Genomic DNA, 55,997 nt, shown 5'->3' with positions numbered 1-55,997 from the left:
GTCAGGGGTGCCTCCAGCCGGGCGTCCAGAACGATGCGCAGCGGCGAGCGGGCCTCAAGGCCCGGCAGGCGGCAGGTGAGCTGCGGATCGTCGGCCTTCAGCGTGCCGACGCCGACGAGGATCGCGTCCGAGCGCGCGCGCAGGAGATGCGTCTGCCGGTTGGCGACCGGCCCGGTAATGGCGACCTGTCCCTCCCCGGCTCTGCCGATGCACCCGTCGCGGGAGATGGCGAGCTTCAGCGTCACCTCCGGACGCCGCGCCGTGCTGCGCATCAGATAGCCCGACATGGCGCGCGCGGCCTCGGGCGCCAGAACGCGCGTCGTCAGCGCGATGCCGGCCTTGCGCAGGATCGAATGGCCGCGCCCGTCCACCCGGTCGTCGGGATCGCCCGAGGCCGAGACGGCACGGCCGATCCGCGCCGTCACCAGCGCTTCGGCGCAAGGCGGCGTACGGCCGTGATGGGCGCAGGGCTCCAGCGTGACATAGGCGGTGGCGCCGACGGCGAGCGCCCCGGCTTCGGCCAGCGCCTCCGTCTCGGCATGCGGGCGGCCGCCCGGCGCCGTGATGCCACGGCCGACGATCACGGGGCCCGCGCCGTCGTCGCGCACCAGCAGCGTCGCGACGGACGGATTGGTGCCGGTCAGGCCGGTGTTGCGCTCGGACAGGCGGATCGCCGCCGCCATGAAACGGCGATCGATCTCTACGCGCTCATCCGTGCTCATCGTTCAGGGCTCCCGCGGGTCGTCCGCCGGCTCGCCGTCGGAGCGCGCGTCTTCGAGCTCGCCGAGCACGGCCGCGAAATCCCTCGCCTCGCGGAAATCGCGATAGACGGAGGCAAAGCGCACATAGGCTATCTCGTCGAGGCCCCGCAGGGCCTCCATCACGAGAAGGCCGATCTGGTCCGAGGTGATCTCGCTCTCGCCGGTCGATTCCAGCTGGCGGACGATGCCCGAGATCATCCGCTCGACGCGGTCGGCCTCCACCGGCCGCTTGCGCAGCGCGACCTGGACGGAGCGCGCGAGCTTGTCGCGATCGAAGGGAACGCGGCGGCCGGACTTCTTGAGGACCTGCAGCTCGCGCAGCTGCACGCGCTCGAAGGTCGTGAAGCGGCCGCCGCAATCGGGGCAGACTCGGCGGCGGCGGATGGCGGCGCCATCCTCCGCCGGACGCGAATCCTTCACCTGACTGTCCTGCGAGGCGCAGTAGGGGCAGCGCATGCCGGTCGCGCCTCGCTCTCGTCCCGCTCTCAGCCGAGGCCGGTATAGATCGGGAAGCGAGCGGTCAGGGCCTCGACCTTCTCCTTGACGCGGGCTTCCGTCGCGGCGTTGCCCTCGTCGGAATTGGCGGCCTTCAACCCGTCCAGAACCTCCACGATCAGCTTGCCGACCTCGCGGAATTCGGCATTGCCGAAGCCGCGCGTGGTAGCGGCCGGCGTGCCCAGGCGAATGCCGGAGGTGACCGTCGGCTTTTCCGGGTCGTTCGGAACGCCGTTCTTGTTGCAGGTGATCGCGGCGCGGCCGAGCGCGACCTCGGAGGCCTTGCCGGTGAGGTTCTTCGGCCGAAGATCGACCAGCATCAGATGCGTGTCGGTGCCGCCGGAGACGATGTCGAAGCCGCCCTCGCGAACCGTCTCGGCCAGGACCTTGGCGTTCGAGACGACCGAGGCGATGTAGGACTTGTAGGACGGGCGCAGCGCCTCGCCGAAGGCCGCGGCCTTGCCGGCGATGACGTGCATGAGGGGGCCGCCCTGAAGGCCGGGGAAGATCGCGGAGTTGATCTTCTTGGCGATCGCCTCGTCGTTCGTCACCACGAGACCGCCGCGCGGGCCGCGCAACGTCTTGTGGGTCGTGGAGGTCGCGACATGGGCGTGGGGGAACGGGCTCGGATGCGCGCCGCCGGCGACGAGACCGGCGAAATGGGCCATGTCCACCCAGAGAATGGCGCCGACCGAATCCGCGATGGCGCGCATGCGGGCGAAATCGATGATGCGCGAATACGCCGAGCCGCCCGCGATCAGGATCGCCGGCTTGTGTTCGTTTGCCAGAGCCTCGACTTGATCGTAGTCGATGAGGCCGGTCTCGAGGTCGAGGCCGTACTGGACCGCGTTGAACCACTTGCCGGAAAGGTTCGGCTTGGCGCCGTGCGTCAGATGGCCGCCGGCATCGAGGCTCATGCCGAGCAGCGTCTCGCCCGGCTTGGAGAGCGCCAGGAGCACGGCCTGATTCGCCTGGCTGCCGGAATTGGCCTGCACGTTGGCGAAGCTGCAGCCGAAGAGCTGCTTGGCGCGCTCGATGGCGAGCTCCTCGACGATGTCGACATATTCGCAGCCGCCATAATAGCGGCGGCCCGGATACCCTTCCGCATATTTGTTGGTGAGGACGGAGCCCTGCGCCTCGAGAACGGCGCGGGAGACGATGTTTTCCGAGGCGATCAGCTCGATCTCGTGCTGCTGGCGATGCAGCTCGCCTTTCATCGCATCGAAGAGCGCGGGATCGCTGTCGGCGATACCGTCTTCGAAGAAGGTGGCGAAATCGGACGGGGACTCGGCGCGCTGCGCTTCGGACATCGGTTCTCTCCGTTTCGTGCCGCCCTGATGCCCGCTGGGGTGCCGGCTGGCGACGGTGGCCGATACCATGTCGTTGGCCGTCCGCCAATCATCGTTGGAAAACGACGAAGCCGAGAGCGCTTTGCGCCCTCGGCTTCTTTTCAGTGCGACCCTCGGACGATCAGTAGGCCTGATCGGCCGCCTGCGTCAGAACCTGCTCGTTGCCGGAATAGGCGACGGCCTGGAGATCGTTCATCGCGAGCTGCTCGGCTCCGTCGCGGTGGTAGATGTCGTCGCGGAACTGCACGACGTTCGGATCGGTCGCCCAGGCCGAGATATAGGTGAAGTAGACCGGCACCGGGTTCTTCAGGTTGATGTCCTGGCGCTTGCGCGTGGCGATCACGCGCTCGATCGACTGACGGTCCCAGCCCGGCTCGTCGCGGGCGAGCCAGACGACGAGATCCCGGACGTTCTGGACGCGTACGCAGCCCGAGGACTCGAAACGCATCAGCTTGGAGAAGAGGCTCTGCTGCGGCGTGTCGTGCATGTAGGTCGCATGCGTGTTCGGGAAATTGATCTTCACCGAGCTCATCGCGTTGTTCTTGCCGGGCTCCTGGCGAAAGAGGTAGCGGGCTGCCTCGTCCGTGTTCCAGTTGATCGACTGCGGCGGGATCTCGGTGCCGTCGGGCGCGAAGATCTTGATGTCGTTCTTCGTGAGGTAGGTCGGGTCCTTCTGCATGAGCGGAATGATGTCCTTGCGGACGATCGATTCCGGCGCATGCCAGTAGGGATTGAGATTGAGGTTCGTGATCTTGGAATTGAGGATCGGCGTCTGGCGGTCGATCTTGCCGACGACAGCCGTGTGACGCTGCACGACCCGGCCGCCCTCGACGGCCTCGATCGCCGCGGCCGGCACGTTGACCATCACGAAGCGCTCGCCCAGGAAGCCCGACATGGACTGGAGGCGGACGATGTTGGTCTGGAGCTGGCCGAGCCGGATATCGGCAGGCACGTTCAGCGCCTTGTAGGTATAGGTCGAGATCACGCCGTCGTCGGGCAGGCCGTGACGGGTCTGGAAGCGCTTCGTCGCGGCGTCGACATAGCTGTCGAAGGCGGGCGAGAGGCCGGCGGACTGGGACAGATCGCCCGAGACCATCAGGCGTTGGCGCAAGGTGGAGACGGCCGCGTTCTGAACGCCGAGCTGCAGCTTGCCGACCTCGGGCACCTGCGGCCAGCCGCCCATGCCGACGATCTGCTGATAGTTGCCCATCGCCTGCTGCATCGAGGTGATGGTATTGGGCGAGAACACGGGCTGGTTGGAGCTAACCTTGGCCGTGCCGCCGCTGGAGCCGCGCGTGTCGAACTGATCGTCCCAGTTGCCGCGCGTCGGCGCGGCCAGGAGATCGCTCAGCGCCGACTGCGCAAAGGCGGCGCCGGGCAGAAGGGCAGCGCCGGCAGCGGCAGCGCCCGCCAGAAGCTTGCGCCGCGACATCGTGCCCTTGTCGGACCCCTTGGTGCCTTCGTTCATCTCGACCCTCGCAGAATTCTCGTTCACCAGCGGTCCGTTATGAGGCCCCGTGGTAAACGAAAGGAAAACGCTGCCCTTCGGCGGTGCTTTGCCAGACATGCGTGCTTATGGTCTTGAATCCACGGTAATATGGCCAAAGCGTGGACCCTGGCCCGAACTCTGGGCAGGTCCGGCCGAATTCCGCCCTCCTGACACGCAAAGGCCTCGCGTCCCATTTCCAGGAGCGCGAGGCCTTTTCGAGATACCGACGTCGATGACGATCAGAGGCGATACTGGATCTGGTCGTTCCAGAACCGGTCGAGGCGCTGCATGGCCTTGTTCAGCTTCTGGAACTCCTGCTCGTCGAGCCCGCCCACCTTGTCGATCGAGCCGATGTGGCGATCGTAGAGGTCGGCGACCTTGGCGGCGATTTCCATGCCGGCCGGCGTCAGCTGAACGCGGACGGCGCGGCGGTCGACGCGCGAGCGCTTGTGGTCGATGAAGCCGAGATCGACCAGCTTCTTCAGATTGTAGGAAACGTTGGAGCCGAGATAGAAGCCGCGAGTGCGCAGCTCGCCGGCGGTCAGGACGCTGTCGCCGATGTTGAAGAGGAGCAGCGCCTGGACGGCGTTGATGTCGGTCCGGCCGGCGCGGTCGAACTCGTCCTTGACGACGTCGAGCAGGCGGCGGTGCAGGCGTTCGACGAGCTGGAGGGTCTCCATATAAAGCGCCTTCAGTTCCTGCTTCGGCTCGGCCAGCGCAACAACGTCGGTCTTCATCTGGTTCTTCATACTATAGGCTCCGCTGTTGCTAGCGACGGATGCTCTCGACTTGGCTCCATCTTGATCCCGACACTAGCGGCGCGGCATAAAATTCGACTTAAAACCCAAGCTTAACAGCCTATGACCAATGTGCCTTCGGCCGACTTGCTTAATGGGTTATGCGTTCGCGTGGAATCTTTTAAGTCTTATTGTCGAGAAGCGGGCGCATGCTCCTGGACAGGCGTCGGCGGCCCTCCCACCAGCCGACGAGACGCAACACGAGGAGGAGGAGGAATCCCACCACGTTCGCGGTCAGAAGCACGTCCGCCTCGCCGAAGATCTCGGGCAGTCCGACATGCATCAGCGCCTCGCCGATGACGATCAGCGCCCAGATCACGGCGCCCCAGGACACCGTCATCCAGAGACCGACCCCGGCGACCGGGTAGAGGACGGCCAGTGACGCGGCGGCGACCTTCCAGGCGGTCGGCATCAGATCGAAGCGCCAGAGCGCGCCCTCGTGCACGCCGACGATCCGTATCCAGTAAAGCGTGCCGAGGCAGAACATCAGAAAGCCCGCGACACGGCAGAGCACGACGGTGAGAAGCCGGTTCAGGCGTTCGGCGCGCTCGTCCTTCGCCCGGTCGCTCGCCGCGCGTTCGGTGATCGTGGGAGGAAGAGCCGTCATCGAAGGTCTGCCCATCATTGGCCGGAAAGGACGAGCCGGACGCATTCGGCCGCAGGGCACGGAACCGCCTGCTGCCCGCCTCGGCGGGGACCGCCGAGCGGGGCAGAGCTAAAGTCGCCGGGCCGGTCCGTCAATCGCGGAGCGGCGCGGGCCGCCGGCGGCGATCGGGAAAGCCGGCCTCCACCCGTTGCGGGGTCGCCTCGGCATGGTCTAGACCCTCGCACGATCGATGCTCCCACGAAGGTTCGAGCGCGTTCCCCGCCACCGGCCACAGGACGAGACGCCATGGCAAGCCATATCAGCGACCGCATCGATTCCATCACCGGAGGCGTGCGCATGCGACGGCTTCGACAGAACGACTGGGTGCGGCGGCTCGTGCGCGAGACCGTTCTGACGCCCGCCGATCTCATTTGGCCGATCTTCGTGCGCGATGGCGAAGGCGCGGACGAGCCGGTCGCCTCCATGCCCGGCGTCTTCCGCCGGTCCGTGGCGAGCGCGGTGGCGGCCGCCCGCGAGGCGCGCGACCTCGGCATTCCAGTCGTTGCGCTCTTTCCGTTCACGACGCCAGCGCTCCGCGACGAGACGGGCCGCGAGGCGCTGAACCCGGACAATCTCGTCTGCACGGCGACGCGCGCCATCAAGGCGGCGGTGCCGGAGGTCGGCATTCTCTGCGACGTCGCCCTCGATCCCTATACGAGCCACGGCCATGACGGCATCCTGCGGGGCGACCGCATCGACAACGACGCCTCCGTCGAGGTGCTCTGCGAGCAGGCGCTCGTCCAGGCGCGCGCGGGCTGCGACATTCTCGGCCCGTCCGACATGATGGACGGCCGCGTCGCCTGCATCCGCGGAGCGCTCGACGCGGAGGGGCTGCGCGACGCGATGATCATGTCCTATTCGGCCAAATACGCCTCGGCCTTCTACGGCCCCTTCCGCGACGCGGTGGGCTCGGGCGGGCTGCTGAAGGGCGACAAGCGCACCTATCAGATGGACTACGGCAACAGCGAAGAGGCCCTGCGGGAAGCCGCGCAGGACATTTCGGAAGGGGCCGACATGATCATGGTGAAGCCCGGCCTGCCCTATCTCGACATCGTCTCGCGCCTGTCGCGCGAGCTGGCCGTGCCGACCTTCGCCTATCAGACCTCGGGCGAATACGCGGTCATCGAAGCCGCCGCGCAGAACGGCTGGATCGACGGCGAGCGGGCGATGATGGAAAGTCTCGGCGCCTTCAAGCGCGCGGGCGCCGCCGGCATCCTCACCTATTTCGCGCCGCGCGCCGCGCGCAAGATGCTCGGGCTCGACGGCTAGACCGGAGATTGCAGGGCGCGCCGCCGCTTCCCATCTGAAGGACGACCGCCGGCGATGGCCGGCCCCTCCTCTCCATTCGGGACCGCAATGACCTACTCCTCTTCCTTCGAACGCCGGCCGCTCGACGACGGGCGCCTCTACGATGGTGTCAGGACGCGGCGGATGGTCGCCTTCCTGATCGACTATTCGATCGTCGCGCTGCTGATGATTCCCGTCTCGGTGATGATCTTCTTCCTCGGCATCGTGACCTTCGGCCTCGGCTGGATGCTCTACGCCATGCTCTTTCCGCTGATCGCCGTGCCTTATATCGGCCTCACCATGGGCGGGACCTCGCAGGCGACGCCCGGCATGCGGCTTCTCGGTCTTCGAATCGAGCGGCTGGACGGGGCCCTCGTCGATCCCGTTCTGGCGATCCTGCACGGCGTCGTCTTCTGGGCGGCGAACGCGGTTCTGACGCCCGCGATCCTCCTCGTCGGCCTCTTCACGCCGCGCAAGCAGCTCGTGCAGGACCTTCTCCTCGGCACGGTCGTCGTGCGCCGCTGATCCTTTGCCGGCGGGTGCAGGCGATCTTGCGATCGCTCGCACCCGCCGGTTTTCATGTGACGGCGGTTGTGGTTATCCTTCGGCAAGCCGATCGCCGACGTCGGATGGAATCATAGGTTTCCGCTTGCATGACGGTCCATCCGCAGACCCCGCAATTCTTCCTCACCTCGCCCTCTCCCTGCCCCTATCTCTCGGGCGAGTTCGAGCGGAAGGTCTTCACCCACCTCATCGGCGAGCGCGCGCCCGAGCTTCTCGATCTCCTGAGCCAGGGTGGCTTCCGACGCTCGCAGAACATCGCCTATCGACCCGCCTGCGAACGCTGCCGGGCCTGCATCTCGGTGCGCATCCTCGTCGACGAGTTCCAGCCGACGCGCTCCATGCGCCGCATCCTTCAGAACAATCGCGACATCATCGGCCGCATCGGTGATCCCGAGCCGTCGGCGGAGCAGTATTCGCTCTTCCGGCGCTATCTCGACGGGCGGCATGCGCGCGGCGGGATGTCGGAAATGTCGGTGCTCGACTATGCGATGATGGTGGAGGACAGCCAGGTCGACACGCGGGTGATCCAGTATCGCAAACGCGGCCCCGACTCGCGCTTTCTCGCCAGTTCCGACGGCCCGCTCATCGCCGCCGCGCTCAGCGACGTGATGGGCGACGGGATGTCGATGGTCTATTCCTTCTTCGATCCCGCCGAGCAGGACCGCAGCCTCGGCACCTACATGATCCTCGACCATATCGAGCGAACCAAGAAGCTCGGCCTGCCCTATCTCTATCTCGGCTATTGGGTGAAGGGCTCGCGGAAGATGGACTACAAGATCCGCTTCCAGCCGCAGGAGCACCTGCAGCCGAAAGGCTGGGAGCGCTTCGTGGAGACCGGGCCGGACTGATCCGACCGCGATGAACCGAGAAGCGTCCCCGCCTACCCGAAGCGGTTGGACTTCGGAAAACCGTTCGGCACGATCCGGCCGGACTGGCTTCGGTCGCCGCGCCATTCGAAGAGCTCGTCCGCCGTGCGCTGGAAGCTGCGCCCGCCTGCGCCCTGCCAGCCCAGACCTTCGGCCAGCGTGAAGACCTTCGCGTCGGAGAAGCCGCCATCCTTGTAGCGCTGGAGGCGAACGCCCTTGCCGCGCGCCATGTCGGGCACCTGGATCAGCGGGAAGATCAGCATCTTCCGGTTCTCGCCGACGATGGCGACATTGTCGCCCGTGGCGAGGACAGCCGCCGCCAGATGAACCCCGTCGGCGACGTTCATCAGCTGCTTGCCGCGCCGCGTGCCCGAGATCATCTCGCTCTCGTCGACCAGGAAGCCGTAGCCGTCCGAGGAGATCAGGAGGCGGCGCTGCTTGGGAACCGCGACGAAGCCGAGCGCGATGTCCGCGGCGTCCTCCAGCTCGAAGGCGAGGCGGATCGGCTCCCCCTGCCCGCGCCCGCCCGCCAGCTTGTCCGCCCCCATGGTGAAGGCGCGCCCATCGGTCGAGAGGAAGATGATCTTGTCCGTCGTCATCGCCGTGAAGGCGAATTTGAGCTGGTCGCCTTCCTTGAAGGTCAGCGCGGAGAGATCGGTGAGATGGCCGCGCATGCCGCGCAGGAAGCCCTTCTTCGACAGGACCACCGTCACCGGCTCGCGCTCGATCAGAAGCGCGTCGATATCGACGGACTGGCGCTGAGGCGCATCGGCGAAGGTCGTGCGGCGCTTGCCGAGCTTGGTCTTCTTGGAGAAGGCCTCGCGAACCGCGCGAACCTCGGCGTCGATCGCCTTCCATTGCAGAGGCTCGGAAGCGAGCAGCGCTTCCTTCTCGGCCTTCTCCTCGCTCAGCTGGTCGAACTCGCGCTTCAGCTCGAACTCTTCGAGCTTGCGCAGCGAGCGCAGACGCATGTTGAGAATGGCTTCGGCCTGGACGTCGGTGAGCTCGAAGGTCCGGATCAGCTCGGCCTTCGGCTCGTCCTCGTAGCGGATGATCCGAATGACCTCGTCGAGGTTCAGGAAGGCGACGAGGTAGCCGGCCAGGATCTCCAGCCGCCGCTCGATCGCCGCCAGCCGGAAGCGCGCACGGCGCAGGAGCACGTCGCGCTGGTGCTCCAGCCATTCGGCGAGCACCTCCTTGAGGTTCATCACCTTCGGCACGCGACCGCCGGAGAGGACGTTCATGTTCAGCGGAATGCGGCTTTCCAGCTCGGTCAGCCGGAAGAGCGATTCCATCAGGATCTCGGGGTCGATCGTCCGGCTCTTGGGCTCGAAGACGACGCGCACGTCCTCCGCCGATTCGTCGCGGACGTCGGCCAGAAGCGGCAGCTTCTTGGCCGTCAGGAGATCGGCGATCTTCTCGATCAGGCGTGATTTCTGGACGAGGTAAGGGATCTCCGTCACGACGACGACCCAGCCGCCGCGCCCCAGATCCTCTTTCGCCCAGCGGGCCCGGACGCGGAACGAGCCGCGGCCGGTCGCGTAGGATTCGCGGATGGCGGCCTGGCTGTCGATCACGATGCCGCCGGTCGGGAAGTCCGGCCCCTGCACGAAGCGCAGGAGCCCGTCCACCTCCGTCTCCGGCGCCTCGATCAGCTTCAGCGCGGCGTCGCAAAGCTCGGCCGCATTGTGCGGCGGAATGGAGGTCGCCATGCCGACGGCGATGCCGGACGAGCCGTTGGCGAGGAGATTGGGAAAGGCGCCGGGCAGGACGACCGGTTCCTGGTCCTCCTCGTTGTAGGTCGGGCGGAAATCGACCGCATCCTCGTCGATGCCGCGCAGGAGCAGCGTCGCGACGTCGGTCATCCGCGCTTCGGTGTAGCGCATGGCGGCCGCGCTATCGCCGTCCACATTGCCGAAATTGCCCTGGCCGTCGATCAGCGGATAGCGGATCGCGAAGTCCTGGCTGAGACGCACGAGCGCGTCGTAGATCGAGGCGTCGCCGTGCGGATGGAACTTGCCCATCACGTCGCCGACGATGCGGGCGGATTTCTTGTAGCCCTGCCCGGGATCGAGCTTCAGCACGCGCATGGCGTGGACGATCCGCCGGTGCACCGGCTTCAGCCCGTCGCGCACATCCGGCAGGGCGCGGCCCATGATCGTCGATAGCGCATAGGCGAGGTAGCGCTCTTCGAGCGCGGCCCTCAGATCGACCGGTTCGATATCCCCGCCATCGGCCGGCGGGTCGCTTGGCTTGCCCATGTCGGTCTCTTATTCGATGCCTTCACGGTGAACAAGACCGGAACATCCTTATCCAAAGATGAATTTCACGCGGATGCGAAGGCTTCGTTAAGCCCACGGCTCGGCAAAGCTTGACGCGGACGGGACGATCGATCAGGGGGCCCTATCATCTGGGCGAGCCAACCGGCGGGGCCGGTGGGAATGCCCGGGGAAGGCGTCGTTTGCGGCCCCCTCGCCGCAGGCGGACGCCTTCCTCTTGCCTCAGTTCGCCCATCAGACCATCCGCAACGATTTCACGAGAGGAATTTCCATGACCGTTCCGTCCAAGCGCATTCTCGCCGGACTCGCCCTTCTGATGCTCGGCTCGACCTCCGCGCTGGCTGCCGACGCGCAGGCCTTCGCTAACCGGCTGAAGGTGCTTTCGACCGCGCAGGGGCTGCCGATGAGCTTTGCCGGCGCCGAGGAGAGCGGCGACAACGTCGTCCTGAAGGGCGTGACGATCGGCGAGGGCGCGAACGCCTCCGCGCCGACCGACGTAACCTTCGAGGGCGTCACCGGATCGGACGCCGAAGGCTGGACGGTCGCGCGCATTCCCGTCGCCGACATCGTCAAGAAGGACGGCGCCAAGACCGTGACGGTGAGCGGCGCCGAGGTCACGGGCTTCAAGGTCGCGGGCACGGCGGGCGCCTCCACCCTGCCCGGCCAGTCCGACTTCTACTTCGACAGCGCCAAGCTCGCCGGCGTGACGGTCGAGGAAGGCGGCGCCAAGATGGTCGAGATCGCCGACGCCTCCCTCGTCAACACGGCGGCCGATGGCGGTGGTCTGACGACCGAGGCGGAAGTCGGCTCGATCAAGGCGGACTTCACCAAGGGCGAGCAGAACGAGACGACCAAGGCGATCGTCGATTTCGGCTATCCTCAGCTCAGCGGCACCGGGTCCGTCTCGGCGGCCTGGAACCCGACGAGCGGCGAGCTGTCCCTCGATCCCCTCAACATCTCCTTCGAGAATGTCGGCGCTCTCGACGTCTCCTATCAGGTGAACGGCTACACGCCCGCCTTCATCGCCTCCATGCGCGAGGTGCAGAAGCAGATGGCGGCCAATCCCGACGGCAATGGCGGCATGGCCGTGTTCGGTCTCCTGTCGCAGCTCAGCCTCGCCTCGACCGTGGTCAGCTACAGCGACGATTCCTTCGCCAACAAGATGCTGGACTATCAGGCCAAGCAGGCTGGAACGACGCGTGAGGCGCTGATCGCCGGCATCGTCGGTCAGGTCGGCGGCATGCTCGCATCCCTTCAGAACCCGGAGTTCCAGACGGAGGTTTCGACCGCCGTCGAGACCTTCCTCAAGGACCCGCAGTCGCTGACGGTGGCGATCGAGCCGGATGCTCCGATCCCCGCGACGCAGATCATGGGCGCGGCCATGGGCGCGCCGCAGACCTTGCCGAGCGTGCTCCATCTCTCCGTCACCGCGAACGACGTGGAAGACGGCGACGAGGGCGAAACCGCCCAGTAAGACCGCCGGCCGCTGCCGAGACGAAACGCCGCCGCAGGGGACCTTGCGGCGGCGTTCGCGTTTGAGGGGCATGACCGAGCTTGCACCCCTCATTCTAACCCTTCGCTTCGACGCCGAAAGCTTCGCCCTCTTCGACGGTCTGCGCCGACGTCATTTCCCCAAGGCGCGCAATCACATCCCGGCGCATCTGACGCTTTTCCACCATCTGCCCGGCGAAGCGGAACCCGAGATCGCGGCCCGTCTGAAGGAGGTGGCGGTGGCCACCCCGCGCCTGCCGCTCGCCATCACGGGCCTGCGCTTCCTCGGCTACGGGTCCGCCTATGTCGTCGAGAGCGCCGAACTCTCCGGCCTTCGCGCCGATCTCGCCGCATCCTGGCGCGACCGACTGACCCCGCAGGACGCTCAGGCGTTCCGGCCGCACATCACCATCCAGAACAAGGCGCCGGCACCGACGGCCAAGGCGCTCTTCGCCGAGCTCGACACGGCGTTCCGGCCCTTCGAGGCGACGGCGACGGGCCTGCTCCTCTGGCGCTATCGCGGCGGTCCCTGGGATGCGGCGGGAGAGTTCGCCTTTGCCGACGGCGATTGATCGAGCCGCCTCCGCACGGTAGAGGCACCGAACCATCGCCGGCTACGGATAGCGGCCGCGAGGGGTTCAGCCTGGATGTGAAGGAGCCGGAAATGTCGTTCAGCGCGTCGCTGCAAGCGGACAACCAGGAAGCGTGGTCGCGGACCGTCGAGCACCGCTTCGTGCGGGAAATCTACGACGGCAGCATCTCGAACAGCGTGATGGCGACCTACCTGATCCAGGACTATCGCTTTCTCGACAGCTTTCTCGCGCTCCTGGGCGCGGCCATCGCCACGTCCGACGATTTCGCCGCGCGTCTCCATCTCGGCCGCTTCGTCGGCGTGGTCTGCGGCGAGGAGAACACCTATTTCCTGCGCGCATTCGAGGCGCTCGGGGTGGGCGAAGCCGAACAGCGGGAGACGCCGGACAGCGCGCCGACCGCCGGCTTCAAGGCGCTGATGCGCGAAGCGGCGGCGACGCGGTCCTATGCGGCGGCGCTGGCCGTGCTCGGCGTCGCGGAATGGAGCTATCTCGACTGGGCCTCGCGCGCGCCGCGCCCCCTGCCGGAAAGCTTCGTCCATGCCGAGTGGGTCACGCTCCACGACAATGCCGAGTTTCGCGAACTCGTGGCGTTCCTGCGCGCCGAACTCGACCGCGTCGGGCCGGCGGAGGCGGAAATCGCGCGGGACTTCTTCCGTCGCGCCGTGGCGTTGGAACTCGCCTTCTTCGACGCGGCCTACCTGCCGCGCGGCTGATGGATGCAGGCGGGACGGCCTCCGAGGAAGCCGCCCCGCCCTCAGTAGATTCAGGCCTTCGCGGGCTGCGGCGCGACGCGCAGGCCGAGTTCGCGGAGCTGGGTCGGCGTCGCCGCGGCGGGGGCGCTCATCAGGAGGTCGTAGGCCTGCTGGTTCATCGGGAACATGGTGATCTCGCGCAGGTTCTTGACGCCGCAGAGCAGCATCACGATGCGGTCGACGCCGGCCGCCATGCCGCCATGCGGCGGGGCCCCGTACTGGAAAGCGCGGTAGAGGCCGCCGAAGCGCTCCTCGACATCGGCGCGGCTGTGGCCGGCGATCTCGAAGGCCTTCACCATCGTCTCGGGCAGCTGGTTGCGGATGCCGCCGGACGCGATCTCGAAGCCGTTGCAGACGATGTCGTACTGGAACGCCTTGATCGTCAGCGGGTCCTGGCCCTCCAGCGCCTCCATCCCGCCCTGCGGCATGGAGAAGGGGTTGTGGGCGAAATCGACCTTCTTGTTGTCCTCGTCCCATTCGTAGAAGGGGAAGTCGATGATCCAGGCGAGCTTGAACTGGTCGCGATCGACCAGATTCAGTTCCTCGCCGACCTGCGTGCGCGCGAGACCCGCGAAGGCCGCGAAGGTCTTCGGCTTGCCCGCGACGAAGAAGCAGGCGTCGCCCGCGCCGAGGCCGAGCTGCTGGCGCAGAGCCTCGGTGCGCTCGGGGCCGATGTTCTTGGCAAGCGGGCCGGCGCCCTCGATCGCACCGGCTTCCTCGCGCCAGAAGATGTAGCCGAGGCCGGGCTGGCCCTGCCCCTGCGCCCACGAGTTCATGCGGTCGCAGAAGGCGCGGCTTCCGCCGGTCTTGGCCGGGATCGCCCAGACCTCGACCTCGGGGTCGCCCGCGATCATGTTCGCGAAGACCTTGAAGCCGGAGCCGGCGAAGCTCTCGGTGACGGCCGACATTTCGATCGGGTTGCGCAGGTCCGGCTTGTCCGAGCCGTATTTGCGGATCGACTCGGCATAGGGGATGCGCGCGAAGGTCTGCGTGACGGGCTTGCCGTCCGCGAAATCCTCGAAGATGCCCCGGATCACCGGCTCCATCGTCTGGAAGATGTCCTCCTGCTCGACGAAGCTCATCTCGACGTCGAGCTGGTAGAACTCGCCGGGCAGGCGGTCGGCGCGCGGGTCCTCGTCGCGGAAGCAGGGCGCGATCTGGAAGTAGCGGTCGAAGCCCGACATCATGATCAGCTGCTTGTACTGCTGCGGGGCCTGCGGCAGCGCGTAGAAGGTGCCCTGATGGATGCGGGACGGCACGAGGAAGTCGCGCGCGCCCTCCGGCGAGGAGGCGGTCAGGATCGGCGTCGAGAACTCGGTGAAGGCCGCCTCGCCCATGCGCCGGCGCATGGCCGCGATGATCTGCGTGCGGCGCACGATGTTCTTGTGCAGCGTCTCGCGGCGCAGATCGATGAAGCGGTACTTGAGGCGCACGTCCTCCGGATAGTCCGGCTCGCCGAAGACCGGCAGCGGCAGCTCGCGCGACGCCGAGAGAACCTCGATCTCTTCGGCGAAAAGCTCGACCTCGCCCGTCGGCAGCTTGGCGTTGGTCGTCTCCGGGCTGCGCGCCTTGACCGTGCCCGTCACCGTCACCACCCATTCCGCGCGGATCGTCTCGGCGGTCTTGAAGGCGGGCGAATCGGGATCGACGACGATCTGCGTCAGGCCGTAATGGTCGCGCAGATCGATGAAGAGCAGGCCGCCATGGTCGCGAACGCGATGGGCCCAGCCGGAGAGGCGCACGGTCTGCCCGACATTCTCCCGGCGCAGGGCCGCACAATTGTGGCTGCGGTAGCGATGCATGGCTTGGTCTTTCCGGCTGTTCGTCCGATCCGCGATCCCGGCCGCCGTCCTGCAAGGGAGCATTCGTGCAATGGAGCGCGGCTTCGCGGCACATGGGGCGCCGCGAAGGTCGCGGGAAAAGCGCATGCGAACCCGCCCCTGTCAAGATTTCCGCTGTTCGCGCGGGCCTGCACAGGCCGCGCGCCGGGATGCGCCGCTTCTCGCGCGGCGAGGGTTCGCCTTTTGCCGCAATTCGGCTATGAAACGGCCATGGAGCCTATCACCACGACCGACGGCCTCGCAGAGGCCTGCCGCATCCTCGCCAAGTCGCCCTTCGTCACCGTCGACACCGAGTTCATCCGCGAGACGACGTTCTGGCCCGAACTCTGCCTCGTGCAGATGGCCTCGGACGATTTGGCCGTGCTCGTCGATCCGCTGGCGCCGGGCATCGATCTCGCTCCGTTCTTCGAGCTGATGCGCGATCCGGCGGTGCTGAAGGTCTTCCATGCCGCGCGGCAGGATCTGGAGATCGTCTACAAGCTCGGCGGGCTCATTCCCGCGCCCCTCTACGATACGCAGATCGCCGCCATGGTCTGCGGGTTCGGCGAATCGATCGCCTACGACCAGCTGGTGTCGCGCACGACGGACGGGCGCATCGACAAGACCTCGCGCTTCACCGACTGGCGCCGCCGCCCGCTCTCGGAGCAGCAGCTCGTCTACGCGCTGGCCGACGTCACCTATCTCTGCGACGTCTACAAGGTTCTGAACGAGCGGATCGAGCGCGAGGGCCGCGAGCGCTGGCTGGACGAGGAAATGGCCGTGCTCTCCAATCCCGAGACCTACGACCTTCATCCCGACGACGCCTGGAAGCGGCTGAAGCTCCGGGTGCGCAAGCCGATCGAGCTGGCGATCCTGAAGGAGGTCGCCGCCTGGCGCGAGCGCGAGGCGCGCGCCCGCGACCTGCCGCGCGGACGCATCCTCAAGGACGACGCGATCTACGAGCTGGCCCAGCAGGCGCCGCGCGACGAGCAGGCGCTCAGCCGCATGCGCGCGATCCCCAAGGGCTTCGAGCGCTCGGCCATCGGCATCCAGATCCTGGCCGCGGTGGAGCGGGCGCTGGCCATCCCGAAGGCGGACCTCCCGCCCCTGCCCAAGCAGACCCAGATGCCCGAAGGCACCGCCGCCGCGGTCGAGTTCCTCAAGGTTCTCCTGAAGATCGTCGTCGAGGAAAAGGGCGTCGCCGGCAAGATGCTGGCTTCCACGGACGATCTGGAACAGCTGGCCGCCAAGGGCGCCTCGGCGGACATTCCCGCCCTGTCCGGCTGGCGGCGCGAAATCTTCGGCAACCGGGCGCTGGAACTGCTCGACGGCAAGGCTGCGCTCTGCTTCCGCGACCGGCGCGTGGCGATCGTGGAGCTGGACTGAAAGCGAGCTGCTTTCCGGCAGCAACCGGTGGAGGGCAGCTTCTTCTCCCCTCCGGGGAGAAGGTCCCGGCAGGGGGATGAGGGGCGGCCCGCCGACAGTCCCGTTGAGACCGGGACCGAAAGCTGCCGCGTTCGACGCAACCGCCCTTCAAGCCACCGCCGGCATACCCCTCATCTGCCTGCCGGCATCTTCTCCCCGCAGGGGCGAAGAACGTGCCTTCTGAAAGGCGCTTGCTCGATGGCCCTTCCGGCGGGCGACTTCGGGTTCACACAGGCCGCACCCAGACCGTCGCGTCGTGGAAGGCGACGCCGCCCGCCGGCGCCACCGAATCCGCACCGATCAGCGTGTTGATCCCCTCCCCGCCGGCGAAGGCCGAGTTCGGCCAGAGGCCTTCGTGGAGCACGAAGCCGGGGCGGACCGTATCGGACACCCGGACGGGCAGTCGCAGCGAGCCGCGGCGGTTGCCGATCTCGACGAGAGCGTCGTCGGCAAGCCCCAGCCGGTCCGCATCCTCGGCATGGATCATCAGCTCCGGCCGCCGCTCGCGCGAGGTGGAGCCTTCGGTCTCGGCGAAGCTCGAGTTCAGGAACTGCCGCGCCGGCGAGGTCGCGAGGCGGAACGGGTGCTCGGCATTGGTCGGCTCGTCGAGCGCCGCGTGGTCGGGAAAGACCGGCAGCGACGCCGCAGGCCCCTGCGTTCCGCCCATCGAGGCCGGGGGCGTGTTCGGAGCGGAGAGGTTCAGCCAGTCCGCGCGGAAGCGGTAGCGACCGTCCTTCCAGCCGAAGCCCTTGAGGAAATGGGCGTCCTCGAAGCTCGGCTGGACGTCGAGCCAGCGGCCGGCTTCCAGATCGGCCAGCGTCCCGCGCCCGGAGCGGGCGAGCAGGTCCTCGATGAGGTCACGCTCCGTCAGGCCGAAGCCCGGACGGTCGGCCACGCCGAGCCGCTTGGCCAGCTCCTCGACGACGACGTGGTTCGAGCGCACTGTCGAGGGCGCCTCCACCAGCTTCGGCCCGAGCAGGATGTGGCTCTGGCCGCCGCCGCGATAGATGTCGTCATGTTCCATGAACATGGTCGCGGGCAGGACGAGATCGGCAAGCTCGGCCGTGTCCGTCATGAAATGCTCGTGGACGGCGACGAAGAGGTCCTCGCGCGCCAGCCCGTCCCGCACCAGCCGCTGCTCCGGCGCGACATTGGCGGGGTTGGTGTTCTGCACCAGCATGGCGAGGACGGGCGGGCCGCCCTGCAGCGCGGCGGGATCGCCTGTCAGAACCGGACCGATGCGCGACTGGTCGAGATGGCGGATGGCGGGATCACGGCTCGCCGTGCCCATGATGAGTTGCTTGTCGAGGCCGAAAATGTCGGAATTGGTGTGGAACGCGCCCCCGCCTCTGTGGCGCCAGTGCCCGTAGACGGCGGGGACGGAGAGCGCCGCGTGCATGGAGGCGGCACCGTTGCGCTGGCGGGTGAAGCCGTAGCCGAGGCGGAAGAAGGTGCGGGGCGTCCGGCCGATCAGCGCGGCGAAGGCCTCGATCTCGGCGACGGAGAGGCCGGTGATGCCGGCGGCCCAGCCCGGCGTTCGGGTGGCGAGATGGGCTTCGAGCCCGGCCGGATCGTCAGTGAACTCGGCCATGTAGGCGCGGTCGGCCGTCCCGTCGCGAAAGGCGCAGTGCATCAGCGCAGCGGCCAGCGCCCCATCCGAGCCCGGCCGCAGCTTCAGGGCGGTGTCGGCCTGTTTCATCGTGGCATTGTCGTAGATGTCGATGACGACGATCGTCGCGCCCCGCTCCTTTCGGGCGCGCGTCGCATGGGTCATCACGTTGACCTGCGTCGCCACGGCGTTCGTGCCCCAGATGACGACGCAGTCGGCCTCCGCCATCTCGCGCGGATCGACGCCGGAGAGACGCCCCGCGCCGACATGCCAGCCGGTCCAGGCCATGTTGGTGCAGATGGAATCGAACTGGTTGGAATAGCGCTTGGCATGGCGCAGCCGGTTGATGCCGTCGCGCTGCACGAGGCCCATCGTGCCTGCGTAGTAGTAGGGCCAGACGGCCTCCGAGCCGTACCGAGCCTCGGCCTTGACGAAGGCCTCCGCCACGAGATCCAGCGCGTCGTCCCAGCCGATCTCGCGCCAGGAGCCCGATCCCTTGGCGCCCGTGCGCTGGCGGGGCGTCAGGAGGCGGGCGGGATGGTGGATGCGCTCGGCATAGCGCGCGACCTTCGCGCAGATGACGCCGGCCGTGTAGTCGTTGTCCCGCGCGCCGCGCAGGCGGCCAATCCGTCCGTCCGCGACCTCGACGTCGAGCGCGCAGGTCGAAGGGCAGTCGTGGGGACAGGCGGTGTGGCCGGTGAAGGTCCGGCCGGTGGAGGCGGGAAGAGCGATGTTCATGACGGCCAGCATAACGCGGCAGAGGCCGGAATGTTATTCCTCTTCATGATGCTTGCGATCAACGAAAACGGCCGGAGCATCGCTGCCCCGGCCGCCGATCGATCGCTCGAGGCTTTACGCGGCCACGGCGTATCGCATGCGCTCTTCCTTGGTGAGCGCGGGATAGTCCGTGTAGCCCTTCGCGTCGCCGCCGTAGAAGGTGCTCTGGTCCCATTCGGCGAGCGGGGCGCCGAGTTCCAGGCGCGCGGGTAGATCGGGATTGGAGATGAAGAGCTTGCCGTAGCAGACGAGGTCCACCTCGCCGGCCTCGAGACGCTTCACCGCGAGGTCGAGATCGTAGTCGTTATTGCCCATGTAGGCGCCGGAAAAGCGGCTCTTGAGCGCGGCGTAGTCGAAGTCGTCCTTCTTGCGATCGCCGCCGGTCTGGCCCTCGATGACGTGGAGATAGACCGGATGGCGCTTCTCCAGCTCTTCGACATAGGCGTTGAAGACGGCCTGCTGGTTGCTCTCGAACGAGCCGCCCATGACCGTCACCGGCGAAATGCGCACGCCGACATGCTCGGCATCCCAGGCCGCGATCACGGCGTCGAGCACTTCCAGCGGGAAGCGCATGCGGTTCTCGATCGAGCCGCCGTAGCGGTCGGTGCGCTTGTTCGTGCCGTCGCGCAGGAACTGGTCGAGAAGGTAGCCATTGGCCGAGTGCAGCTCGACGCCGTCGAAACCGGCCGCGCGGGAGTTCTGAGTGGCGCGGACATAGTCCTGGATCAAGCGCGGCAGCTCGGATTCCTCCAGAGCGCGCGGCGCCACATGGTCCTTGAAGCCTTCTTCCGTGAAGGCCTTGCCGCTCGGCTGGACCGCGGACGGCGCGACGGGCAGCTGGCCGTTCTCCTGAAGGTCGGGATGGGAGATGCGGCCGACATGCCAGAGCTGGAGGAAGATCTTGCCGCCCTCCTCGTGCACGGCGTCCGTCACCTTCTTCCAGGCCGCGACCTGCTCGTCGTTGTAGATGCCGGGCGTCCAGGCGTAGCCGCGACCCTCGACGGAAATGTTCGTCGCCTCGGTGATGATGAGGCCGGCACCGGCGCGCTGGCGGTAATAGTCGACATGCAGCTGCTTCGGCACGCCGTCGCTCGTGGCCCGGCTGCGCGTCAGCGGCGCCATCACGGTTCGGTTGGAAAGCTGGATCGGGCCAAGGCCGAAGGGTTCGAAAAGCTTGGATTTCGCCACGGGACGAGTCCTTTCAAGGATTGCAAAGCGGCTCGCCGGCCGCTGTAAGGCCGCGGACACTTGGTGCTGCGGTGCGGTGGGATCAAGATCGTGAACGATCCGTTCCCAACCACGCAACGACACGCCGCCCGCGGTTCCCCTTCGAGGAGACAGGCATGAACTATCGTCACGCCTTCCATGCCGGCAATTTCGCCGACGTGCACAAGCACGCGCTCCTCACTGCCCTCGTCGAGTATCTGAAGCGCAAGGAGAAGCCCTTCCGCGTGATCGACACGCATGCGGGCCGGGGGCGCTACGATCTCTCCTCCGACGAGGCGACGCGCACCGGCGAGCAGCTGGAGGGGATCGCAAGGCTCCTCGCCTCTCCGGCCGCGAGTGCGCCCGAGCTGCAAGCCTATCTCGAGGTCGCCGGCGCGGAGCCGGGTTCCTATCCGGGCTCGCCGGCCCTGTCGCGGGCGCTTCTGCGGCGTCAGGACCGGCTTTCGGCCTACGAGCTGCATCCCGTGGACGCCGCGGCCCTGGCGGCGCTGTTCGCCGGCGACGTCCAGACCAAGGTGATCGAGCTCGACGGCTGGCTCGCGCTCGGCGCCCATGTGCCGCCGAAGGAGAAGCGCGGCCTCGTGCTCGTGGACCCGCCCTTCGAGCAGCCCGACGAGATCGGGCGGATGATCGAGGGCCTATCGGCCGCCCACCGCCGCTGGCCGACCGGCATCTATGCACTCTGGTATCCGATCAAGCGCCCGGCCGAGCGCAAGCGCCTGCACGAGGGGCTGAAGGCGACCGGGATCGGACGAATCATCGCGGCCGATTTCTTCCGCGAACCCTTCGCGGCGGAGGACAGGCTCGTCGGCAGCGGCCTTGCCGTCGTCAACGCGCCCTACACGTTCGCGGAGGACGCTTCGCGGATCATGGCAATTCTGGAACAGGTGCTCGGCAAAGAGGGGCGCGGTTCTTCGGAGGTCGTTGCGATCTCGGGCGAGCAACCTTAAGGTCCGCGTCATAGTTCTGCCTCAACTTGGACCCGTCCAGGGTCAACCGAGCGGGAAACCGATCCATGTGCAAGCTCCTGTCCGGGCTCGTCCTCTCCGCCGCCATCGCATCCGGCGCTTCGGCGCCCTCCTTCGCGGCCGACTATTACGGCGCCGAGCCGCCGGCGCAGGTCCATGCCAAGGCGCTCGTGCCGGCCTGCGAGGATGCAAGGGTGCTGGCGCAGGTCGAGGACCAGTTCGAATACGGCGCAGCCTACATGCTGAAGGCTGATCTCTCGATCAACGAATTCCGCGACCCCTTCGAGAAAGCCTATTTCCCGAAGGACGAGGATCACCAGATCGAGCGGCGCTACTGCCAGGGCGAGGTCGTTCTCTCCAACCTTCAGAAGCACACGATCTACTACGTGATCGCCCATCCGCTCGGCTATGCCTCGATCGGCTGGAAGGCCGAGGGCTGCGTTCTGGGGCTCGACAAGTGGTACGTCTACGGCGCCAACTGCCAGTCGCTCCGCCGCTTCTGATCGGCAGCTGACAGACATTCCGGAAAGACTGCTCTTCATGCGCCTCTTCTATGCGTCCGCCTCGCCCTTCGCGGCGAAGGTGCGGATGGCCGCCCACCATTGCGACATCGACCTCGAGCTGGTTCCCACCGACACCGGAGCGGAGCCGGCCGATCTCCTATCGGCCAATCCGCTCGGCAAGATCCCCGCTCTCGTTCTTCCCGACGGCAAAGGGCTCTACGACAGCGCCGTCATCTGCGACTGGCTGGATCGCCAGAGCGGGCACCGGCTCGTTCCGCAGGACGAGGCGGGCTGGCTGACCTGCAAGCGGATCGAGGCGACGGCGGACGGCATCGTCGACGGCGCGATTCTCACGGTCTACGAGGTTCGCTACCGACCCGACGAGAAGCGGCACCAGCCCTGGGTCGACAGGCAGATGGGCAAGGCCTGGCGCGGGCTGGCCATCCTCGAGGACATGATCGACGATCTCGGACCTCGGCCGACCACCGCTCACTTCGCCGTGGCCGGCCTTCTCGGGTGGTTCGAACTTCGCTTCAAGGGCGAATGGCAGGAGCGTCATCCCAAGCTCCAGGCGTGGTTCGCCGATTTTCCGAATACGTTCCCGGCCTTCCACGACCTTCAGCCGTTCAGCTGAGGGACGGCTGGTCGAGTTCGGCGCTACCTTCCGGCGCCTGAAGCATCCAGATCAGAACTTCAGCGCGATGCCCGCCCGGACGGAATGTTCGTCGAAACCCGACGAAGTCGTCGCCGTGCCGAGGTCGTAGGTCTTCGAGCCGAAATCGGAATAGCGGTATTCGAGCCGCGTATCGATCGTGTCGGTGATCTTCGCCTCGACGCCCGCGCCCACCGTATAGCCGAGATGGGTGTTCGTATCCTCGGCGGGTCCGAGTTTCAGCGTCTGATCGGAGGCCGCGACGCCGGCCGTGGCGAAGACCATGAACGGATCGACCGCCACGCCCACGCGGCCGCGCAGGGAGCCGAAGACGTTGGTCTCCGTGTCGAGCGGCAGGCCGGCCGCCCGGTCGAACCCGCCGGCCTCGACGCCGGATGCGCCGATATCGGCTTCAAGGCCGTAGACGATGCGATCGTTCTGCCAGTTGTAGCCGCCATAGGCACCGCCGACGACGCCGTCTCCGTCGAAGCGCGCGCCGTTCGACTGGTCGAATGTCTGCGCGCTATAGCCGACGAAGGCGCCGGCATAGGGACCGGACCAGATGTAGATCGGAGCGGAGCCTTCGATCGGAGCGACCGGCACGATATCGGGCGCCACCGCATCCGCGGCGAAGGCGACGGGCACGGCCGCCAGCAGCCAGAGCGCCGCGCCGCTCAGCGAAGCTTGCAATCTCGTCATCGCATGCCTCCTTCCCGGCCCGCCGGGTTCCCTGGTTCAACGCAAACGTATCCGACCATCCGCTTGGTTCCAGTATCATCGAAACCGACAATTCGAACGAGTCCCGCTGCTTCCGAAAATGTGGGCTCTCGGCGGCTGCGGCGCAAGGACGCCCATCCTTTCCCCCGCCGCATTCGCCCCCTCCCATTCCCGCGGCGACGAATCATATAGAGAGGATCGGACCTTATGCCGTTCCGAGCCGCGCCGTCTCCGGCGCGACGCCGCCGGTTCCGGCGCCCCACCCGACATGCCGGCCGCGCATTGATGCCGCGACCGACCAGCGAAGACGATATGAGCGATACGACAGAGACCCTGGCCGACACCGATTTCGACGACGACCTTCCCGAGGACGAGGAGGAGATCGCCGGCGAAGCCTTGGAGATCCAGGGCAATGCGGAGCTGATCGCGGCGATCGACTGGAGCCATGGCGGGCGCGACATCGACCAGACGCTGGAGGGCGCGCCGCTGATCGCCGCCTTCGTCAAGCGCCTGCCGAACTCGCCCGGCGTCTACCGCATGTTCGGCAAGGACCAGGAGGTCCTCTATGTCGGCAAGGCGAAGTCGCTGAAGAAGCGCGTCACGAGCTACACGCGGCTCGGGGGGCACACGAACCGCATCGCGCGCATGATCCGCGAGACGCGGCACATGGAGTTCGTCACGACGCGGACGGAAACCGAGGCGCTCCTGCTCGAAGCGAACCTCATCAAGCGCTTGAGACCCCGATTCAACGTCCTCATGCGGGACGACAAGTCTTTCCCTTACATCCTTGTTTCCGAAAGCCACGAAGCGCCCGCCATCATGAAGCATCGCGGCGCGCGGTCGCGGAAGGGCAGCTATTTCGGCCCCTTCGCCTCCGCTGGCTCCGTCGGGCGCACGATCAACTCGCTCCAGCGCGCGTTCCTCCTGCGCACCTGCACGGACAGCGTCTACGAGAGCCGCTCGCGGCCCTGCCTTCTCTACCAGATCAAGCGCTGCTCCGGCCCCTGCACGCGCGAGATCTCGATCGAGGACTACCAGGGCCTCGTGGACGAGGCGAAGGGCTTCCTCTCCGGCCATTCCAGCCAGGTGAAGCAGGGCATGGCGAAGGCCATGCAGGAAGCCTCGGAGGATCTCGACTTCGAGCGTGCCGCGATCTATCGCGACCGCCTCTCCGCGCTCGCCCATATCCAGGGCCACCAGGGCATCAACCCCGCCGGCGTGGAGGAGGCCGACGTCTTCGCCATCCACACCGAGGGCGGGCTCACCTGCATCCAGGTCTTCTTCTTCCGCACCGGACAGAACTGGGGCAACCGCGCCTATTTCCCGCGCGCCGACTCCTCGCTGGAGCCGACCGAGGTGCTGGGCGCGTTCCTGGCGCAGTTCTACGATTCGACGCCCGCGCCGCGCCTCGTCCTCGCCTCGGTGGAGATGGAAGATCGTGAGCTTCTCTGCGACGCGCTGAGCGTGAAGGCCGGGCGCCGGGTGCAGATCCAGGTGCCGGCGCGCGGTGAGAAGAAGGATCTCGTCGACCATGCGCTGACGAACGCGCGCGAGGCGCTGGGCCGGCGGCTGGCGGAGACCTCGTCCCAGGCCCGGCTTCTCAAGGGCGTCGCCGAGACGTTCAAGCTGTCGCAGGTGCCGCGCCGGATCGAGGTCTTCGACAATTCGCACATCATGGGCACGGCCGCCGTCGGCGCCATGATCGTGGCGGGGCCGGAGGGCTTCGTGAAGAATCAGTACCGCAAGTTCAACATCAAGAGCACGGAGATCACGCCCGGCGACGATTTCGGCATGATGCGCGAGGTCATGACCCGGCGCTTCTCGCGCCTCGTGAAGGAGCATGGCGACGCCGGCCCGGCGCCCGAGGCCCCGCCCGTGGAGGACGCCGCCGATGCGCCGGACCTGCCGGCCTGGCCGGACCTCGTGCTGGTCGACGGCGGCAAGGGGCAGATCTCGGCGGTGCGCGCGATCCTCACCGAACTCGGCATCGCCGAGAAGGTGACGACGATCGGCATCGCCAAGGGCATCGACCGCGATGCCGGGCGCGAGCGCTTCATCGTGGAAGGGCGCGAGCCCTTCTCGCTGCCGCCGCGCGATCCGGTCCTCTACTTCGTCCAGCGTCTGCGCGACGAGGCGCACCGCTTCGCCATCGGAACGCACCGCGCCAAGCGCAAGAAGGAGTTGGTGGCCAATCCGCTGGACGAGATCGCCGGCATCGGCCCCTCGCGCAAGCGCGCCCTCCTCCACCATTTCGGCACGGCGAAGGCCGTCTCGCGCGCCGCGCTCGGCGATCTTCTCAAGGTCGAGGGCATTTCGGAGGGCATGGCCAAGCTCGTCTACGACCATTTCCACGAACGCGGTTGAGGCGGCCTTCCCGACCGGTCTTTTTTCTTTTTCTCCGCGCGGCGGTTGACCTCGAAGCCCCGCCGGGATTGAACAGGCGGCGCCGTCATCCGACCGGACTTTCCCATGGCCTCTCGGGCTTACAACCTACCCAATATGCTGACCTATGCACGCATCCTGGCGGTCCCGCTGGTGGTGCTGTGCTTTTTCGGAAGCGGCGGGTTCGAGCCGACCGATACGGCGCGCTGGTGGGCGCTCGTCATCTTCGCGGTCGCCAGCATCACCGATTTCTTCGACGGCTATCTCGCGCGCGCCTGGCAGCAGACCTCGACGATCGGACGCATGCTCGATCCGATCGCCGACAAGCTGCTCGTCGCCGCCTGCCTTCTGCTGCTGGCCGCGGACGAGACGATCAAGGGCTGGTCGCTATGGGCCGCGATCGTCATTCTCTGCCGGGAAATCCTCGTTTCCGGGCTTCGCGAGTATCTGGCGGAGCTGAAGGTGAGCGTGCCCGTCACGCAGCTCGCCAAGTGGAAGACGACGCTCCAGATGGTCGCCGTCAGCGTGCTTCTGGCCGGCCCGGCCGCCGACAAGATCCTGCCCTACGCCACCCAGACCGGGCTCGGCCTTCTCTGGATCTCGGCGCTGGTGACGCTCTACACGGGCTACGATTATTTTCGCGCCGGGCTGCGCCATATTCCGGACTGACGTGGAGCCGGCTGCTTCCGCGCGTGTTTCCTCGAAGACAGCAGCGCCGGAAGGGAGTCGGCCATGAAACTCGTCTATTTCGCCTGGGTTCGCGAGCGAATCGGCCTTGCCGAAGAGGAGGTCGCGCTGCCGGCGGGCCTTCACACCGTCTCCGATCTCCTCCACTGGCTGCGCGGCCGCGGCGAGGGCTATGCCGAGGCGCTGCAGGCGCCCGAGGTGATCCGCGTCGCGATCAACCAGGAGCATGTCGAGCATTCCGAGACGATCGACGGCGCCCACGAGATCGCCCTCTTCCCGCCAATGACGGGCGGCTGAGATGGACGCCGCGGCGCCCTTCGTCCGCGTGACGCCTTTCGTGCGCGTGACAGAGGAGCGGATCGACATCGCCGCCGAGATCGCCGCGATGGCCGGCGGCGGGGCGATCGGCGGGCTCGTCACCTTCTCCGGCTATTGCCGCGACGAAGGGGGAACGCTCGCCGCCCTTGAACTCGAACATTACCCCGGCATGGCGGAACGCCAGATCGCTGCCGTCGCGGTCCAGGCCTGTCGCCGCTGGCCGCTCCTCGCCTGCCGCGCGATCCATCGGCACGGGCTGGTGCGGCCCGGCGACGAGATCGTGCTCGTCGCCTGCGCCTCCGCCCACCGCGACGCGGCCTTCCAGGCGGCGAGCTTCCTCATGGACTATCTGAAAACCAGCGCCCCCTTCTGGAAGCGCGAGCACCGGATCGACGGCACGCTCGGCGACTGGGTCGCGGCGAAGGACACGGACGCGGCGGCGACGGAACGCTGGGCGAAGAGCTGAGGCGGTGGAGAGCGATCTCTTTTTCCCTCCGGGGAGAAGGTCGCGGCCCCCTCGGCAAGCTCGGGAGGAATGAGAGGCGATCAGCCGCGATGGTCGGAACAAGGCCCCTCATCGGCCTGCCGGCCACTTCTCCCCGATGGGGGGAGAAGAACCTCTTTCTGAACGGCTCGGCTGCGAAGCGCGGAGACGGTGGAGAACTATCTTCTTCTCTCCTCCGGGGAGAAGGTCGCGGCAGCGGGATGAGGGGTGACTTGCCGCAGCGGTCGGTTCAAAGCCCCCTCTTCGGCCTGCCGGCCACTTCTCCCCGGTGGGGNAGCTGCGCCGTCATGTCCACGTCCTTGACGTTGAACTTCTCGACTGATCGCTTGGTTTCTTCTCCCCTGCGGGGAGAAGGTCGCGGCAGCGGGATGAGGGGTGACTTGCCGCAGCGGTCGGTTCAAAGCCCCCTCTTCGGCCTGCCGGCCACTTCTCCCCGGTGGGGAGAAGAACCTCCTTCTGAACGACTCGGCTGCGAAGCGCCGGGACGCCGGAGAACTATCCTCTTCTCCCCTCCGGGGAGAAGGTCGCGGCAGCGGGATGAGGGGTGACTTGCCGCAGCGGTCGGTTCAAAGCCCCCTCTTCGGCCTGCCGGCCACTTCTCCCCGGTNCGGGGAGAAGGTCGCGGCAGCGGGATGAGGGGTGACTTGCCGCAGCGGTCGGTTCAAAGCCCCCTCTTCGGCCTGCCGGCCACTTCTCCCCGGTGGGGAGCAGAATCTCGTTCTGAACGGCTCGGCTGCAACGCCCGGAGACGCCGAGACGCCGAGACGCCGGACAACTATCTTCTTCTCCCTTCCGGGGAGAAGGTCGCGGCAGCGGGATGAGGGGTGACCAGCCGCGACGGTCGGAACAAGGCCCCTCATCGGCCTGCCGGCCACCTCTCCCCGGAGGGGAGAAGAGCCTTATCCTGAAGCCTTATCCGCGCCAGCTTGCCCCATCAGCCGCCTTGCACCCCTCCGGCGCCAGCGCGTCCGGAAACCGGGCGTGCAACTGCCCGCAGCCCCAGCGGTTCAGCGGCTCGGGCATCGCGCCGTTGAGCTGCGTGCCCTCCGCATCGTGCGGGTTGGCGGTGGCCGTCACGTAGACGTACCACTTGCCGCCGAGGAACAGGCCGACGCCGAGGGCGACGCCGGCGGCGAGGCCGAGGAAGCGCAGCATGGATCAGGCCGCTTCGATGCGGAGCTTGCGGTCCACGACCTTGGAGAAGGCGTCCAGCCGCGAGACCGGCTTTTCGCTGATGAGACCGGCGAGATCGCGCGGCAGAAGCAGCGTGTAGCCGCCGCGCGGGTCCTGGCGCCATTGCAGGCGACCGAGAATGCCTGGCACCGAGGCGGTGAGGATATAGGCGACGCGGAAGAGCGAGGCGATCAGGCGCGCGCGCTCCAGAAGGCGCGGGCCGACGAGGTTCAGCATTTCCGGCTGCACGCCCAGCTCGAAGCTGCCCTCGTGCCGGTAGAAGTTGGCGAGCCCGAGATAGGCTCTGCCGGCATGGTCGATGGCCGAGAAGGAGGCATAGGTCAGCGTGGAGAAGCTCTGGGCTCCGCGATAGTCAGGATGGGCACGCCAGCCGACGTCGGAGAGAAGACAGGCCGCCTCGCGCAGGCGCTCCTCGTAGGGCGTCTCGTCGATCCGCAGCGTCTCGAAGGTGCGGCGGCTGAAATCGGCGAGTTCAACCGCATGGCGCGGCGAGCGGGCGCGCAGGATCGCGAATTCGAGCGCGGCCTCGATCAGCGGGTCCTTGCGGCGCTCCTCCTCCGACAGAAGCGAGTGGAGGTAGCCCTCGCGCACGCCGAGGGCGGAGAGGACGATGCTCGCCGGCTTGATGTGCTTGATCACCGCCTGGAGCGTCACGGCGCCGAAGGCGAGCAGCGTGCGGCGCTGCTTGGAGACGGCCGCGATGCCCGGCATCTTGTCGGGATCGCCTCTCGCGACCATGTCGAGAAAGTCCAGCCAGTCGGCCGCCGGCGCCTCGTAGCCGTGCATGACGTGGAGCGGATAGCGGCGCTGCTCCATGTGGAGCTTGGCAAGATTGCGCCAGGTGCCGCCGACCGCGAAGAACGGCCGCCCTGCCCCGCTGCCGGTCATTCCGCAGCCGCCGACATGCGCATCGGCCAGCGCCCGCGCCTTGGCGATGTCGTTGCCGGAGAGATCCTGAAGGCGCAGACCGCCGAGCGGCAGGGTCAGCCCCGTGTTGATGCGCCCGTTCGTGACGTCGACCAGTTCGAGGCTGCCGCCGCCGAGATCGCCTGCGATGCCGGACGGATCGTGGAAGCCGGCGACGACGCCCTCGGCCGCGAAATGGGCTTCGTCGGCGCCCGACAGGATCTTGATCGGCGTTCCGATCGCGGCCTCGGCCGCCGCCACGAAATCGGGACCGTTCAGCGCCTCGCGGGCGGCGGCGGTGGCGAGTGGATGCACCTCCGTGACGCCGGCCTGATCGAGCAGGCTGCGGAACCGCGCCAGCGCCGCGAGCGCGCTGGAGACGGAGCGCTCGTCGAGCCTCTTGGTCTGCGCCAGTCCCTTGCCGAGACCGGAAAGGACCTTCTCGTTGAAGACCATCGTCAAGGCGCGGGAATTGCCCTCGTAGATGACGAGACGGACGGAGTTGGAGCCGATATCGACGACGGCGACGGGCGTGCGCCCGGCGATCCGTCCCTGGGGAATCAAGTCAGTCAAAGCGCGAATGCTCGGCACGCTGGCGGGCGATGAGGCGGGGCGCGTCGGATTTCAGCGCCTTGCCCCGGCCGGACAGGCTGGGATTGGTCATGAAGTAGCGTTGGGTGTTGAAGGGCTGCTCCTCCGGCGGCGGCACGATGCGCCGGGAGGTGCCGTCCGACATGACGGACCAGCTCTGCTGGTTGTCGAGGATGTTGCCGAGCATGATCTGCGAGAGAACCTGGCTGTGCACGGTCGGATTGGTGATCGGCACCATGGTCTCCACCCGGCGGTCGAGATTGCGCGGCATCATGTCGGCCGAGCCCATGTAGACCAGCGCCTTTTCCGAGGGCAGGCCATGGCCGTTGCCGAAGCAGAAGATGCGGCTGTGCTCCAGGAAGCGGCCGACGATCGACTTGACGCGGATGTTGTCGGACAGGCCCGGCACGCGCGGCCGCAGGCAGCAGATGCCGCGTACGATGAGATCGATCTCGACGCCCGCCTGGCTCGCCCGATAGAGCGCGTCGATGATCTTGGCATCGACGAGCGCGTTCATCTTCATCCAGATCTGGCCCGGCCGGCCCGCCTGGACATGCTTCACCTCGCCCGCGATCGCATCGAGAATGGTGCGGCGCATGGTGAGGGGCGAGATCGACAGCTTGCGAAGCTCGGCCGGCTCGGCATAGCCGGTGATGTAGTTGAAGATCAGGAGGACATCGTGCGCGATGTCGGGATCGGTCGTGAAGTAGGACAGGTCCGTGTAGATCTTGGCGGTGATCGGGTGGTAGTTGCCCGTGCCCATGTGGACGAAGTTGACGAGCTTGCCCTCCTCGCGCCGGACGACCAGCGAGAGCTTGGCATGGGTCTTCTTCTCGATGAAGCCGAAGACGACCTGCACGCCGGCGCGCTCCAGATCGCGCGCCCACTTGATGTTGGCCTCTTCGTCGAAGCGCGCCTTCAGCTCCACCAGCGCCGTCACCGACTTGCCGGCTTCGGCCGCGTCGACGAGCGCGCGCACGATCGGCGAGTTGTTGGAGGTGCGGTAGAGCGTCTGCTTGATCGCGATCACGTTCGGATCGGACGCCGCCTGCCACAGGAACTGCGCCACCACGTCGAAGGATTCGTAGGGGTGGTGGACGACGATGTCCTTCTCGCGGATCGCGGCGAAGCAATCGCCGTTGTGCTCGCGGATGCGCTCGGGAAAGCGCGGAATGTAGGGCGGAAACTTCAGGTCGTCGCGATTGCAGCGGACGATCTGCGAGACCGATTCGAGCGCCAGCATGCCCTCCATCACGGAGACGCGGTTCTCGGGCACGCCGAGCTGGCTGGCGACGAAGATGCGCAGGTCTTCCGGCATGATCGAATCGAACTCGATGCGGATGACCTGCCCGCGCCGGCGGCGCTTCAGCGCCGTCTCGAAGAGGCGCACGAGATCCTCGGCCTCTTCCTCGACCTCGATGTCGGAATCGCGGATCAGCCGGAAGGTGCCGGAGCCGCGCACGCGGTAGCCGGGGAACAGGCGCGAGATGAAAAGCGCGACGACGCTTTCCAGCGGCACGAAACGCAGCTGGCCCTTGTCGTCCACCGGCAGTTCGACGAAGCGTGGCAGCGCGGTCGGCAGGCGCAGGAGCGCGTTCATCGGCTGCCCGTCGCGCTCGCGCATCAGCGCCAGGGCGATGGAGAAGCCGAGATTGGGAATGAAGGGAAACGGATGGGCCGGGTCGATCGACAGCGGCGTCATCACCGGGAAGATCGCCTCCTCGAAATGGCGCTCCAGCCAGACCCGGTCGTCCTTCTTGAGGTCCCCTGCCCCGACGATCGAGATGTTCTCCTGGCGCAGGTCCTTCACCAGTTCGGCCAGGGACGCCTGCTGCTCCTCCTGGAGGCGGCCGACCTCGGCGAGAATCTGGTCGAGCTGCTCCTGCGGCGTCAGCCCGTCGTCGCTGCGAAGCGTGATGAGGGCGCGCACCTGGGCGGCGAGCGCGGCGACGCGCACCATGAAGAACTCGTCGAGATTGCCGGCCGAGATCGACAGGAACCGCACGCGCTCGAGCAGCGGATAGGCGGTGTTCTGCGCCTCCTCCAGCACGCGCCGGTTGAACTGAAGCCAGGAGATCTCCCGGTTGATGAACCGGTCCGCGGGAAGCTCGGCGATTTCCGCAGGCTCGGCCCGTTCGGCCAAGACGTCGGGCTTGGCTTCGGCGGAGTTCGCCGCCAGCCGCTCGGCGATCTTGGCGACCGAGCTCGTCGCCGCCTTCACGGTCGCGGCCGCTTCCGGCGCCGCCGTCACGTCGGCTGTTCCGCTCGTTTTCCGCGTCCTACGACGCACCGGCCGCACTTCGCCGGCGGCGGTGTCCTCTTTCTCCACGCTTAACTCTCCGTGCTGCGCCCTTCTTCGGCGCTGTCGCTTCCCTTGTTGCCTATTTCGCTGTCATGGTCAGCCGGCTTCGCGATTTTTCTATCGTTTCCCCCAAAATCGGGCGCTTTGAGAACATCGGCAAGGAGGGATCGGTTGATGCGCTCCTTGCGGGCGAGCGCCTCGCGATCGACGGCGGCGACGAAGCGATTCGCCGCATCGAGCGAGCGCTCCATGCGCGCGGCGGCATAGGCGACGAGCTTGTGATCGACCGCCATCTGCCGATCGGCGAAGAGCTTGGCGAGAACCCCTTCGAGCAGCGCCTCGTCGGGCGCGCCGAGTTCGGCGCTCGTCGCCGCCTTCAGGCGCGAGGCGAGATCGGGAAGCGCGATCTCCATCGCGGCCGGCCGGACGCGGGAGGTCAGGAGCACGCTGCCGCCGCCGAGCCGCGCCGCATTGACGATGCCGAAGATCTCCGCCTCGTTCCAGCGGCCGCGATCGACATCGTCGATCACGACGGCGAAGGGCTCGTCGCCCGTGGCATCCGGCGAAGGCGGCACCGCGCCCGCCATCTCCGCCCAGGCCGCCGCCAGATGCGACTTGCCGGCGCCGGGCGGGCCGACCACGACGAGAACCGGATGGCCCCAGTCCGGCCAGCGATCGACGGCGGCGACCGCGAGCCGGTTCGCCGCCGTCACGATCAGATCGTCCCGCGCCTGCGAGGCGCGATGCGGCAGGTCGAGCGGCAGCTGCGAGGGTCTCGTCATGTCCGGACGGCCTCCGGCCGGTTCGCCCACCCGCGCGCCATCAGGCCTTCGGGACCGCATCGCCGCCGGGCAGGACCGGGCGGAACTCGGCGTCGAGCGCCGCGCGCATCGGCTGTCCCGCGAGGGCGCCGGGCTTGGAGATCTCCTGCCCGAGGCTGCGTCCGTAATACATCTCGCTCTGCATGTACTGGTTGATCACGAAGCGCATGAGAACGCCGACCGCGGCCGCGGCCGGCACCGCGATCAGCAGGCCGACGAAGCCGAACAGCGCGCCGAAGGCGAAGAGCGCGAACATCAGCCAGACCGGATGGAGCCCGACCGAGGCGCCGACGAGCTTGGGCTGAAGGATGTTGCCCTCGAAGAACTGGCCGGTGAAGAAGACGGCGAGCGTGGCCGCGACCCAGATCCAGTCCGGCCAGAACTGCACAAGTGCGACGCCGAGCGCCAGGAACAGGCCGACCGTCGAGCCTACATAGGGAACGAAGGAGATGAGGCCTGCGAAGAGGCCGATGAGAAGGCCGAAGTTCAGGCCGACCAGCGACAGGCCGACCGCATAATAGGTGCCGAGGATCAGGCAGACGCTGCTCTGTCCGCGCAGGAACCCCGCGACGGCGCGGTCGATCTCGGAGGCAAGGCGGCGAACCGTCGTCACATGCTGGCGCGGCACCCAGTCGTCGATCCGCCGCACCATCCGGTCCCAGTCGAGGAGCAGGTAGAAGGCGACGACCGGAGTGACGACGAAGAGCGACAGGAAGTTCACGAAGGCCAGACTGGACGTCCAGAGCGAGGCCATCACGGTGGAGACGAGACCGGAGCCCTCGCTGACGATCTTGCCGAAATCCTGCTTCAGCGCCGATTCGTCGCCCGGCAACAGCCATTGCAGCGGACCGGTGCGCGCCTGGAGCGCCAGCTGCTGAAGCCGGTCCAGATAGGACGGAAGGCGCTCCACGAAGGAGGCGATCTGGCTGCCGATCACGGGAACGACGACGAGCATCGTGCCCGTGAGAACGACGATGAAGACGAGGAGGATCACCAGACTCGCCATCAGCCGCGACAGCCCGCGCTTCTCCAGCCAGTCCGCGACGGGATCGAGGAAATAGGCGATCGCCATGCCGAAGACGAAGGGCAGGAGAATGCCGGCGAAGAGGTAGAGAAGGGCCAGGACCACGAGGGCCGTGATGCCCCAGAACATGGCCTGCCGTCGCAGCATCCGGTTGCGGTCGTTGCTCATTCCGGCCGTCTCCGTCAGCCCCGCCGGTGAAATGCGTCTCCGCGGGCGGCAAGATGGGGAGATAGTCAGGCCGGTGTGACCGGGTCAAGGCTTGGGACGGGCAAGGCTCGACGCGTCCAAGCTCTTGCCGCAACACCGCCTTCCGTGCGACCTCAAACCCCAAGGAGACCGCTTGGGACGCTCGCACCGATGCCGAGGTTCCGCTTCAGGTCCCGCACAGGACGGATGCCCATGAGCGAGCAGAAGAACAGCCTCACCTACGCCGATGCCGGCGTCGACATCGATGCCGGCACCGAGATGGTGCGGCGGATCAAGCCGCATGTGCGCGCGACGCGCCGGCCGGGCGCCGACGGCGAGATCGGCGGCTTCGGCGGGCTCTTCGATCTGAAGGCGGCCGGCTTCACCGATCCCGTTCTCGTCGCGGCCAATGACGGCGTCGGCACCAAGCTGAAGATCGCGATCGACACCGGCCTTCACGGCACGATCGGCATCGACCTCGTCGCCATGTGCGTCAACGACCTCGTCGTGCAAGGCGCCGAGCCGCTGTTCTTTCTCGACTATTTCGCGACCGGTAAGCTCGATCCGGCGCAGGGCGAAGCGATCGTCAAGGGCATCGCGGAGGGCTGCAAACAGGCCGGCTGCGCGCTGATCGGCGGCGAGACGGCCGAAATGCCCGGCCTCTACGCGGAGAAGGACTACGATCTGGCGGGCTTCGCCGTCGGCGCGGCAGAGCGCGGCAAGCTCCTGCCGAGCGGGGCGCTCGCAGCCGGCGACATCGTTCTCGGCCTCGCCTCCTCCGGCGTCCATTCCAACGGCTATTCGCTGGTTCGCCGCATCGTTTCTCTCGCCGGGGCCGACTATGCGGCGCCGGCACCTTTCGAAACCAAGGCCGCGACGCTCGGCGAAGCGCTGATCGAGCCGACGCGCATCTACGTGAAGTCGCTTCTGGCGGCATTGCGCGCCGAGCACGTCGCCGAGCTCGGCGGCATCAAGGCCCTCGCCCACATCACCGGCGGCGGCTTCCCCGAGAACATTCCGCGCGTCCTGCCCGATCATCTGGCCGCCGAGATCGACCTCTTCGCCATCCACACGCCCCCGGTCTTCCGCTGGCTGGCCAAGACCGGCGGCGTCGCGGCACCTGAGATGCTGCGCACCTTCAACTGCGGCATCGGCATGATCGTCGTCGTGTCCGAGGCCGAGGCGGCCGCCGTGTCGGCGATCCTCCAGAGCGAGGGCGAAGAGGTCGTGCCGCTCGGCCGTCTCGTCCATCGCGACGGCGAGGCCGTCCTCTACAATGGCGAGCTCGCCCTTTGAGCCAGACGAAGAAGCGCATCGTCGTCCTTCTCTCCGGGCGCGGCTCCAACATGGGCGCCTTGGTCGAGGCCGCGAAGGCGCCGGACTTTCCCGGCGAGATCGTCGCCGTCATCGCCGACAAGGCGAATGCGGGCGGGCTCGAACTCGCGCACGAGCTGGGGATCGAGGCGACCGCCGTGCCGCGGCAGGGCCTTCCCGACAAGGCCACGCACGAGGCCGCCGTCATCGCGGCCATCGAGGCGGCACGGCCGGATCTCATCTGCCTCGCCGGCTACATGCGCCTTCTCTCGGCCGAGTTCTGCGAGCGCTTCGCCGGGCGGATGATCAACATCCACCCCTCGCTCCTGCCGCTCTTTCCCGGGCTCGACACCCATGCGCGCGCGCTCGCCGCCGGGGTTCGGCTGCATGGGGCGAGCGTGCATTTCGTCACCTTCGAAATGGATGGCGGTCCGATCATCGCGCAGGCCGCCGTGCCGGTCGAACCGGGCGACACGCCGGACGACCTCGCCGCGCGGGTGCTGAAGGCCGAGCATCAGCTCTATCCGCATGCGCTCCGGCTGGTCCTCGACGGCTACGCGCGCTTCGTGGACGGACGCACGGAGTTCGGCGGCCTCGCGCCGGCGGCCGAGCAGGCCCGGTTGATCTCGCCCGCCCTCGGCTGAACCGCTCCCATCGCCGCAAACGAAAAACCCCGGCCGCTCCTTCGAGCGACCGGGGTTTCGTCTGTCGATCAATCGAGACGCGGCTGGATCAGCCGACGATCTCGGTCTGCGAGAACCAGTAGGCGATCTCCTCGGCGGCGGTCTCGGGGGCGTCGGAGCCGTGCACCGAGTTCTCGCCGATCGAGAGGGCGTGCGCCTTGCGGATCGTGCCCTCGGCTGCCTGCGTCGGGTTGGTGGCGCCCATCACTTCGCGGTTGCGCGCGATGGCGTTCTCGCCTTCCAGAACCTGGACGATCGTCGGGCCGGCCGACATGGACTCGACCAGCTCGCCGAAGAAGGGACGCTCCTTGTGGACGGCGTAGAAGCCTTCCGCATCGCGCTGGCTCATCCAGACGCGCTTGGAGGCCACGACCCGCAGGCCCGCCTCTTCCAGCATCTTGGTGATCGCGCCGGTAAGGTTGCGACGCGTCGCGTCGGGCTTGATCATGGAAAACGTGCGTTCGACCGCCATCGTGTTCGTCCTTTGGTTCGTGAGGGGTTTGGAAGGAAGGCGGAGAACGGCTTGGTGCAGCTCTCGCCGAAAGGGTTGGGCGCTCTATAGCCGCGCGGCCAAGAGGCGGCAAGGCATGGCGCGCTGGACGAGGCGGATACGGGGATCTAGCATGCGCCACCCGATCGGAGGCGCACCATGTACCGCGAAACCTTCCAGATGTTCGCGGGCTACAATGCCTGGGCGAACGAGCGGCTCTACACGGCCATCGCCGAGCTTTCGCCCGAGACCTTCGTCGCCGATCGCGGGCTCTTCTTCGGCTCCCTCATGCGGACGCTGAACCACCTTCTCGCCACCGACCGAATCTGGATGAAGCGCTTCACCGGCGCGGGCGAGGCGCCGAACAGGCTGGACGCGATCCTTCACGAGGCCTTCGGCGAACTCCGCTCGGCTCGCAAGGCCGAGGACGCCCGCCTCGGCGCCTTCATCGACGAGCAGTCGGAGGCCGACTTTGCCGGTACCTTCACCTACCAGCGCATGACGGACACGAGCACCCATACGCAAATGCTCGCGCCCGCCCTTTTCCATCTCTTCAACCACCAGACCCACCATCGCGGGCAGTGCCATGCAGCACTAACGGGGCTCGGCAGGTCGGCGCCGTCGCTGGACATGGTGGCGTTTCAGCGGGGGTGACGCGGATCGATTACTGATAGGATCGCAGGCCGAGCAATCGTTCGATCTGCTTCAGGTCGCGGTCGTTGTGAATGACCTCCGCATCGTTCGCCATGCACCACGTTGCGATGATGACGTCGATCGTGCCCCGAATGGTGATGCCGCCTCGTCGAAGCAGCCGATAATTCGAGGCCGCAAGAATCGCGATGTCGGGACCGCAAAGCGTCACCTGCCTAAACCTCGCAAGCTCGTCCGCGATGCGGCTGAGCGTCCGGTCGTCTCGAACACCCTGCAGAACTTCGGTCATGACGAGGTCCCCGACAATCACTCGACCGGTCAGCAGGGCCTTCTCGACCTGACGCGTGGGTGGCGTCGGCACTCCGTTGAAATAGTCGATCCAGGCCGACGTATCGATAAGGATCAACGATCGCGTCGCATGGCATCGAGATCGCCATCCCACTCGACCTTACCTTTGAAGTCGAGCATGCGCAGCTGCGCCTTGCGGTAGCCGAGCGATTCCCGCAGCTCCTTCTCGACGAGTTCAGTCGGGGTCTTGGCCCCGAAAATCCGCATCGCTTCTTCCAGCAGGGCGTCGTCGATATCGATTTTTGCCATTGCGCCTGATCCTCTCTGCCGCTCGGCGAAACGATGCGCGATCATAGCATCCTCGTCGGTCGCCTTCACGAGGATTGTCTGCCGCAACCGCCTTCCCCCCTCGCCCTCCGCATGGCAAAGCTCGATCCATGCTTCAGATCACCGACCTTTCGGCCCGCGTCGCCGGGCGCCTCCTCATCGACCATGCGAGCCTCTCCCTGCCGACGGGCACGAAGGCCGGGCTCGTCGGGCGCAACGGTGCGGGGAAGTCGACCCTCTTTCGCGTCATCACCGGCGATCTCGCCTCCGAGAGCGGCAGCGTCTCCATTCCGCGCGGAACGCGCATCGGGCAGGTCGCGCAGGAGGCGCCGGGCACGGAGGAATCGCTGATCGAGATCGTGCTGAAGGCCGACACCGAACGGCTGGCGCTCCTGGCCGAGGCCGAGACGGCCACCGATTCAGGCCGCATCTCCGACATCCAGCTGCGCCTCGCCGATATCGAGGCCCATTCGGCGGAGGCGCGGGCGAGCGCCATCCTCTCCGGCCTCGGCTTCGACGCGGCGGCGCAGGGCAGGCCCGCCTCGTCCTTCTCGGGCGGCTGGCGCATGCGCGTCGCGCTGGGGGCCGTCCTCTTCTCTCGGCCGGACCTCCTCCTCCTCGACGAGCCGACGAACTATCTCGACCTCGAAGGCACGCTCTGGCTGGAGAACTTCGTCTCGCGCTATCCCTATAGCGTGCTCCTGATCAGCCACGATCGCGACGTTCTGAACAACGCCGTCAACGCGATCGTTCATCTGGACCAGAAGAAGCTGGTCTTCTATCGCGGCGACTACGACAATTTCGAGCGCCAGCGCGCGGAGAAGATGGAGCTGCTGCAGAAGGCGAAGGTCAAGCAGGACGCCGAGCGCAAACATATGGAGGCCTTCGTCGAGCGCTTCCGCGCCAAGGCGACCAAGGCCCGGCAGGCGCAGAGCCGGCTGAAGGCGCTGCAGCGCATGAAGCCGCTCGCCTCGGTCATCGAGGAGCACGTGCAGCCCTTCTCCTTCGACGAGCCGGCCAAGCGCCCGGCCTCGCCGATCATCCGCATGGAGAAGGTCGCGGTCGGCTATGGCGACAAGCCGATCCTCTCCAACCTCACCCTGCGCATCGACACGGACGACCGGATCGCGCTGCTCGGCGCGAACGGCAACGGCAAGTCCACCTTCGCCAAGCTTCTGGCCGAGCGGCTGACGGCCCAGTCCGGCGAGGTGACGCGCGCGCCTGGGCTGAAGATCGCCTTCTTCGCGCAACACCAGATCGACGACCTTCGCCCCGCCGAATCCGCTGTGCAGCATGTGCGGCGGCTGATGCCGGACGCGCCGGAGGCCAAGGTACGCGCCCGCGTCGCGCGGATGGGCCTTGCGACGGAAAAGATGGACACGCCGGCCGATACGCTGTCCGGCGGCGAGAAGGCGCGGCTTCTGATGGGTCTGGCCACGTTCGACGCGCCGAACCTCCTCATCCTCGACGAGCCGACGAACCATCTCGACATCGACTCGCGCGAGGCTCTCGTGCGGGCGCTCAACGACTATCCCGGCGCCGTCATCCTCATCAGCCACGACCGGCACATGGTGGAGGCGACCGTCGACCGGCTCTGGCTCGTCGGCGACGGCACGGTCACGCGCTACGAAGGCGATCTCGACGAGTACAAGCAGCTCATCCTCTCCGCCCGCCGGGGCGGCGGCAAGGAGGACGCGGCGGAGGACGGCCGGACGAGCCGCGCCGACGCCCGCCGCGACGCGGCCCAGCGGCGCGAGGCGCTGGCGCCCATGCGGCGCGAGATCAAGGCGCTGGAGACCAAGATGACCAAGCTCCAGGCCTCGCTCGCCGAGATCGACGAGAAGCTCGGCGACGTCGCGCTCTACACCAAGGACCCCGCCAAGGCCTCCGACCTCGCCAAGAAACGCTCGGACGCTGCCAAATCGCTCGCCGAGATCGAAGAGCGCTGGCTTCTCCTGTCGGACGAACACGAGACGCTTCTGGCGGAGGGCTGAAACCGGAACCGGAGGATCGCCGCCGCCTTAAGGATGTCGAAGATTTCATGTCGCGCGCCCTCGGCACGGCGTGCGCGGCGCGCTAGTCTTAAGACATCGTTAAGATAGAGGCTGCGGACCATGATGACCGTCACCGCCGCGCACTGGCTCCGCCTTTCGCTGGCCGGCCTCCTTGCCCTTCAGCTCGCCACATCGTCCGAGGCGGTCGAGCGCGTGCCGCGGCCGAGCGAGTCGGGCTTCGCGCAGGTCGACGGCATTTCGCTCTTCTACCAGATTTACGGCTCGGGCGAGCCGATCCTCCTGATCCATGGCGGGCTCTCCGATGGCGAGGTCTGGCGCAGGCAGCTCGCCGCGCTGTCGGAAAACCATCGCGTCATCGTCGCGGACAGCCGAGGCCAAGGGCGCTCGACACGGGACGAGACGCCGATCACCTACGATCTCATGGCGGACGACTATCTGGCGCTTCTCGACCAGCTGGGCGAGTCGTCGGTCGCGCTGGTCGGCTGGAGCGACGGGGGCATCATCGGGCTCGACATCGCCATCCGCCATCCCGAGCGGCTGACGCGCATGTTCATCCAGGCGGCCAACGTCACGCCGGATGGAGCGCTCGCGCACGACCCGACCAAGGACGTGCCGGAACTGAAACATTACGAGAGTATCAGCGAGGAGATCGAGGCGCTCTGGGCGAACGAGCCGAACTTCACGCGCGAACAGCTCTCCTCGATCCCCGTGCCGACCGAGATCGCGATCGGCGAGCATGACGAGACGATCAGCCGGGACCACACGCTCTTCATCGCCAACACGATCCCGGGCGCGCGCTTCGTGCTCCTGCCGCAGGTCGGCCATTCCGCGCCGGTCGAGGACCCCAAAGGCTATGCTCAGGCCGTGCTGCGGTTCATCGACGGGACGGGCTGAGGCTTCCGTTCGCCTTCCGGCGGCGTGCCGTCAGGCCTTTTTCACCCAGCGCCGGTCTTCGGTCTGCTGCCAATAGGTGACGGCATGGCCGGCGGCCTTCTCGGCCTTCCAGCGCTCCCGGGCACCTGCGAGCTGGGCCTCGTCATGGCCGTCGAAAAGATAGACGCCCCGCGCCAGCCCCTCCAGCGAGCCGGGCACCGCGCCCTCCACCATGAATCGCACCTGCGGGTCGTTGGCTTTCTGGGTGGCGTCGATCGTCAGGAGGATCGGCTGAAGGGCGCCGTTCGAGGCCTCGTCCGTCCCGTGCGGGAGGAAGCTGTCCTCCCGAAAGGTCCAGAGATGCTGGTCCAGCGAATTGCGCCGCTCCTCCGTGGTGCATTGGACGACGACCCGCCATCCGCGCGACAGCGAGCGTTCGAGGAGGTCCGGCAGGGCCTCCTCGAAACGGCTTTCGGTCAGGTGATAGAAGAGGACCTCGGCCATGTCGGATGGGTCTTACCCCGCCCCGCTCGTCAGCTCGCCTCGTAGTTCGCCGCCACCAGCTGATTGAGCAGCCGTACGCCGAAGCCCGAGGCCCAGGACTGGTTGTACTCGTTGGCCGGCGAGCCCATGGCCGTACCCGCGATGTCGAGATGGGCCCAGGGCACGTCGTTGACGAAGCGCTGAAGGAACTGCGCGGCCGTGATCGAGCCGGCGGAGCGCCCGCTGCCGATGTTCTTGATGTCGGCGAACTTGCCCTCGATCATCTTGTCGTATTCCGGCCCGAGCGGCAGGCGCCAGACCTTCTCTCCCGTCGCCGTACCGGCGGCGTGGAGCTTCTCCGACAACTCGTCGTCGTTGGAGAAGAGGCCGGCATAATGGCTGCCGAGCGCGACGATGATGGCACCGGTCAGCGTCGCGAGGTTCACCATGAACCGCGGCTTGAAGCGGTCCTGGCAGTACCAGAGCGCGTCGGCGAGAACGAGACGACCCTCGGCATCGGTGTTCAGGACCTCGATCGTCGTGCCCGACATGGCGGTCACGATGTCGCCGGGGCGCTGGGCGAGGCCGTCGACGGAGTTCTCGACGAGACCCACGATGCCCACCACGTTGACCTTGGCCTTGCGGCCGGCGAGCGCGCGCATGAGGCCGGTCACGGCGGCCGCGCCGCCCATGTCGCCCTTCATCTCGTCCATCGAGGCGGCCGGCTTGATGGAGATGCCGCCGGTGTCGAAGACGACGCCCTTGCCGACGAAGGCGACGGGCGCCTCGCCCTCGGCCCCGCCGTTCCAGCGCATGATCGCCATGCGGCCGGGACGCGGCGACCCTTGTGCGACGCCGAGCAGCGCGAACATCTTCAGTTCGGCCATCTGCTTCTCGTCGAGGATCTCGACCTCGACGCCGACCTCGGACAGCGCCTCGATGCGCGCCGCGAACTCGACGGGGCCGAGCACGTTGGCCGGCTCGTTGACGAGATCGCGGGCGAGGATCACGCCCTCGGCCACCGCCTCGTGCAGGGCGAAGGCGGCGCGGGCGGCCTCGGGATCGGCGACGGCGATCGTGACGGAGGCCGGCGCATCCTTGCCGGCATCCTCGTCCTCGCCGTTCTTCTTGGCCTTCTTCGACTTGTACAGGTCGAAATTGTAGGCGCGCAGGACGACGCCGGCGGCGATGGCAGCGGTGTCCGCCGCGCCGATCGCGCCTTGCGGGCCTTCGCACCAGATCGTGATCGCCTCGGCACCCTTGGTCTTGGCCGCGATCGTGCCGCCGACCTTCAGCCAATCCTCTTCGCCATAGGGCTTGTCCGCCTTGGTGCCGACGACGATGACGCGATCGAGATCGCTTCCCGCGGGCGCCAGGAAATCGAGCGTGACGAGGCTCTTGCCCTTGAACTTGGCGATGCCGGCGCCGCGCGCGACGGCGGCCGCGACGGGCTGCGGCACCGAGGCTGCCAGGGACGCGCCCTCGCCGGCGAACACGGCGAGGACGCCGCCTGCGGGCGCGGTCAGCCCGGCAAAGCTGATGGTCGGTTTGATCGACATGAAGGCTCCGATACGAAGGGCGGCAGAACCGCCGGATGACGGCCCCTGACGGAGCCGGGATGGCAAGCCTGCCATCGTGTTGCAAAGGACACAGCCGCAATGGTGGCCACCGCCTGCGTCTTTGCAAGAGCGCAAGCGGGGGTTAAGGCATGGTCAACCATGTTCGTTGGTCCTTTCTTAGCCAAGCGGGCGCAGTTTGCGCAAACGGCCGGCAGAACGGACCGCCGATCTTCGCACGAATCCGGGCTCGGATGCCTGCGCGACGAGAGAGAAGACCCCTGAAGCGATCCTGCCCATGAGCCTTCTCGAACGATACATCTTCCGGCGGGCCTTCGGCTTCGCCGTCGGATCGCTCGGCTCGCTCGTCGTCATCGTCTGGGTGGTGCAGGCCCTGCAGCGCGTCGACATCGTGCGCACGAGCATGTCCGCGGCGGGGAACATCTTCTGGATCGCTCTGATGCTGCTGCCGGATCTGGCAGCGGGCGTCCTGCCCTTCGCGGTGCTGATCGGCTCGATCCAGGCGCTGAACGCGCTCAACGCCGATTCGGAACGCGCCGTCATGTCGGCCGCCGGCGCCTCCGGCCGCGTCGTGCTGAAGCCGATCCTCGCGATCGGCCTCCTCGCCGCCGTACTCAGCCTCTTCAACTCCCATGTGCTCGGCCCCGCCGCGCAGCGCAGCTTCCACGACGGGCTGCGCAGCATCAATGCGGACGCGCTCACGCTCTTCCTGCAGCCCGGCCGTTTCGAAGAGGTGCAGAACGGGCTCGTCATGAGCGTCTCCGCCGTCCACGGCTCGACGATCGAAGGCCTGTTCCTCTCCGACTCGCGCGATCCCAGCGCGGACCTCACCTATTTCGCCAAGGAAGCGCGGCTCGTCGACGAGGACGCGCAGTCGCTTCTCCTCCTCTACGATGGCCAGCTTCACCGCCGGACGAACGACGACGGCGCGATCTCGATCATCCAGTTCCAGACCTATGCCTTCGATCTCGCCACCCTGAAGCCGAAGAACGACGGGGACTGGATTCGCACCTCCGAGCGTCCGACGCTCGAACTCCTGAACCCCGATCCGAACGACGAGAGCTATCAGAAGAAGCCGGAGAACTTCACGCGCGAGCTGGCGCAGCGCTTCAGCGACTGGCTCTATCCGATCGCCTTCGCGCTCTGGGCCGTGGCGGTGGCCGCGCATCCGCGCACGAACCGGCAGGGCCCCGGCCCCGCCATGCTGCTCGGCATCTCCGGCGCGCTGTTCCTGAAGGCGCTCGGCTTCGTCGTCCTCTCGCTGATCGAGCGCGACGCCCGGCTCCAGGTGCTGGCCTATGCCCTGCCGCTTCTCTCGATCTCGGCCAGCCTCGCGCTGATCCGGTTCGACGTCCCCGTCTCGCAGTTGCCCGTCATCGACCGCATCTCGGACGGCATGGCCGCGATCACCCGTGCCATCGGACGGCTCGGGCCGCAGGCCGAGGCCGGCGGAGGCCGCCGCCGATGAGCCGGACCCTCAATCTCTACTTCCTGCGCCGGTTCCTGACGAACTTCACCGCGACCTTGGCGGTGCTCTTCGCGCTGGTTTATCTCATCGACATGATCGAGGTCAGCCGTCGCGGCCGCTTCGAGGATGCCGGCCTCCTGACGATCGCCGCGATCTCGGCCCTGCGCGTTCCGACCTTCATCGAGCAGGCCTTCCCCTTCGTCGTGCTCTTTTCCGCGATCTTCACGCTCATTTCGCTGAACCGGAAGCTGGAACTCGTCGTCGCCCGCGCCGCCGGCGTGTCGGTCTGGCAGATCCTGTTCCCCTTCATCGCCGGATCGATCCTGCTCGGGCTGGTCGCGACCTTCGTCTACAATCCGGTGGCGGCCTTCGCTCAGTCCCGCTCCGCCTCGCTCCAGACCGAACTGTCCGGCGGCGACACGACCGAGGGCGACGGCCGCGCGCCGTTCCTGCGCCAGTTCAGCGAGGGCGTCGATTCGATCATCGGCGCCAAGGCGGTGTCGGACGGCGGGATCAGGCTCGGCGGGGTCACGGCCTTCGTCATGGCCGAGGACGGCACGGTCAGCGAGCGCATCGACGCGCCGTCGGCACATCTGGAAGCCGGCCGCTGGCGGATCGAGAGCCCGACGGTGACGCGCCCCGGCTATCCGCCGCAGCGCCTCGCCTCCTTCGATCTGCCGACCTCGCTGCGCCCCGAATATGTCGAGCAGCGCCTCGCCGATCCACAGGCAATTCCGATCTGGGAGCTCGGCTCGAAGATCGAGATCGCGCGCAGCCTCGGCTACAATGCCGAAGCTTTCGCCATGCATTACAACACCTTGATCGCCAAGCCCGCTCTGTTCGTCGCCATGACGCTGCTGGCAGCCACGGTCGCGGTGAAATTCGCCCGTACCGGCCAGTCCAGCCGGACGATCGCCGGTGGCATCACCGCCGGCTTCGTGCTTTATGTCGTCACGTTCCTGGCACAGGCACTCGGCAGCAACTCCGTGGTTCCGCCGGTGGTAGCGGCATGGTTCCCGGTGTTGGCGGCAGGGTTGTTCGGGGTGACGATTCTGCTCCACCAGGAGGATGGTTAGTATGGTAGCGAGGGGGAACTCGCGCCCTTCGAAGACTGGTGGATTGAAGCTCGCTCTTTGCGCGGGCGTCGCCTTTTCCGCTCTTTGGTGCGCATCACTTCCCGCGTCCGCACAGGACGCCATCAATCCGCTCGGCGCGACCGTCGCGGTGCCCGCCGACGCACAGCTGTTTCTCGAGGCGGACACCGTCACGTACGAGAGCGACAGCGACAGCGGCATCGTCACGGCATCCGGCGGCGTCCAGATCGACTATGGCGGCTACAAGCTCGTCACGCGCGAGGTCGTCTACAACCAGAAGACCCGCCGGCTCGTGGCCAAGGGCGACGTCGAGCTGCTGCAGCCCGACGGCAGCAAGGTCTATGCCGACAGCGCCGACATCACGGACGACTTCGCCGACGGCTTCGTCACCGCTCTTCGCATCGAGACGGTCGAGAACACGCGCTTCGCCGCGGCCGGGGCCGTGCGCGAGGAGGGCAATGTCACGACCTTCGAGCAGGGCGTCTACACCGCCTGCGAAGCGTGCCGCGAGCATCCCGAGCGCGCGCCGCTCTGGCAGGTGAAGGCGCGCAAGATCGTCTGGGACCAGAAGGAGAAGGTCGTCCGCTATTACGGGGCGAAGTTCGAGCTCTACGGCCTGCCCCTGGCCTATCTGCCCTATTTCCAGGCCGCCGATCCGACCGTGAAGCGCAAGAGCGGATTCCTCGTCCCCTCGCTGAAGCAGTCCTCCGAGCTCGGCACCGGCGTGCGCGTTCCGTATTTCATCGCCATCTCGGATTCGATGGATGCGACCGTCGCCGGCACCTACTATTCGAACCAGGGATTCCTCGGCGAGGTCGAGTTCCGGCAGGCGACGGAAAACGGCTACTACACGATCCAGGCCGCCGGTATCTCGCAGAGCGATCCGGAAGCCTTCGGCGTTAACACGCCCGATTACGGGCGCGACACGCGGGGCATGATCGGCACGACCGGCCAGTTCGCGCTCAGCGAACAGTGGACCTTCGGCTGGGATATCCTCGCCCAGACGGACAAGAACTTCGCCAACACCTACGACATCGAGAACTTCAACCAGACCTATCACACGTCGGAAATCTATCTGACGGGTCTCGGCGACCGCAGCTTCTTCGATCTTCGGGCGCAGCGCTTCGACAATCAGAGCGACGACCGGATCGACCAGGACGTGCAGCCGGACGTCTTCCCCTCCCTCGACTACGAGCGGATCGAGGAAGGCCCGTTCGGCGGCGAGGTCGAGATCGACGTGAACGCGGCCCATCTCGACCGCAAGCTCGCCGATACGCGCGCGGCCAACTTCCTTCTCTGTGAGCCGCGCTTCATCGTGAAGGGCAGCTGTTCCTCCACGGCCGCCAGCGCGGTGGGCCGGACCTTCCCCTACCGGGACGACTTCTTCCGGCGTCAGGCCCTGGAAGGCAATTACAGCCGCGGCACGGCAGAGGCCGAGTGGCGCCGCACGCTGACGACGGACGAAGGGCTGGTCCTGACGCCGTCTCTCGGCCTTCGCGGCGACGCCTATCGCGCGGACATGTCCAATCCAGGTTTCGTCTTCCCGTCCGACATCGCGCTCGGCCGCACCTCGTCTCAGACGCTCGGCGGCATCACGGTCGACGAGGCCGGCTTCAAGGGCATGGCGACCGCCGCTCTCGAGGCTCGCTATCCCGTCGTCATCGAGACCGCGAACTCGTCGCACATCATCGAGCCGATCGCGCAGTTCCTGGTGCGGCCGAACGAGATGGATGCGGGCCTCCTGCCGAACGAGGACGCGCAGAGCCTCGTCTTCGACGCCTCGAACCTCTTCAGCAAGGACAAGTTCTCCGGCTACGACCGCGTCGAGGGCGGCACGCGCGCCAATGTCGGGCTGCGCTATGCCGGCACGTTCGAAGGCGGCTATGCGCTCGACGCGATGGTCGGCCAGTCCTATCATCTGGCCGGCGAGAACCCGTTCCAGAACGCCGATCTCGCCCTCGTCGGCTACGACAGCGGCCTCGAGAGCGATCGGTCCGACTATGTCAGCTCGCTCGCGTTCACGATGCCGGTCGGCCTGCAGCTCGGCGTGCAGGGCCGCTTCGACGAGGAGACGCTGGAGGTTCGCCGCACGGATCTCAGCGCGAATTACGGCTTCTCGCGCGGTAATGTCGGGGTCATCTACTCCTTCATCGGCGAGCAGCCCATCTACGGCTTCCAGGACGACCGGTCGCAGATCGGCACGAGCGCCTCGCTGAAGCTGAACGAGAACTGGACCGCCTTCGGCTCGCTCGGCTACGATCTGAAGAACGAGACGATGATCTCGCGCTCGCTCGGGCTGCAGTATCTCGACGAGTGCTTCAGCATCATGGCGAGCTATCAGAGCACCGAAGACACCTATCGGATCAACGACGCGCAGAACACGCTTCTGTTCAAGATCGGGCTTCGAACCATCGCCGACTTCGACTATTCCTACGATCTCGACGAGAAATAGCGCGTCCACCATCGTTTCGCCAAAGCTCGCCCCTATCGAGCGCGCAGACGATCCAGGAGACGGGGGCGAAACCCCGCTTCAGATCCCTTCGGGAGCCTTTCGCATGCCGACCGCACGTTCCCTCCTCCTGCGCCCGGCGCTCGCTCTGGCGATCGTTTTGGCTGCCGCCGTGTCGGGCACCGTCGCGGTCGGCCCCGCGATGGCCGCTTCCGAAATCACCGTGATCGTCAACAAGGAGCCGATCACGACCTTCCAGATCCGCCAGCGCGCCGCCTTCCTGAAGCTGCGCCGCGTCAATGGAAACACGACCCAGCTCGCCACGGACGAACTGATCGACGAGGCGCTGAAGCGTCAGGAGACCAAGCGCCGGGGCATCTCCATTCCGAACGAGGCGGTCGAGCAGGCCTTCCAGAAGTTCGCGAACGACAACAAGCTGACGCCGGACCAGCTCAAGCAGGTGCTCGGCCAGGCCGGTTTCTCCGACAAGGCCTTCAAGGACTACATCCGCGTCCAGATGGGCTGGGGCCAGGCGGTGCAGGCCAATATGCGCAAGTCGGAGGCGATGAGCGAGCAGGACGTCGTCCAGCGCATGCTGAAGGACGGCGGCAACAAGCCGACGACGACCGAATACACGCTCCAGCAGGTCATCTTCGTCGTGCCCGAAGCCAAGCGCAAGGCGATGGTCGGCGAGCGGATGAGCCAGGCGAACGCCCTGCGCGCGCGCTTCCAGTCCTGCGCGGCCAATTACGAGCTGGCCAAGGGCGTGCGCGACGTCACCGTGCGCGAACTCGGCCGCGTGCCGCAGCCCGCGCTTCCCGATCGCTGGAAGGACGCGGTGCTGAAGGCCGGTCGCGGCACCACGCCGCCGCAGGAGACCGAGCGCGGCGTCGAATATCTCGCCGTCTGCGAGACGCGCAGCGTGTCCGACGACAAGGTCGCGGCCATGGTCTTCCAGACCGAGGACCTGCAGAAGATGGGCAAGAGCGGGGAAGGCCCGGATGCCAAGCTTCTGAAGCAGTTGAAGGACAAGGCGGCGATCATCCGTCGATGAGCGGCGCGGCGCGGCCCGGATCGCCCGAGCGCATCTCCCTCGTGACGCTCGGCGAGCCGAGCGGGGTCGGCCCCGACATCGCGCTCGACGCCTATCGCCGGCGCGGCGAGCGGGGGTTTGCACCCTTCGCCGTCTTCGCCGATCCCGCCATGTTGCGCGCGCGAGCCGACCGGCTCGGCTACGACATTCCCTTCGCCGAGATCGCGGCGCCCGACGAGGCGCCGGCGGTCTTCGCCGATCGCCTGCCGATCCTACCTCTCGTCAACCGGCAGGACGAGCGGCCGGGCCGGCTCGATCCTTCCAATGCGCTGGGAACCGTCGAGGCGATCGACCGGGCGGCGGCCTTGGTGCTCGACGGCCGGGCGGGCGCGGTCGTGACCGGGCCGATCGACAAGAAGGCGCTCTACGACGCGGGCTTTCGCCATCCCGGCCACACCGAATATCTCGCCGATCTCTGCGAGCGGCGCCTCGGCGGCCGCTTCATGCCGGTCATGCTGCTGGCCGGCCCGGATCTCTCCTGCGTGCCGGTCACGATCCACGTTCCGCTTCGCGACGTGGCGGAGCTTTTGACGACCGAACTCATCGTAGAGACCGGGCGCATCGTCGCCGACCATTACATCCGCCATTTCGGCATCGCGCGTCCGCGCCTCGCGGTTTCCGGCCTCAACCCGCATGCCGGCGAACGCGGCGCGATCGGGTCGGAGGACGAGGCGATCATCGCGCCCGCCGTGGCGGCGCTGATCGAGGAGGGGATCGAGGCCTTCGGCCCCCTCCCCGCCGACACGATGTTCCATGCCGAGGCGCGCGCGGGCTACGACGTCGCGCTCTGCATGTATCACGACCAGGCTCTCATTCCCGCCAAGGCGCTGGCCTTCGACGAGACGGTGAACGTCACGCTCGGCCTGCCGCTGATCCGCACCTCGCCCGACCACGGCACGGCCGCGACGCTGGCCGGAACGGGCCGCGCCCGTCCCGCCAGCTTCATGGCGGCCCTGACCCTTGCCGAGCGCATGGTTCGGCGTGCCTCGGCGCAGGTCTCTTGAGCGCCGCCACCGCCTTCGACGGCCTGCCGCCGCTGCGGGATGTCCTGAAGCGGCATGGGCTGGAGCCCAAGAAGGCGCTCGGCCAGAATTTCCTGCTCGACCTCAATCTGACCGGCAAGATCGCCCGGCAGGCCGCGCCGTTCGCCGGCCATGTCGTGGTGGAGGTCGGCCCTGGGCCCGGGGGCCTGACGCGCGCGCTCCTTTCCGAAGGGGCCGAGCATGTCATCGCGATCGAGAAGGACCCGCGCTGCCTCGCCGCCCTCGCGGAGATCGCCGACCACCATCCAGGCCGCCTGACGGTCGTGGAGGCCGATGCGCTGAAGGTGGATATCGCGGCGCTGGCGGAGGGTCGGCCGCTGAAGGTTGTCGCGAACCTTCCCTACAATGTCGGCACGCAGCTGCTTCTCAACTGGATCGGCGGCGCCTCCTGGCCGCCCGCCTGGAGCGACCTGACGCTGATGTTCCAGCGCGAGGTCGCCGAACGCATCGTCGCCGCGCCCGGCTCCGACGCCTATGGAAGGCTCGGCGTCCTCGCCGGCTGGCGCACGGATTCCCGAATCCTCTTCGACGTTTCGCCGGAAGCCTTCACGCCGCCTCCGAAGGTCACATCCTCTGTCATCCGCATCGCGCCGCGCGCCAAGCCGATCGACGTTCCGCTGGCGCGCCTCGAGGCCGTGACAGCCGCCGCCTTCGGCCAGCGCCGCAAGATGCTCCGGCAGAGCCTGAAGCCGCTCGGCGGCGAGGCTCTTCTCGTCAAAGCCGAGATCGACCCGCAGCGCCGGGCCGAAACCCTCTCGATCGAAGAATTCTGCCGCCTCGCCGCCCTGGCATAAGGCGGCGCCACGGCGGCATAATGCGGCGTTAGTCGAGCTTCTCTGACAGCAATTCGGCCGTGAAGTCGAAGAGGCCGGGGCGGCGGTCGCGGCGCAGGCGCTCGGCCGCGACGATGGACTGGACCTCGGTGAAGGCCTCGTTCAGGTCGTAGTTCACGACGACATAGTCGTAGTCCCGCCAGCGTTCGATCTCGACCCGGGCGTTCTGCAGACGCATGGCGATCGTCTCGCCGGAATCCTCCGCCCGGCGCTGAAGCCGGTTGCGCAGTTCCGTCATGGACGGCGGCAGGATGAAGATCGAAACAATGTCGGCGCGGGCCTGCTCCTGAAGCTGGCGCGCGCCCTGCCAGTCGATGTCGAAGAGCATGTCGCGGCCCTCGCGCATCGCGGCCTCCGCGGCGCGGCGGGGCGTGCCGTAGAAATTGCCGTGGACCTCGGCCCATTCCAGAAGCTGGTCGCCGTCGCGCTTGGCCTCGAACTCCTCGACGGAGATGAAATGGTAGTGCCGGCCCTCGATCTCGCTGCCCCGGCGCTGGCGCGTGGTCACACTGACCGAGAGCGAGAAGCGCGGGTCGCTTTCGAGAAGGTGGTGGGCGATCGTCGATTTGCCGGCGCCGGAGGGCGAGGACAGTACGAGCATCAGGCCGCGGCGCTGAATGTCCGCGGCGGGTTGTATCTGGTTCATCTGCCTCATTCGATATTCTGGACCTGTTCTCGAAATTGATCCACGACGACCTTCAGGTCGAGGCCGATCGCCGTGAGGCTCGCGGAATTGGACTTGGAACAGATCGTATTGGATTCCCGGTTAAATTCTTGGGAAAGAAAATCGAGCCGCCGGCCGATCGGGCCCCCTTCGTCCAGAAGTTTCTGCGCGGCGTCCACATGGGTCCGCAGCCGGTCGAGCTCCTCGCGGATGTCGGCCTTGGTGGCGATCAGCGCGACCTCCTGGTGAAGCCTCGCTTCGTCCAGCCTCGGCGCGGCGCCGATCAGCTCGGCGACCTGCGCCGCGAGCCGTGCCCGGATGGTTTCCGGTCGGCGCGAAGGGTCGCTTTCGGCCCGGGCGGCCAGGGTCGCGATCTCCGACAGGCGCTCGGAAAGCACCGCCCTCAACGCCTCACCCTCGCTCCAGCGCGAGGCTTCCAGCCGGTCGAGCGCCAAAGGAAAGGCGTCGAGCACGATCCGGCGCCGTGCCGCTTCGCTGTCGGGCGAGGCGGCCGCCTCCTGCGCGGGCTCGATGATGCCGCGCAGCGCCAGGATGCCGTCGGCGGTCGGCGTGACGGCATGTCCGTTGGCGATCAGCCGGTCGCTCAAGGCCAGGACGTCCGCCAGCATTCGCTCGTTGACCGCGAAAGCCGGAAGCTCCTCGGCGCTGCGGACCGAGAGCGAGACCTGGAGATTGCCGCGCGACAGGCGGGCGCCCGCCGTCTTGCGCAGATCGGCCTCCGCGCCCTCGTATCCCTGCGGCAGTCGCAGGCGCAGATCGAGACCCTTGCCGTTGACCGAGCGGATTTCCCAGACGAAGGCGGTGCCCTCGATCTCGCCTTCGACCCGGGCAAAACCCGTCATGCTCGCAACGGGCATCGCTCGCTCCTTGGATGGCAACAGGGTTGGACGGGAATCAGGGGCGGAAGCTGTCGGTGTTGTCAGGATGCCAGCGCCTCGGCCCGACGTCCATTCATAGCCGCCTATTCACCGACGATCGGATCGTTCGGGTCCGCCGCGGCGGCGGCCGCATTGCGCTCGCGTTCGATCTGGCGATAGCGGCGGACATTGGCATTGTGCTCGTCGAGCGTCTTGGAAAAGACGTGACCGCCCGTGCCGTCCGCGACGAAGTAGACGTCGTCCGTCGCCGACGGGTTGGCCACGGCTTCGAGCGCCGCCCTGCCCGGATTTGCGATCGGGCCGGGCGGCAAGCCTTTGATGACATAGGTGTTGTAGGGCGTGTTGCTTTTCAGGTGGGACTGGCGGATGGGCTCGTCCGCCGGCTTGCCCGCGCCGCCCCAGATTCCATAGATCACCGTCGGGTCCGACTGGAGCCGCATGCCCTCGCGCAGCCGGTTGAGGAAGACGGAGGCGACGCGCGACCGCTCGTCGGCGCGGCCTGTCTCCTTCTCCACGATCGAGGCGAGCGCGACGAACTGGCCGACATCCTTGACCGGCAGGTCGGCATCGCGGCGCGCCCAGATCTCCTCGACGAGTTCGGTCTGCGCGGCCTTCATCTTGGCGACGAGTTCGGCCCGGCTCATGCCCCGCTGCACGCGATAGGTGTCTGGCCGAAGCGTGCCCTCCGGCACCATGGCGGGCAGAGCGCCGGTCAGGACCTCCTCCTTGCCGATGCGATCGTAGATCTGCTGGATCGTCCAGCCTTCGGGAATCGCCACCGAATAGAGGATGGAGGAACCGCTCTGCAGCTTCTCCATGACGTCGCGCATGCTGGAGCCCGGCTCGAACCCGTATTCGCCTGCCTTCAACTGCCCGGCGACGCCGGAGAAGCGGACGCCGTATTCGAAGATGCGGGCATCCGAGATGATGCCGGAGCGCTCGAGATTGGAGGCGATGCTTTCCAGACTCGACGAGCGCGGCACGAGCAGCGAGGCCTGCTCCGTCAGGGGACCGGGGCCCTCGAACTCGGTCTTGCCCCAATAGACGATGGCGGCGGCGCAAAGGAGGATGACGAGCGCTGCGGAAAACAGAAAGTTGAAGAAGACGACGATCTGGTTCCGGGCCCCTCGCGACCGCCGGGGCGGCACGGGACCCGCGCTCGGGCGAAGAGCCTCCGTCGCGGAGCGGGGCGTCAACTTGCGGGCGTCGCCGCCTCTCGTCTCGTCGCTCACGCGCTGGCCCTCGGAACATCATGAAAGGAAGCGCCGAAGCATCATCCCATTGTGGCGAAAGCCCGGTTATCGCAGCGAGAACCCTGTTCCCGGCAAGGCTCGGGCAAGGGTGTCATACCGGTGGCCCAACCTCAGTCAGGGCGGGACGGCGGCATCAGCTCCGCCGCACCTCCCGAGCATGTCAAAGGGGGCGCGCCGTGATACCCGTGGCCCCTTCTCCAGGACGCCGGTGTCAGCCTTCGAAGCGGCGCATCACGAGGGAGGCGTTCGTGCCGCCGAAGCCGAAGGAATTGGACAGGGCGATGTCCACGCGCCGCTCGCGTTTGACGTGCGGCACGAGATCGATCTTCGTCTCGACGGACGGATTGTCGAGATTGATCGTGGGCGGAACGACGCCGTCGCGGATCGCCAGGGCGCAGAAGATCGCCTCGACCGACCCGGCAGCGCCGAGAAGATGGCCGATGGCCGACTTGGTCGAGGACATCAGCGTGCCCGTCGCGCTGTCGCCGAGCAGGCGCTCGATGGCGCGCAGCTCGATCTCGTCGCCGAGCGGCGTCGAAGTGCCGTGGGCATTGATGTAGTCGAGATCGGAGGCACCGATGCCCGCGCGCTTCAGGGCGGCGGACATGCAGCGGAAGGCGCCGTCGCCGTCCTCGGCGGGAGCGGTGATGTGATAGGCATCGCCGGACATGCCGTAGCCGACGATTTCGGCATAGATCTTGGCGCCGCGCGCCTGCGCATGCTCCAATTCCTCGAGCACGACGATGCCGGCGCCCTCGCCCATGACGAAACCGTCGCGGTCGCGGTCATAGGGCCGCGAGGCTCTGGTCGGATCGTCGTTGAAATGGGTGGACAGCGCGCGGCAGGCGGCGAAGCCCGCCATGGACAGCCGGCAGACCGGCGATTCGGCACCGCCGGCTACCATCACGTCGGCATCGCCGAGCGCGATCAGCCGCGAAGCGTCGCCGATGGCATGCGCCCCGGTCGAGCAGGCCGTGACCACGGAGTGGTTCGGGCCCTTCAGCTTGTTGCGGATGGAGACATGGCCGGAAGCGAGATTGATCAGGCTGCCCGGAATGAAGAACGGACTGATCCGGCGCGGACCCTTCTCGGCCATCAGAAGCGCGGTGCGCTCGATGCCCTCCAGACCGCCTATCCCGGAGCCGATCAGGACTCCGGAGGCGATCTGGTCTTCATAGGTCTCGGGATGCCAGTTCGCATCGTCCAGCGCCTCAGTCGCGGCCGCGATCGCATAGACGATGAAATCATCGACCTTGCGCTGTTCCTTCGGCTCCAACCACTGGTCGGCATTGAAGGTCCCGCCCGAACCGTCTCCGATCGGGATCTGGCAGGCGACCTGGCACGACAGGTCGTCGACCTGGAAGGACGTGATCTTGCCCGCGCCGCTTTCGCCGGCGAGCAAGCGCTTCCAGGTCGTGTCGGCGCCAGCGCCGAGAGGGCTGACCATCCCGATGCCGGTGATGACGACTCGTCTCATGCTACACTCTTCAGCGACGGCGGTGGCCCGCCCCGCGGATCAGGCCTGATTCTTCTCGATGAACTTCACGGCGTCGCCGACCGTGAGAATGGTCTCGGCGGCATCGTCCGGGATCTCGACGCCGAACTCTTCCTCGAAGGCCATGACCAGCTCGACCGTGTCCAGGCTGTCCGCGCCGAGATCGTCGATGAAGCTCGCGTTCTCGGTGACCTTCTCCTGCTCGACGCCCAGATGCTCGATCACGATCTTCTTCACGCGCTCAGCGGTATCGCTCATGTCTCGTCCTCAGTTGGGTTGCTTCGCCGCTCTCGTTAGACGCGGGCCGTTGGTGAATCAAGCACTCGCGATCGGGCGCCCCCAGGAACGCGGCGGTTTCGCCGCATTCACGGTTTGCGCTTAGCATGGTCGCGGTGAAGGTCAAAGTCCGTGGGGTATCAGAGCCAACCCGAAACACGGACGGGTCGGCCTGTTCGATCAGATCATCGCCATGCCGCCGTTGACGTGGATCGTCTGCCCGGTGACGTAGGCGGCCTCGTTGGAGGCGAGGAAGACGGCGGCGGCGGCGATCTCGGCGCCTTCGCCCATGCGGCGCATCGGGATGGCCGACATGATCGCCTCCTTCTGCTTGTCGTTCAGCTTTTCCGTCATCGCGCTCGAGATGAAGCCGGGCGCGATGCAGTTCACCGTGACGTTGCGCGAGGCGATTTCCTGGGCGAGCGACTTCGAGAAGCCGATCATGCCGGCCTTGGCGGCGCAGTAGTTCGCCTGACCCGGATTGCCGGTCACGCCGACGATGGAGGTGATGTTGATGACGCGGCCGAAGCGGCGGCGCATCATGGCGTGGGTCAGCCCGCGCGTCAGCCGGAAGGCGGCGGTGAGGTCGATCTCGATGACCTTGTCCCAGTCGTCGTCGGACATGCGCACGAAGAGCCCGTCCTTGGTGACGCCGGCATTGTTGACGAGGATGTCGACCCCGTCCATCGCCTTGTCCGCCGCCTCGGCCAGCGCCTTCTGATCGTCGCGGTTGCCGAGATCGGCGG

General features: G+C 67.1%; 52 protein-coding genes (2 of these 52 running past the window's edge). 25 read left to right on the top strand and 27 right to left on the bottom strand.

The genetic code is table 11. The features are described 5' to 3' along the window. The 6 genes from ribD to ASG62_RS22040 form a co-directional block, all read right to left on the bottom strand. Positions 1 to 722, bottom strand: the 5' portion of a protein-coding gene (ribD, locus tag ASG62_RS22065; protein ID WP_056690480.1) for a bifunctional diaminohydroxyphosphoribosylaminopyrimidine deaminase/5-amino-6-(5-phosphoribosylamino)uracil reductase RibD. Its footprint begins 400 nt before the window's first position; only the first 722 of its 1,122 coding nucleotides appear in the window; its start codon is at positions 720 to 722; the stop codon falls past the left edge of the window. Positions 723 to 725: 3 nt separating this feature from the next. Then, the gene (gene nrdR / locus ASG62_RS22060) at positions 726 to 1,217 is read right to left on the bottom strand and encodes a transcriptional regulator NrdR (protein WP_056690477.1); all 492 of its coding nucleotides are present in this window, start codon (positions 1,215 to 1,217) and stop codon (positions 726 to 728) included. 29 nt (positions 1,218 to 1,246) lie between these two features. Next, complete coding sequence (gene glyA / locus ASG62_RS22055) at positions 1,247 to 2,566, bottom strand: serine hydroxymethyltransferase (protein ID WP_056690473.1); 1,320 nt, start codon at positions 2,564 to 2,566, stop codon at positions 1,247 to 1,249. 160 nt (positions 2,567 to 2,726) lie between these two features. Next, complete coding sequence (locus ASG62_RS22050) at positions 2,727 to 4,037, bottom strand: L,D-transpeptidase family protein (protein ID WP_056690811.1); 1,311 nt, start codon at positions 4,035 to 4,037, stop codon at positions 2,727 to 2,729. Between the two features lie 296 nt (positions 4,038 to 4,333). Then, complete coding sequence (gene ldtR, locus ASG62_RS22045) at positions 4,334 to 4,831, bottom strand: transcriptional regulator LdtR (protein WP_244487471.1); 498 nt, start codon at positions 4,829 to 4,831, stop codon at positions 4,334 to 4,336. Positions 4,832 to 5,012: 181 nt separating this feature from the next. Continuing rightward, positions 5,013 to 5,498, bottom strand: coding sequence for a DUF6163 family protein (locus tag ASG62_RS22040; RefSeq protein WP_056690468.1), 486 nt, complete (start codon positions 5,496 to 5,498; stop codon positions 5,013 to 5,015). A 285-nt stretch (positions 5,499 to 5,783) separates the two neighbouring features. On the opposite strand from ASG62_RS22040, the gene hemB reads away from it, so the two are divergent. The 3 genes from hemB (at position 5,784) to ASG62_RS22025 (ending at position 8,236) form a co-directional block, all read left to right on the top strand. Further along, on the top strand, positions 5,784 to 6,806 hold the full coding sequence (gene hemB / locus ASG62_RS22035; protein WP_056690464.1) for a porphobilinogen synthase: 1,023 nt from the start codon (positions 5,784 to 5,786) through the stop codon (positions 6,804 to 6,806). Between the two features lie 87 nt (positions 6,807 to 6,893). Then, positions 6,894 to 7,349 (top strand): RDD family protein, encoded by a 456-nt coding sequence (locus ASG62_RS22030; protein WP_056690461.1) that lies wholly within the window; start codon positions 6,894 to 6,896, stop codon positions 7,347 to 7,349. A 128-nt stretch (positions 7,350 to 7,477) separates the two neighbouring features. Then, positions 7,478 to 8,236, top strand: coding sequence for an arginyltransferase (locus ASG62_RS22025; RefSeq protein ID WP_056690457.1), 759 nt, complete (start codon positions 7,478 to 7,480; stop codon positions 8,234 to 8,236). 32 nt (positions 8,237 to 8,268) lie between these two features. Here ASG62_RS22025 and parC read toward each other — a convergent pair whose 3' ends face one another. Next, positions 8,269 to 10,515, bottom strand: a complete 2,247-nt coding sequence (gene parC, locus ASG62_RS22020) for a DNA topoisomerase IV subunit A (RefSeq protein ID WP_056690454.1) — start codon at positions 10,513 to 10,515, stop codon at positions 8,269 to 8,271. Positions 10,516 to 10,804: 289 nt separating this feature from the next. Between parC and ASG62_RS22015 the strand changes: the two genes are divergently transcribed. The 3 genes from ASG62_RS22015 (at position 10,805) to ASG62_RS22005 (ending at position 13,330) form a co-directional block, all read left to right on the top strand. Then, a complete protein-coding gene (locus ASG62_RS22015; protein ID WP_056690452.1) occupies positions 10,805 to 12,007 on the top strand; it encodes a hypothetical protein in 1,203 nt (400 codons plus the stop codon). A gap of 70 nt (positions 12,008 to 12,077) precedes the next feature. Next, complete coding sequence (locus ASG62_RS22010; protein WP_056690450.1) at positions 12,078 to 12,596, top strand: 2'-5' RNA ligase family protein; 519 nt, start codon at positions 12,078 to 12,080, stop codon at positions 12,594 to 12,596. A gap of 92 nt (positions 12,597 to 12,688) precedes the next feature. Further along, positions 12,689 to 13,330: a TenA family protein gene (locus tag ASG62_RS22005; protein WP_056690448.1), complete on the top strand. Its 642-nt coding sequence runs from the start codon at positions 12,689 to 12,691 to the stop codon at positions 13,328 to 13,330. A 50-nt stretch (positions 13,331 to 13,380) separates the two neighbouring features. On the opposite strand, the gene aspS is transcribed toward ASG62_RS22005, so the two are convergent. Then, positions 13,381 to 15,171, bottom strand: coding sequence for an aspartate--tRNA ligase (gene aspS, locus ASG62_RS22000; RefSeq protein ID WP_056690444.1), 1,791 nt, complete (start codon positions 15,169 to 15,171; stop codon positions 13,381 to 13,383). A gap of 249 nt (positions 15,172 to 15,420) precedes the next feature. Here aspS and rnd point away from each other — a divergent pair, with 249 nt between their 5' ends. Then, on the top strand, positions 15,421 to 16,575 hold the full coding sequence (gene rnd / locus ASG62_RS21995) for a ribonuclease D (RefSeq protein WP_056690810.1): 1,155 nt from the start codon (positions 15,421 to 15,423) through the stop codon (positions 16,573 to 16,575). A gap of 265 nt (positions 16,576 to 16,840) precedes the next feature. On the opposite strand, the gene ASG62_RS21990 is transcribed toward rnd, so the two are convergent. Together ASG62_RS21990 and ASG62_RS21985 are read right to left on the bottom strand one after the other, a co-directional pair. Next, positions 16,841 to 18,961: a molybdopterin-dependent oxidoreductase gene (locus ASG62_RS21990; protein ID WP_056690809.1), complete on the bottom strand. Its 2,121-nt coding sequence runs from the start codon at positions 18,959 to 18,961 to the stop codon at positions 16,841 to 16,843. 114 nt (positions 18,962 to 19,075) lie between these two features. After that, positions 19,076 to 20,188, bottom strand: a complete 1,113-nt coding sequence (locus tag ASG62_RS21985) for an alkene reductase (RefSeq protein ID WP_056690441.1) — start codon at positions 20,186 to 20,188, stop codon at positions 19,076 to 19,078. A gap of 155 nt (positions 20,189 to 20,343) precedes the next feature. On the opposite strand from ASG62_RS21985, the gene ASG62_RS21980 reads away from it, so the two are divergent. The 3 genes from ASG62_RS21980 (at position 20,344) to ASG62_RS21970 (ending at position 22,332) form a co-directional block, all read left to right on the top strand. Continuing rightward, entirely contained in the window at positions 20,344 to 21,177 is an 834-nt protein-coding gene (locus ASG62_RS21980) for a 23S rRNA (adenine(2030)-N(6))-methyltransferase RlmJ (protein WP_056690439.1), read from the top strand. A 65-nt stretch (positions 21,178 to 21,242) separates the two neighbouring features. After that, complete coding sequence (locus ASG62_RS21975) at positions 21,243 to 21,698, top strand: hypothetical protein (protein WP_056690436.1); 456 nt, start codon at positions 21,243 to 21,245, stop codon at positions 21,696 to 21,698. Positions 21,699 to 21,735: 37 nt separating this feature from the next. Beyond that, positions 21,736 to 22,332: a glutathione S-transferase family protein gene (locus ASG62_RS21970; protein ID WP_056690433.1), complete on the top strand. Its 597-nt coding sequence runs from the start codon at positions 21,736 to 21,738 to the stop codon at positions 22,330 to 22,332. 51 nt (positions 22,333 to 22,383) lie between these two features. Here ASG62_RS21970 and ASG62_RS21965 read toward each other — a convergent pair whose 3' ends face one another. Next, a complete protein-coding gene (locus ASG62_RS21965; RefSeq protein WP_082536990.1) occupies positions 22,384 to 23,049 on the bottom strand; it encodes an outer membrane protein in 666 nt (221 codons plus the stop codon). 303 nt (positions 23,050 to 23,352) lie between these two features. Here ASG62_RS21965 and uvrC point away from each other — a divergent pair, with 303 nt between their 5' ends. The 4 genes from uvrC (at position 23,353) to ASG62_RS21945 (ending at position 26,920) form a co-directional block, all read left to right on the top strand. After that, positions 23,353 to 25,431 carry an excinuclease ABC subunit UvrC gene (gene uvrC / locus ASG62_RS21960; RefSeq protein ID WP_056690428.1) on the top strand — a complete coding sequence of 693 codons (2,079 nt, stop codon included), beginning with the start codon at positions 23,353 to 23,355 and terminating at the stop codon, positions 25,429 to 25,431. Between the two features lie 105 nt (positions 25,432 to 25,536). Continuing rightward, the gene (gene pgsA, locus ASG62_RS21955; protein WP_056690424.1) at positions 25,537 to 26,118 is read left to right on the top strand and encodes a CDP-diacylglycerol--glycerol-3-phosphate 3-phosphatidyltransferase; all 582 of its coding nucleotides are present in this window, start codon (positions 25,537 to 25,539) and stop codon (positions 26,116 to 26,118) included. A 63-nt stretch (positions 26,119 to 26,181) separates the two neighbouring features. Beyond that, positions 26,182 to 26,433 carry a molybdopterin converting factor subunit 1 gene (gene moaD / locus ASG62_RS21950; RefSeq protein WP_056690419.1) on the top strand — a complete coding sequence of 84 codons (252 nt, stop codon included), beginning with the start codon at positions 26,182 to 26,184 and terminating at the stop codon, positions 26,431 to 26,433. A 1-nt stretch (position 26,434) separates the two neighbouring features. Then, the gene (locus ASG62_RS21945) at positions 26,435 to 26,920 is read left to right on the top strand and encodes a molybdenum cofactor biosynthesis protein MoaE (protein ID WP_056690417.1); all 486 of its coding nucleotides are present in this window, start codon (positions 26,435 to 26,437) and stop codon (positions 26,918 to 26,920) included. Between the two features lie 951 nt (positions 26,921 to 27,871). On the opposite strand, the gene ASG62_RS21940 is transcribed toward ASG62_RS21945, so the two are convergent. From ASG62_RS21940 to ASG62_RS21920, 5 genes are all read right to left on the bottom strand, one after another. Continuing rightward, positions 27,872 to 28,114, bottom strand: a complete 243-nt coding sequence (locus tag ASG62_RS21940; protein WP_056690413.1) for a hypothetical protein — start codon at positions 28,112 to 28,114, stop codon at positions 27,872 to 27,874. A gap of 3 nt (positions 28,115 to 28,117) precedes the next feature. Continuing rightward, on the bottom strand, positions 28,118 to 29,632 hold the full coding sequence (locus ASG62_RS21935; protein WP_156382302.1) for a Ppx/GppA family phosphatase: 1,515 nt from the start codon (positions 29,630 to 29,632) through the stop codon (positions 28,118 to 28,120). Then, positions 29,625 to 31,793, bottom strand: a complete 2,169-nt coding sequence (locus ASG62_RS21930) for an RNA degradosome polyphosphate kinase (RefSeq protein ID WP_244487483.1) — start codon at positions 31,791 to 31,793, stop codon at positions 29,625 to 29,627. The genes ASG62_RS21935 and ASG62_RS21930 overlap by 8 nt, the downstream gene beginning before the upstream one ends. A 188-nt stretch (positions 31,794 to 31,981) precedes the next feature. Then, complete coding sequence (locus ASG62_RS21925) at positions 31,982 to 32,734, bottom strand: hypothetical protein (RefSeq protein WP_200944642.1); 753 nt, start codon at positions 32,732 to 32,734, stop codon at positions 31,982 to 31,984. Between the two features lie 40 nt (positions 32,735 to 32,774). Beyond that, positions 32,775 to 33,965 (bottom strand): AI-2E family transporter, encoded by a 1,191-nt coding sequence (locus tag ASG62_RS21920; RefSeq protein WP_056690407.1) that lies wholly within the window; start codon positions 33,963 to 33,965, stop codon positions 32,775 to 32,777. Positions 33,966 to 34,196: 231 nt separating this feature from the next. Between ASG62_RS21920 and purM the strand changes: the two genes are divergently transcribed. Continuing rightward, the gene (purM, locus tag ASG62_RS21915) at positions 34,197 to 35,279 is read left to right on the top strand and encodes a phosphoribosylformylglycinamidine cyclo-ligase (protein ID WP_056690803.1); all 1,083 of its coding nucleotides are present in this window, start codon (positions 34,197 to 34,199) and stop codon (positions 35,277 to 35,279) included. Positions 35,280 to 35,329: 50 nt separating this feature from the next. Continuing rightward, on the top strand, positions 35,330 to 35,941 hold the full coding sequence (gene purN, locus ASG62_RS21910; protein ID WP_244487482.1) for a phosphoribosylglycinamide formyltransferase: 612 nt from the start codon (positions 35,330 to 35,332) through the stop codon (positions 35,939 to 35,941). A gap of 88 nt (positions 35,942 to 36,029) precedes the next feature. Here the strand turns inward: purN and ndk are convergent, their stop codons facing one another. Next, positions 36,030 to 36,452 (bottom strand): nucleoside-diphosphate kinase, encoded by a 423-nt coding sequence (gene ndk, locus ASG62_RS21905; RefSeq protein WP_056690399.1) that lies wholly within the window; start codon positions 36,450 to 36,452, stop codon positions 36,030 to 36,032. 177 nt (positions 36,453 to 36,629) lie between these two features. Between ndk and ASG62_RS21900 the strand changes: the two genes are divergently transcribed. Then, a complete protein-coding gene (locus tag ASG62_RS21900; RefSeq protein ID WP_056690396.1) occupies positions 36,630 to 37,124 on the top strand; it encodes a DinB family protein in 495 nt (164 codons plus the stop codon). Between the two features lie 10 nt (positions 37,125 to 37,134). Here the strand turns inward: ASG62_RS21900 and ASG62_RS21895 are convergent, their stop codons facing one another. Together ASG62_RS21895 and ASG62_RS21890 are read right to left on the bottom strand one after the other, a co-directional pair. After that, entirely contained in the window at positions 37,135 to 37,527 is a 393-nt protein-coding gene (locus ASG62_RS21895; RefSeq protein ID WP_056690394.1) for a PIN domain nuclease, read from the bottom strand. Then, positions 37,524 to 37,787, bottom strand: a complete 264-nt coding sequence (locus ASG62_RS21890; RefSeq protein ID WP_244488611.1) for a type II toxin-antitoxin system VapB family antitoxin — start codon at positions 37,785 to 37,787, stop codon at positions 37,524 to 37,526. Before ASG62_RS21890 ends, ASG62_RS21895 begins: the two co-directional genes overlap by 4 nt. A gap of 59 nt (positions 37,788 to 37,846) precedes the next feature. On the opposite strand from ASG62_RS21890, the gene ASG62_RS21885 reads away from it, so the two are divergent. Further along, positions 37,847 to 39,730 carry an ABC-F family ATP-binding cassette domain-containing protein gene (locus ASG62_RS21885; RefSeq protein WP_056690390.1) on the top strand — a complete coding sequence of 628 codons (1,884 nt, stop codon included), beginning with the start codon at positions 37,847 to 37,849 and terminating at the stop codon, positions 39,728 to 39,730. A 120-nt stretch (positions 39,731 to 39,850) separates the two neighbouring features. Next, positions 39,851 to 40,645, top strand: coding sequence for an alpha/beta fold hydrolase (locus ASG62_RS21880; RefSeq protein ID WP_056690387.1), 795 nt, complete (start codon positions 39,851 to 39,853; stop codon positions 40,643 to 40,645). Positions 40,646 to 40,675: 30 nt separating this feature from the next. Here ASG62_RS21880 and ASG62_RS21875 read toward each other — a convergent pair whose 3' ends face one another. Beyond that, positions 40,676 to 41,128, bottom strand: a complete 453-nt coding sequence (locus ASG62_RS21875; protein WP_056690384.1) for a DNA polymerase III subunit chi — start codon at positions 41,126 to 41,128, stop codon at positions 40,676 to 40,678. A gap of 29 nt (positions 41,129 to 41,157) precedes the next feature. After that, a complete protein-coding gene (locus ASG62_RS21870) occupies positions 41,158 to 42,666 on the bottom strand; it encodes a leucyl aminopeptidase (protein ID WP_056690382.1) in 1,509 nt (502 codons plus the stop codon). Between the two features lie 295 nt (positions 42,667 to 42,961). On the opposite strand from ASG62_RS21870, the gene ASG62_RS21865 reads away from it, so the two are divergent. The 6 genes from ASG62_RS21865 to rsmA all read left to right on the top strand — a co-directional run bounded on the left by ASG62_RS21865 (position 42,962) and on the right by rsmA (position 50,625). Continuing rightward, entirely contained in the window at positions 42,962 to 44,152 is a 1,191-nt protein-coding gene (locus ASG62_RS21865) for an LptF/LptG family permease (protein WP_056690380.1), read from the top strand. Continuing rightward, positions 44,149 to 45,228, top strand: coding sequence for an LPS export ABC transporter permease LptG (lptG, locus tag ASG62_RS21860; protein WP_056690378.1), 1,080 nt, complete (start codon positions 44,149 to 44,151; stop codon positions 45,226 to 45,228). Before ASG62_RS21865 ends, lptG begins: the two co-directional genes overlap by 4 nt. 43 nt (positions 45,229 to 45,271) lie before the next feature. Then, positions 45,272 to 47,698 (top strand): LPS-assembly protein LptD, encoded by a 2,427-nt coding sequence (locus tag ASG62_RS21855; RefSeq protein ID WP_244487469.1) that lies wholly within the window; start codon positions 45,272 to 45,274, stop codon positions 47,696 to 47,698. A 103-nt stretch (positions 47,699 to 47,801) separates the two neighbouring features. Further along, positions 47,802 to 48,749: a SurA N-terminal domain-containing protein gene (locus tag ASG62_RS21850; protein WP_056690372.1), complete on the top strand. Its 948-nt coding sequence runs from the start codon at positions 47,802 to 47,804 to the stop codon at positions 48,747 to 48,749. After that, on the top strand, positions 48,746 to 49,792 hold the full coding sequence (pdxA, locus tag ASG62_RS21845; protein WP_056690369.1) for a 4-hydroxythreonine-4-phosphate dehydrogenase PdxA: 1,047 nt from the start codon (positions 48,746 to 48,748) through the stop codon (positions 49,790 to 49,792). The genes ASG62_RS21850 and pdxA overlap by 4 nt, the downstream gene beginning before the upstream one ends. After that, positions 49,789 to 50,625, top strand: a complete 837-nt coding sequence (gene rsmA / locus ASG62_RS21840; RefSeq protein WP_056690365.1) for a 16S rRNA (adenine(1518)-N(6)/adenine(1519)-N(6))-dimethyltransferase RsmA — start codon at positions 49,789 to 49,791, stop codon at positions 50,623 to 50,625. Before pdxA ends, rsmA begins: the two co-directional genes overlap by 4 nt. A gap of 28 nt (positions 50,626 to 50,653) precedes the next feature. Here rsmA and gmk read toward each other — a convergent pair whose 3' ends face one another. The 6 genes from gmk to fabG all read right to left on the bottom strand — a co-directional run. Then, entirely contained in the window at positions 50,654 to 51,310 is a 657-nt protein-coding gene (gene gmk / locus ASG62_RS21835) for a guanylate kinase (protein WP_056690799.1), read from the bottom strand. Positions 51,311 to 51,315: 5 nt separating this feature from the next. Then, the gene (locus ASG62_RS21830) at positions 51,316 to 52,206 is read right to left on the bottom strand and encodes a YicC/YloC family endoribonuclease (protein ID WP_056690362.1); all 891 of its coding nucleotides are present in this window, start codon (positions 52,204 to 52,206) and stop codon (positions 51,316 to 51,318) included. Positions 52,207 to 52,310: 104 nt separating this feature from the next. Further along, positions 52,311 to 53,459: an endolytic transglycosylase MltG gene (gene mltG, locus ASG62_RS21825; RefSeq protein WP_056690359.1), complete on the bottom strand. Its 1,149-nt coding sequence runs from the start codon at positions 53,457 to 53,459 to the stop codon at positions 52,311 to 52,313. 232 nt (positions 53,460 to 53,691) lie between these two features. Further along, positions 53,692 to 54,957: a beta-ketoacyl-ACP synthase II gene (gene fabF / locus ASG62_RS21820; protein ID WP_056690356.1), complete on the bottom strand. Its 1,266-nt coding sequence runs from the start codon at positions 54,955 to 54,957 to the stop codon at positions 53,692 to 53,694. A gap of 39 nt (positions 54,958 to 54,996) precedes the next feature. Further along, positions 54,997 to 55,233 carry an acyl carrier protein gene (locus tag ASG62_RS21815; protein WP_056690353.1) on the bottom strand — a complete coding sequence of 79 codons (237 nt, stop codon included), beginning with the start codon at positions 55,231 to 55,233 and terminating at the stop codon, positions 54,997 to 54,999. A gap of 198 nt (positions 55,234 to 55,431) precedes the next feature. Then, a protein-coding gene (gene fabG / locus ASG62_RS21810; RefSeq protein ID WP_056690350.1) for a 3-oxoacyl-[acyl-carrier-protein] reductase crosses the window boundary here: on the bottom strand, positions 55,432 to 55,997 show its 3' portion. 172 nt of this gene lie beyond the right edge of the window; only the last 566 of its 738 coding nucleotides appear in the window; its start codon lies off the right edge, out of view; it ends in the stop codon at positions 55,432 to 55,434.

The organism is Aureimonas sp. Leaf427, assembly GCF_001425485.1.
In the GTDB taxonomy this organism is placed as follows: domain Bacteria; phylum Pseudomonadota; class Alphaproteobacteria; order Rhizobiales; family Rhizobiaceae; genus Plantimonas.
This window is presented reverse-complemented; position numbering and strand designations above follow the sequence as displayed.

Excerpts from the sequence above, each read along its gene's own strand:
- nrdR (WP_056690477.1), bottom strand. The coding sequence starts at position 1,217 with ATGCGCTGCCCCTACTGCGCCTCGCAGGACAGTCAGGTGAAGGATTCG.
- glyA (WP_056690473.1), bottom strand. The coding sequence starts at position 2,566 with ATGTCCGAAGCGCAGCGCGCCGAGTCCCCGTCCGATTTCGCCACCTTC.
- ASG62_RS22050 (WP_056690811.1), bottom strand. The coding sequence starts at position 4,037 with ATGTCGCGGCGCAAGCTTCTGGCGGGCGCTGCCGCTGCCGGCGCTGCC.
- ldtR (WP_244487471.1), bottom strand. The coding sequence starts at position 4,831 with ATGAAGACCGACGTTGTTGCGCTGGCCGAGCCGAAGCAGGAACTGAAG.
- ASG62_RS22040 (WP_056690468.1), bottom strand. The coding sequence starts at position 5,498 with ATGACGGCTCTTCCTCCCACGATCACCGAACGCGCGGCGAGCGACCGG.
- hemB (WP_056690464.1), top strand. The coding sequence starts at position 5,784 with ATGGCAAGCCATATCAGCGACCGCATCGATTCCATCACCGGAGGCGTG.
- ASG62_RS22030 (WP_056690461.1), top strand. The coding sequence starts at position 6,894 with ATGACCTACTCCTCTTCCTTCGAACGCCGGCCGCTCGACGACGGGCGC.
- ASG62_RS22025 (WP_056690457.1), top strand. The coding sequence starts at position 7,478 with ATGACGGTCCATCCGCAGACCCCGCAATTCTTCCTCACCTCGCCCTCT.
- parC (WP_056690454.1), bottom strand. The coding sequence starts at position 10,515 with ATGGGCAAGCCAAGCGACCCGCCGGCCGATGGCGGGGATATCGAACCG.
- ASG62_RS22015 (WP_056690452.1), top strand. The coding sequence starts at position 10,805 with ATGACCGTTCCGTCCAAGCGCATTCTCGCCGGACTCGCCCTTCTGATG.
- ASG62_RS22010 (WP_056690450.1), top strand. The coding sequence starts at position 12,078 with ATGACCGAGCTTGCACCCCTCATTCTAACCCTTCGCTTCGACGCCGAA.
- ASG62_RS22005 (WP_056690448.1), top strand. The coding sequence starts at position 12,689 with ATGTCGTTCAGCGCGTCGCTGCAAGCGGACAACCAGGAAGCGTGGTCG.
- aspS (WP_056690444.1), bottom strand. The coding sequence starts at position 15,171 with ATGCATCGCTACCGCAGCCACAATTGTGCGGCCCTGCGCCGGGAGAAT.
- rnd (WP_056690810.1), top strand. The coding sequence starts at position 15,421 with ATGGAGCCTATCACCACGACCGACGGCCTCGCAGAGGCCTGCCGCATC.
- ASG62_RS21990 (WP_056690809.1), bottom strand. The coding sequence starts at position 18,961 with ATGAACATCGCTCTTCCCGCCTCCACCGGCCGGACCTTCACCGGCCAC.
- ASG62_RS21980 (WP_056690439.1), top strand. The coding sequence starts at position 20,344 with ATGAACTATCGTCACGCCTTCCATGCCGGCAATTTCGCCGACGTGCAC.
- ASG62_RS21975 (WP_056690436.1), top strand. The coding sequence starts at position 21,243 with ATGTGCAAGCTCCTGTCCGGGCTCGTCCTCTCCGCCGCCATCGCATCC.
- ASG62_RS21970 (WP_056690433.1), top strand. The coding sequence starts at position 21,736 with ATGCGCCTCTTCTATGCGTCCGCCTCGCCCTTCGCGGCGAAGGTGCGG.
- ASG62_RS21965 (WP_082536990.1), bottom strand. The coding sequence starts at position 23,049 with ATGACGAGATTGCAAGCTTCGCTGAGCGGCGCGGCGCTCTGGCTGCTG.
- uvrC (WP_056690428.1), top strand. The coding sequence starts at position 23,353 with ATGCCGCGACCGACCAGCGAAGACGATATGAGCGATACGACAGAGACC.
- pgsA (WP_056690424.1), top strand. The coding sequence starts at position 25,537 with ATGGCCTCTCGGGCTTACAACCTACCCAATATGCTGACCTATGCACGC.
- moaD (WP_056690419.1), top strand. The coding sequence starts at position 26,182 with ATGAAACTCGTCTATTTCGCCTGGGTTCGCGAGCGAATCGGCCTTGCC.
- ASG62_RS21945 (WP_056690417.1), top strand. The coding sequence starts at position 26,435 with ATGGACGCCGCGGCGCCCTTCGTCCGCGTGACGCCTTTCGTGCGCGTG.
- ASG62_RS21940 (WP_056690413.1), bottom strand. The coding sequence starts at position 28,114 with ATGCTGCGCTTCCTCGGCCTCGCCGCCGGCGTCGCCCTCGGCGTCGGC.
- ASG62_RS21925 (WP_200944642.1), bottom strand. The coding sequence starts at position 32,734 with ATGACGAGACCCTCGCAGCTGCCGCTCGACCTGCCGCATCGCGCCTCG.
- ASG62_RS21920 (WP_056690407.1), bottom strand. The coding sequence starts at position 33,965 with ATGAGCAACGACCGCAACCGGATGCTGCGACGGCAGGCCATGTTCTGG.
- purM (WP_056690803.1), top strand. The coding sequence starts at position 34,197 with ATGAGCGAGCAGAAGAACAGCCTCACCTACGCCGATGCCGGCGTCGAC.
- purN (WP_244487482.1), top strand. The coding sequence starts at position 35,330 with ATGGGCGCCTTGGTCGAGGCCGCGAAGGCGCCGGACTTTCCCGGCGAG.
- ndk (WP_056690399.1), bottom strand. The coding sequence starts at position 36,452 with ATGGCGGTCGAACGCACGTTTTCCATGATCAAGCCCGACGCGACGCGT.
- ASG62_RS21900 (WP_056690396.1), top strand. The coding sequence starts at position 36,630 with ATGTACCGCGAAACCTTCCAGATGTTCGCGGGCTACAATGCCTGGGCG.
- ASG62_RS21885 (WP_056690390.1), top strand. The coding sequence starts at position 37,847 with ATGCTTCAGATCACCGACCTTTCGGCCCGCGTCGCCGGGCGCCTCCTC.
- ASG62_RS21880 (WP_056690387.1), top strand. The coding sequence starts at position 39,851 with ATGATGACCGTCACCGCCGCGCACTGGCTCCGCCTTTCGCTGGCCGGC.
- ASG62_RS21875 (WP_056690384.1), bottom strand. The coding sequence starts at position 41,128 with ATGGCCGAGGTCCTCTTCTATCACCTGACCGAAAGCCGTTTCGAGGAG.
- ASG62_RS21870 (WP_056690382.1), bottom strand. The coding sequence starts at position 42,666 with ATGTCGATCAAACCGACCATCAGCTTTGCCGGGCTGACCGCGCCCGCA.
- ASG62_RS21865 (WP_056690380.1), top strand. The coding sequence starts at position 42,962 with ATGAGCCTTCTCGAACGATACATCTTCCGGCGGGCCTTCGGCTTCGCC.
- lptG (WP_056690378.1), top strand. The coding sequence starts at position 44,149 with ATGAGCCGGACCCTCAATCTCTACTTCCTGCGCCGGTTCCTGACGAAC.
- ASG62_RS21850 (WP_056690372.1), top strand. The coding sequence starts at position 47,802 with ATGCCGACCGCACGTTCCCTCCTCCTGCGCCCGGCGCTCGCTCTGGCG.
- pdxA (WP_056690369.1), top strand. The coding sequence starts at position 48,746 with ATGAGCGGCGCGGCGCGGCCCGGATCGCCCGAGCGCATCTCCCTCGTG.
- gmk (WP_056690799.1), bottom strand. The coding sequence starts at position 51,310 with ATGAACCAGATACAACCCGCCGCGGACATTCAGCGCCGCGGCCTGATG.
- ASG62_RS21830 (WP_056690362.1), bottom strand. The coding sequence starts at position 52,206 with ATGCCCGTTGCGAGCATGACGGGTTTTGCCCGGGTCGAAGGCGAGATC.
- fabF (WP_056690356.1), bottom strand. The coding sequence starts at position 54,957 with ATGAGACGAGTCGTCATCACCGGCATCGGGATGGTCAGCCCTCTCGGC.
- ASG62_RS21815 (WP_056690353.1), bottom strand. The coding sequence starts at position 55,233 with ATGAGCGATACCGCTGAGCGCGTGAAGAAGATCGTGATCGAGCATCTG.